44 protein-coding genes (1 of these 44 running past the window's edge) are annotated in these 57,671 nt (G+C 54.1%); 24 read left to right on the forward strand and 20 right to left on the reverse strand.

What is annotated here, in order from left to right; translation table 11 throughout:
• Window positions 1–523 (forward strand): cellulose binding domain-containing protein (locus Q8W22_RS00005; protein WP_305451279.1); only part of this gene is annotated, 523 nt, incomplete at its 5' end.
• 128 nt (window positions 524–651) lie between these two features.
• Here the strand turns inward: Q8W22_RS00005 and sbcB are convergent.
• The gene (sbcB, locus tag Q8W22_RS00010) at window positions 652–2,094 is read right to left on the reverse strand and encodes an exodeoxyribonuclease I (RefSeq protein WP_305451396.1); all 1,443 of its coding nucleotides are present in this window, start codon (window positions 2,092–2,094) and stop codon (window positions 652–654) included.
• 283 nt (window positions 2,095–2,377) lie between these two features.
• On the opposite strand from sbcB, the gene Q8W22_RS00015 reads away from it, so the two are divergent.
• Complete coding sequence (locus Q8W22_RS00015; RefSeq protein ID WP_305451280.1) at window positions 2,378–5,092, forward strand: DUF349 domain-containing protein; 2,715 nt, start codon at window positions 2,378–2,380, stop codon at window positions 5,090–5,092.
• 240 nt (window positions 5,093–5,332) lie between these two features.
• Window positions 5,333–6,595, forward strand: coding sequence for a PQQ-dependent sugar dehydrogenase (locus tag Q8W22_RS00020; protein ID WP_305451281.1), 1,263 nt, complete (start codon window positions 5,333–5,335; stop codon window positions 6,593–6,595).
• A 94-nt stretch (window positions 6,596–6,689) separates the two neighbouring features.
• Here the strand turns inward: Q8W22_RS00020 and Q8W22_RS00025 are convergent, their stop codons facing one another.
• The 3 genes from Q8W22_RS00025 to Q8W22_RS00035 all read right to left on the reverse strand — a co-directional run bounded on the left by Q8W22_RS00025 (window position 6,690) and on the right by Q8W22_RS00035 (window position 9,491).
• On the reverse strand, window positions 6,690–8,213 hold the full coding sequence (locus Q8W22_RS00025; RefSeq protein ID WP_303434269.1) for a DUF3360 family protein: 1,524 nt from the start codon (window positions 8,211–8,213) through the stop codon (window positions 6,690–6,692).
• Window positions 8,214–8,999: 786 nt separating this feature from the next.
• Window positions 9,000–9,266 carry a sulfurtransferase TusA gene (tusA, locus tag Q8W22_RS00030; protein WP_305451282.1) on the reverse strand — a complete coding sequence of 89 codons (267 nt, stop codon included), beginning with the start codon at window positions 9,264–9,266 and terminating at the stop codon, window positions 9,000–9,002.
• A gap of 42 nt (window positions 9,267–9,308) precedes the next feature.
• A complete protein-coding gene (locus Q8W22_RS00035) occupies window positions 9,309–9,491 on the reverse strand; it encodes a tRNA (uracil-5-)-methyltransferase (protein WP_303434271.1) in 183 nt (60 codons plus the stop codon).
• A 61-nt stretch (window positions 9,492–9,552) separates the two neighbouring features.
• On the opposite strand from Q8W22_RS00035, the gene hrpB reads away from it, so the two are divergent.
• Window positions 9,553–12,180 (forward strand): ATP-dependent helicase HrpB, encoded by a 2,628-nt coding sequence (hrpB, locus tag Q8W22_RS00040; protein WP_305451283.1) that lies wholly within the window; start codon window positions 9,553–9,555, stop codon window positions 12,178–12,180.
• A 10-nt stretch (window positions 12,181–12,190) separates the two neighbouring features.
• Here the strand turns inward: hrpB and Q8W22_RS00045 are convergent, their stop codons facing one another.
• The 6 genes from Q8W22_RS00045 to Q8W22_RS00070 form a co-directional block, all read right to left on the reverse strand.
• Window positions 12,191–13,792: a DUF4124 domain-containing protein gene (locus tag Q8W22_RS00045; protein WP_305451284.1), complete on the reverse strand. Its 1,602-nt coding sequence runs from the start codon at window positions 13,790–13,792 to the stop codon at window positions 12,191–12,193.
• 223 nt (window positions 13,793–14,015) lie between these two features.
• Window positions 14,016–14,792, reverse strand: coding sequence for an SHOCT domain-containing protein (locus Q8W22_RS00050; protein ID WP_303434274.1), 777 nt, complete (start codon window positions 14,790–14,792; stop codon window positions 14,016–14,018).
• Window positions 14,793–14,991: 199 nt separating this feature from the next.
• Window positions 14,992–17,829: an FAD-binding and (Fe-S)-binding domain-containing protein gene (locus Q8W22_RS00055; protein WP_305451285.1), complete on the reverse strand. Its 2,838-nt coding sequence runs from the start codon at window positions 17,827–17,829 to the stop codon at window positions 14,992–14,994.
• Window positions 17,830–17,890: 61 nt separating this feature from the next.
• Window positions 17,891–18,574 (reverse strand): lactate utilization protein C, encoded by a 684-nt coding sequence (locus tag Q8W22_RS00060; protein WP_305451286.1) that lies wholly within the window; start codon window positions 18,572–18,574, stop codon window positions 17,891–17,893.
• Window positions 18,574–20,127: a LutB/LldF family L-lactate oxidation iron-sulfur protein gene (locus tag Q8W22_RS00065; RefSeq protein WP_305414889.1), complete on the reverse strand. Its 1,554-nt coding sequence runs from the start codon at window positions 20,125–20,127 to the stop codon at window positions 18,574–18,576. Before Q8W22_RS00065 ends, Q8W22_RS00060 begins: the two co-directional genes overlap by 1 nt.
• Window positions 20,124–20,906 (reverse strand): (Fe-S)-binding protein, encoded by a 783-nt coding sequence (locus tag Q8W22_RS00070; RefSeq protein ID WP_305451287.1) that lies wholly within the window; start codon window positions 20,904–20,906, stop codon window positions 20,124–20,126. The genes Q8W22_RS00065 and Q8W22_RS00070 overlap by 4 nt, the downstream gene beginning before the upstream one ends.
• Before the next feature lie 273 nt (window positions 20,907–21,179).
• Between Q8W22_RS00070 and Q8W22_RS00075 the strand changes: the two genes are divergently transcribed.
• Entirely contained in the window at window positions 21,180–21,944 is a 765-nt protein-coding gene (locus tag Q8W22_RS00075) for a GntR family transcriptional regulator (protein WP_303434279.1), read from the forward strand.
• 25 nt (window positions 21,945–21,969) lie between these two features.
• Here Q8W22_RS00075 and Q8W22_RS00080 read toward each other — a convergent pair whose 3' ends face one another.
• The 5 genes from Q8W22_RS00080 to Q8W22_RS00100 all read right to left on the reverse strand — a co-directional run bounded on the left by Q8W22_RS00080 (window position 21,970) and on the right by Q8W22_RS00100 (window position 31,181).
• Window positions 21,970–24,069, reverse strand: a complete 2,100-nt coding sequence (locus Q8W22_RS00080; protein WP_305451288.1) for an ATP-binding protein — start codon at window positions 24,067–24,069, stop codon at window positions 21,970–21,972.
• A gap of 486 nt (window positions 24,070–24,555) precedes the next feature.
• Window positions 24,556–24,819, reverse strand: coding sequence for a hypothetical protein (locus tag Q8W22_RS00085; RefSeq protein WP_305451289.1), 264 nt, complete (start codon window positions 24,817–24,819; stop codon window positions 24,556–24,558).
• 282 nt (window positions 24,820–25,101) lie between these two features.
• Window positions 25,102–27,078: a pyruvate dehydrogenase complex dihydrolipoyllysine-residue acetyltransferase gene (gene aceF / locus Q8W22_RS00090; protein ID WP_305451290.1), complete on the reverse strand. Its 1,977-nt coding sequence runs from the start codon at window positions 27,076–27,078 to the stop codon at window positions 25,102–25,104.
• 14 nt (window positions 27,079–27,092) lie between these two features.
• Window positions 27,093–29,744, reverse strand: a complete 2,652-nt coding sequence (gene aceE, locus Q8W22_RS00095; RefSeq protein ID WP_305451291.1) for a pyruvate dehydrogenase (acetyl-transferring), homodimeric type — start codon at window positions 29,742–29,744, stop codon at window positions 27,093–27,095.
• A 447-nt stretch (window positions 29,745–30,191) separates the two neighbouring features.
• Complete coding sequence (locus Q8W22_RS00100) at window positions 30,192–31,181, reverse strand: GlxA family transcriptional regulator (protein WP_303434284.1); 990 nt, start codon at window positions 31,179–31,181, stop codon at window positions 30,192–30,194.
• 117 nt (window positions 31,182–31,298) lie between these two features.
• Between Q8W22_RS00100 and Q8W22_RS00105 the strand changes: the two genes are divergently transcribed.
• From Q8W22_RS00105 to Q8W22_RS00120, 4 genes are all read left to right on the forward strand, one after another.
• Window positions 31,299–32,996, forward strand: coding sequence for a beta-ketoacyl synthase (locus Q8W22_RS00105; protein ID WP_303434285.1), 1,698 nt, complete (start codon window positions 31,299–31,301; stop codon window positions 32,994–32,996).
• A gap of 193 nt (window positions 32,997–33,189) precedes the next feature.
• Window positions 33,190–33,720 (forward strand): ATP/GTP-binding protein, encoded by a 531-nt coding sequence (locus Q8W22_RS00110; protein ID WP_303434286.1) that lies wholly within the window; start codon window positions 33,190–33,192, stop codon window positions 33,718–33,720.
• A gap of 68 nt (window positions 33,721–33,788) precedes the next feature.
• Window positions 33,789–34,178 (forward strand): roadblock/LC7 domain-containing protein, encoded by a 390-nt coding sequence (locus Q8W22_RS00115; RefSeq protein ID WP_303434287.1) that lies wholly within the window; start codon window positions 33,789–33,791, stop codon window positions 34,176–34,178.
• Between the two features lie 106 nt (window positions 34,179–34,284).
• The gene (locus Q8W22_RS00120) at window positions 34,285–34,566 is read left to right on the forward strand and encodes an antibiotic biosynthesis monooxygenase (protein ID WP_303434288.1); all 282 of its coding nucleotides are present in this window, start codon (window positions 34,285–34,287) and stop codon (window positions 34,564–34,566) included.
• Between the two features lies 1 nt (window position 34,567).
• Here the strand turns inward: Q8W22_RS00120 and Q8W22_RS00125 are convergent, their stop codons facing one another.
• The gene (locus Q8W22_RS00125; RefSeq protein WP_305451292.1) at window positions 34,568–35,230 is read right to left on the reverse strand and encodes an alpha/beta fold hydrolase; all 663 of its coding nucleotides are present in this window, start codon (window positions 35,228–35,230) and stop codon (window positions 34,568–34,570) included.
• Between the two features lie 361 nt (window positions 35,231–35,591).
• Here Q8W22_RS00125 and ccoN point away from each other — a divergent pair, with 361 nt between their 5' ends.
• The 12 genes from ccoN to greB all read left to right on the forward strand — a co-directional run bounded on the left by ccoN (window position 35,592) and on the right by greB (window position 47,088).
• Window positions 35,592–37,025, forward strand: coding sequence for a cytochrome-c oxidase, cbb3-type subunit I (gene ccoN / locus Q8W22_RS00130; protein ID WP_303434290.1), 1,434 nt, complete (start codon window positions 35,592–35,594; stop codon window positions 37,023–37,025).
• A gap of 12 nt (window positions 37,026–37,037) precedes the next feature.
• Window positions 37,038–37,646, forward strand: a complete 609-nt coding sequence (gene ccoO / locus Q8W22_RS00135) for a cytochrome-c oxidase, cbb3-type subunit II (protein WP_370693306.1) — start codon at window positions 37,038–37,040, stop codon at window positions 37,644–37,646.
• Window positions 37,647–37,650: 4 nt separating this feature from the next.
• Window positions 37,651–37,830, forward strand: coding sequence for a cbb3-type cytochrome c oxidase subunit 3 (locus Q8W22_RS00140; RefSeq protein ID WP_303434291.1), 180 nt, complete (start codon window positions 37,651–37,653; stop codon window positions 37,828–37,830).
• Between the two features lie 2 nt (window positions 37,831–37,832).
• The gene (ccoP, locus tag Q8W22_RS00145; protein ID WP_303434292.1) at window positions 37,833–38,753 is read left to right on the forward strand and encodes a cytochrome-c oxidase, cbb3-type subunit III; all 921 of its coding nucleotides are present in this window, start codon (window positions 37,833–37,835) and stop codon (window positions 38,751–38,753) included.
• Window positions 38,754–38,972: 219 nt separating this feature from the next.
• Window positions 38,973–40,379: a cytochrome c oxidase accessory protein CcoG gene (gene ccoG / locus Q8W22_RS00150; RefSeq protein ID WP_303434293.1), complete on the forward strand. Its 1,407-nt coding sequence runs from the start codon at window positions 38,973–38,975 to the stop codon at window positions 40,377–40,379.
• 248 nt (window positions 40,380–40,627) lie between these two features.
• A complete protein-coding gene (locus tag Q8W22_RS00155) occupies window positions 40,628–41,128 on the forward strand; it encodes a FixH family protein (protein WP_303434294.1) in 501 nt (166 codons plus the stop codon).
• On the forward strand, window positions 41,125–43,599 hold the full coding sequence (locus Q8W22_RS00160) for a heavy metal translocating P-type ATPase (RefSeq protein ID WP_305451293.1): 2,475 nt from the start codon (window positions 41,125–41,127) through the stop codon (window positions 43,597–43,599). The genes Q8W22_RS00155 and Q8W22_RS00160 overlap by 4 nt, the downstream gene beginning before the upstream one ends.
• Window positions 43,600–43,660: 61 nt before the next feature.
• Window positions 43,661–43,882 carry a cbb3-type cytochrome oxidase assembly protein CcoS gene (gene ccoS, locus Q8W22_RS00165; RefSeq protein WP_305414873.1) on the forward strand — a complete coding sequence of 74 codons (222 nt, stop codon included), beginning with the start codon at window positions 43,661–43,663 and terminating at the stop codon, window positions 43,880–43,882.
• Entirely contained in the window at window positions 43,879–44,535 is a 657-nt protein-coding gene (locus tag Q8W22_RS00170) for a sulfite exporter TauE/SafE family protein (protein WP_303434297.1), read from the forward strand. Before ccoS ends, Q8W22_RS00170 begins: the two co-directional genes overlap by 4 nt.
• 163 nt (window positions 44,536–44,698) lie before the next feature.
• The gene (gene fnr / locus Q8W22_RS00175) at window positions 44,699–45,478 is read left to right on the forward strand and encodes a fumarate/nitrate reduction transcriptional regulator Fnr (protein ID WP_303434298.1); all 780 of its coding nucleotides are present in this window, start codon (window positions 44,699–44,701) and stop codon (window positions 45,476–45,478) included.
• Between the two features lie 214 nt (window positions 45,479–45,692).
• The gene (gene ttcA, locus Q8W22_RS00180; protein WP_305451294.1) at window positions 45,693–46,544 is read left to right on the forward strand and encodes a tRNA 2-thiocytidine(32) synthetase TtcA; all 852 of its coding nucleotides are present in this window, start codon (window positions 45,693–45,695) and stop codon (window positions 46,542–46,544) included.
• Between the two features lie 64 nt (window positions 46,545–46,608).
• Window positions 46,609–47,088, forward strand: a complete 480-nt coding sequence (gene greB, locus Q8W22_RS00185; protein WP_305451295.1) for a transcription elongation factor GreB — start codon at window positions 46,609–46,611, stop codon at window positions 47,086–47,088.
• A gap of 61 nt (window positions 47,089–47,149) precedes the next feature.
• On the opposite strand, the gene Q8W22_RS00190 is transcribed toward greB, so the two are convergent.
• The 3 genes from Q8W22_RS00190 to Q8W22_RS00200 form a co-directional block, all read right to left on the reverse strand.
• Window positions 47,150–49,774, reverse strand: a complete 2,625-nt coding sequence (locus tag Q8W22_RS00190; protein WP_303434301.1) for a NahK/ErcS family hybrid sensor histidine kinase/response regulator — start codon at window positions 49,772–49,774, stop codon at window positions 47,150–47,152.
• Window positions 49,771–50,940 carry a nitric oxide-sensing protein NosP gene (gene nosP / locus Q8W22_RS00195; RefSeq protein WP_305451296.1) on the reverse strand — a complete coding sequence of 390 codons (1,170 nt, stop codon included), beginning with the start codon at window positions 50,938–50,940 and terminating at the stop codon, window positions 49,771–49,773. The genes Q8W22_RS00190 and nosP overlap by 4 nt, the downstream gene beginning before the upstream one ends.
• A gap of 372 nt (window positions 50,941–51,312) precedes the next feature.
• A complete protein-coding gene (locus Q8W22_RS00200) occupies window positions 51,313–52,413 on the reverse strand; it encodes a porin (RefSeq protein WP_305451297.1) in 1,101 nt (366 codons plus the stop codon).
• Window positions 52,414–52,890: 477 nt separating this feature from the next.
• Between Q8W22_RS00200 and Q8W22_RS00205 the strand changes: the two genes are divergently transcribed.
• Entirely contained in the window at window positions 52,891–55,029 is a 2,139-nt protein-coding gene (locus Q8W22_RS00205; protein WP_305451299.1) for a 4Fe-4S binding protein, read from the forward strand.
• Between the two features lie 90 nt (window positions 55,030–55,119).
• On the opposite strand, the gene Q8W22_RS00210 is transcribed toward Q8W22_RS00205, so the two are convergent.
• Window positions 55,120–56,085, reverse strand: coding sequence for a hypothetical protein (locus tag Q8W22_RS00210; protein ID WP_305451300.1), 966 nt, complete (start codon window positions 56,083–56,085; stop codon window positions 55,120–55,122).
• A gap of 403 nt (window positions 56,086–56,488) precedes the next feature.
• Between Q8W22_RS00210 and ercA the strand changes: the two genes are divergently transcribed.
• Window positions 56,489–57,652, forward strand: coding sequence for an alcohol dehydrogenase-like regulatory protein ErcA (gene ercA, locus Q8W22_RS00215; RefSeq protein ID WP_303433980.1), 1,164 nt, complete (start codon window positions 56,489–56,491; stop codon window positions 57,650–57,652).
• Window positions 57,636–57,671 carry the start of a NahK/ErcS family hybrid sensor histidine kinase/response regulator gene (locus Q8W22_RS00220; protein ID WP_305414867.1) on the forward strand. Its footprint extends 1,710 nt past the window's final position, so only the first 36 of its 1,746 coding nucleotides appear in the window; it begins with the start codon at window positions 57,636–57,638; the stop codon falls past the right edge of the window. Before ercA ends, Q8W22_RS00220 begins: the two co-directional genes overlap by 17 nt.

The raw sequence follows: 57,671 nt of genomic DNA on the forward strand, positions 1-57,671 counted from the left end.
AGATGTGTATAAGCCACACGTCTCGGATACAGGAACAGACACTGGCACGGATACTGGCACGGATACTGGCACGGATACTGGCACGGATACTGGCACGGATACTGGCACGGATACTGGCACGGATACAGGAACGGATACTGGAACGGATACTGGAACGGACACTGGAACAGATACCGGAACAGATACCGGAACAGATACCGGAACAGATACCGGCACTGGTCTGGCCGCCTGCAGTTTCACCATTGAAAGCGAATGGAACAGCGGTTACACCGGCCGTATCGACCTGACCAATACCAGCAACAGCACCATCAACGGCTGGGAAGTCAGCTGGACATTCACGGATGGCAGCACCATGACCAACGGCTGGAATGCCAACTACAGCGGCAGTGGCCCGATCACTGCAACGCCTCTTTCCTGGAACAGCAGCATTGCTCCAGGAGAAACGGTTTCCTTTGGATTCCAGGGTGACAAAGCAGGCAGTTCAACCCCCAGTGCCGTCATTACTGGCGCTATCTGCCAATAATCCGGCCCGACCTGGTGAATAAAAAGCCCTCGGAGAGGTAACTCTTCGAGGGCTTTTTTTATTCAGTTTGCCCAGTGTCCAACCTGCATCTGGAATCTGACGCCGGGTTTTTCATCAACCATGCCGAATCAGTCGTAATCCAGCGGATAAATTGATTCGGCGTAAAGCTGCAAATCCTGCATCCACTGTTGCTTGCGGGGATCTTCAATCACCTGTTCCGCAGCCCGTTTTAATTCCTGGGCAAATTGCTCGAAGTTCAGCGCCTGATAGGCTGGGTTGGTATGAAACAGCCGTTCACGACGTACTGTTTCCCAGCGTTGCCGATCATCCCCTTCCAGCGTATCCGGAAAGTTTCTGGCGCGATAACGGAATAACATCTCATCACCGCGGCGATCTTTGAAGCGCTTCTGGAAGCCGGATAAATCCCACGGCGAGGCGTCATGCAGCTGGTTCATCAGATTACGATCCGCTGGCGAGAAAAAGCCATCGTACAGCTGTGCATCCACATCGCTGGCGGCCGCAAACGAACGACTGTCAAACACCTGCTGCAGCTTGCTGGTAAGGTCGACACCCTGCTTGATCATACCCAGATGCTTACGCAAGGTATCACCACTCAGGTTCCAGCGTTCAGCCTGATCAGGCGTAAGGGTTTTGGCCGGAGCAACCACCGGAGACTTGTTCAGATGTATCTCTTTTAATGGCAACCGTTCGACCCCCTCTGGCAAATCTGCCGCTTTACTGAACACTCGCTGCTGTATCTCTTCAGCGGTCAATTCAAACAAAGGAGTTGGGTCTTGATGCAGATCAAAAACAATCACACTGTTTTTGTTTTTAGGATGCATACACAAGGGCACTACAACCGCCATACAGCCCTGTTCAACCGGAAACATGCCCGAAATATGTACCAGAGGCTTGTGTTGCACCACATCAATCAGATCTGCAACCGCTTGTTTACGACGCAAGCCAAAAAGATAACGGTATAATTTTGGTTGTTTATCTCGAATCAATCGTGCCAGTGCAATGGTTGCCCGCACATCCGATACCGCATCGTGGGCCTTGCCGTGATCGAGGCCATTGGCGGCTGTCAGGTGCTCCAGTTTGAAACTGATCCGGCCATCTTCGTGTTGTGGCCATTCGATTCCTTCCGGACGCAAGGCATAGGCACAGCGAACAACATCCAGCAAATCCCAACGGGAATTCCCCCCTTGCCACTCACGGGCGTAGGGATCAAAAAAGTTGCGATATAACGTGTAACGAGTGAACTCGTCATCAAATCGAATGCTGTTATAACCCGCACTGCAAGTACCCGGTACCGAAAAAACCCTGTTGATCTGATCAATAAACTCAACTTCTGGCAGACCTTTCTGCTGGCAGTCCTGGGGGGTAATACCAGTGATCAGCACCGCTTGCGGGTGCGGTAAATAGTCATCGCTCTGTTTGCAAAAAATCTCGACCGGAGGCTCAATCTCGTTCAGGTCTTCGTCGGTACGAATCGCAGCAAACTGCGCCGGACGATCCCACGCCGGACTGGCACCAAAGGTTTCGTAGTCATACCAGACAATGCTACTCACATGATTCTCCTGCTCTTGCCACCCCAGATCCGGGTCATACTGGCTGGCCAAATAAACGCCGATGATAACATGCTTACCCTGACGCAATGCACCCGGCTCTGGTTGCGATAGCGGCACCACTTCTCCCGGCTTCTGTGTAACAATCACGTCCACACCACGAGTCACAATACAGTGCAGGACAATCCTCCGGTGCGATTAAGTCGTGCCAGACTTCCTTAAAATGCCGCGCACTGTACAATGGCCACGCTTTTTTCCTTTGTGACAGGTTGGACGGATCAGCTCGATGTCTTTATTCAAGAAGTTTCTGAAACCAAAATGGCAACATTCCAACCCGGATGTTCGACGCCAGGCGTTGGCCGAAATGGCTGCCGAGCAACTCATCAGCTTTATCGACACAGAGCCTGACGAGGCATTGCGCAAGGCCGCGGTGGTACGCATTCGTGACGAGGCCCTGCTGGAAAGCCTGCTGGGGCACAACCTGCCGGATGTTCGGGATACCACCCGGGAACACTGGCTGAACCTGCTGCTGCCATCATCGGCAGACCTCAACAGCATCACCCACAGCGCCACACTGGTACGTATTGCCGGGCTGACCAAAGACCAGCAATTACGTCTCGATGCCATTGCCCGGATCTCTGACCAGAACGAACGCCTGGTAATTGCTCGCGAACACCCGGTCGCCAAAGTACGTCTGGCCGCTGCCGAAGGCATCGATCAACACGCCCTGTTACAGCAACTGCTGGAATTTGCCCAAACGAAAGATAAAGCCGTCTATCGCCTGTGCAAGGAACGCCTGGCCGCTGCCAAAGCCAACCAGGAAGCCATTGCCGCCCGCAAGCAGCAAATCACCTATTTGCTGGAACAGGCCGCTTACCTGAACCGGGTAGGTTATGGCCCCGACTTTAACGGTCGCTTGCAAGTCATACAGCGCCAGCAGCAAGAACTTAACGACAGCCTGACCGATGAGCAGCGACACACGCTCGAGTCCGCATTGCTTGACGCGAGCCGGATTCTGGAACAACACGCCGCAGAGGAACAGCGTCAGGCCGAAGAGCAGCAGCGTCAGGCCGAAGCCCAGGCAGCCCAGCAACAACTGGTCTCAGAGCTGAACGACGCCCTGGCAGCCGCTCCTTCAAGTACCGATCCGGAAGCGCTGAAACAGCAACTGCAAGCCATTGATGAACGCTGGCGCGCCACACAGACCGATCACAAGGCCGACGCCGACGCCTTGCGTTCATTCGAGAACACCATGCAACAGGCGTTAGCCCTGCAAGCCACTCTGGAGCAGGTCAGCGCCAAACAGCAAGAGTTGTCCCAGTGGCTGGAAAAAGACTTGCCTGCCGACATGCGCGGCCTGCAACAGGTGATCCAGAGCGGTAAAAAATGGCAAGCCCAATTGAAGTGGCCATCACAGCTGGAAGCACCCGAATGGCTGGCGGCTCTCTCAGGCAAACGCCAGATCGCTGAAATCCGTCTGACGGAACTGGAAAACCAGCAAACCGCGCGTATGGATACCCTGCAGCGCCAGCTCGACAAACTGGAACAACACATCGACAACGGCCACCTGAAAGACGCTGGCAAACTCTACGGCCAGGTGCATCAGAGCCTGCGCCAGGTAGATGGCAAAGCCGCCTATAACTTTCAGAACCGCATCAAGAGCCTGGCTGCCAGACTCAACGAAATGCGCGACTGGCAAGGGTTTGTCACAACCCCCAAAAAAGAAGCTCTGTGTGAGTCGATGGAAGCCCTGATCGATGCCGATATCAGCCCTGATGTCCTCGCCGACAAGATCCAGGTGCTGCAGGACGAGTGGAAAACACTCAACTCTTCCCAGCCCGACAAAGCCTTGTGGGATCGTTTTCAGGCAGCTGGCGACAAAGCCTTTGAACCTTGCCGCGCCTGGTTTGCCGACGTCGCTCGTCAACGGGAAGTCAACGTTGAACGACGCAACCAGCTGATCGAGGAACTGCGCCATTACGAAGCCAATCTCGACTGGGATCAGGCCGACTGGAAAGTCGTGCAAAAAACCCTCGAGACCGCTCGGGAAGTGTTCCGCGGCTACTCGCCGGTGGATCGAGCTGCACACAAGCACACCCAAGAACATTTCCGCGCCGCTTGCGACGCCATTTACAGCCACCTCAAGGCAGAATACGACCGCAACCTGGCAGCCAAGGCCGCCCTGGTTGAAGCCGCTGCTGACCTGGCCGAAGAAGAAGATCTGACCGACGTGGTAGAGCGCGTCAAGGAACTGCAACAGCAGTGGAAAGAAATTGGCATCACACCACGCGCACCAGACCAGAAGTACTGGCGTCAATTCCGCAGCCAGTGTGATGCCGTATTTGCCCGTCTGGACGAGCAACGTAACGAGCGCAAGGCAGAGCTGAACAACAGGGTCATTGAAGCAGAAGAGCTGGTCAATCAGGCTGCCGCCTTGCCAGCCAGCACCCTGTCGGCTGCTGACGTGCTTGAGCAATTCCAGCAGTACGAGCAACAGTTTGCGGCGATCGAACTGCCACGCTCTGCCCACCAGCGCCTGCGCAAACAGCTGGCTGACATCGCGGCGCAACTGGACGACCGTCAGGTGGCGCAATCACAGGCCGAAGAACGTCAACGCTGGCAAGGTTTGCTGGATCGCTTGCAAGCACTGGCAGATCACAATGAAAGCCTCTGGCACGATGCCGATCAACTGCCGGATGGCTACCCGCTCGCCGCGTTTGAGCAACGTTGGCAGCAGGATCAGGATACCCCGGTTGCGATCGATACCGACGTCGCCCGTGACCTGTGTATTCGTATGGAAGTTATCAGCGGACAGGAGTCTCCGGCAGCGGATCAAGGCCGCCGGATGCAACTGCAGGTGCAGCGGCTGGCGCAAGCCATGGGCCAAAGTATCGGCCACAGTGACGAACGCCTCGCCCTGGTGCTGGAATGGCTTGCAACACCCGCTGGCACGGCTCAGCAACAGCGCTTTATCCAGGCACTGAAAGCCAGTATTGGCTAGTTGGCTGGCTCCCGGCAACCTTCACCGTACTTCAGAGTCAGTGGCTTGAGCGCCACTCGCGCTGGTGTACGATGAGGCGTTGGCCTTGATAGTTATCCCCTCTCCCTCGGCTGCCCTGCCACGATTGCCACCAACCGCTTTGTCCCCTTACTTTGTTCAGCACCATCCGCTACTGTTCAGGCTGTTCTGCTGGAAACATAATCACAGCACCACTCCAATACACCACCCGGAGAGTACTGCATGGCCGCTTCCCCAATACGCCGCAGCACAACGACTCTAATCCCTGGCCAATCCGGCATTTTTCCCGGTCTGCTGGCAGCAACCCTGCGACTGCTACTGATCAGCGGTTGCGCCAACTCAGCACTCGCTGCAGACCCACTCCCGGCCCCACAATCCTTCACCCCCTCGCCATTGGCGGTTATCCATTCCCAGCAAGGAAGTTTTATCCCCGAGGTAATAATCTCAGGCCTGAACCACCCTTGGGCAATGGATTTTATCGATGCCGATACGCTCCTGATCAGTGAACGTTCGGGCCAGCTACGTATCGCCCGCCATACGATTCAGGATGGCCGGCCACAGTATTTGCTCAGCCCGGCCATTGCCGGTGTCCCGGAAGTATCGACCGGGGGACAGGGCGGATTACTCGATGTTGCCTGGCACGATGGCCAGGTCTATTTCAGCTACGCCGAGCCAGGCAACCTGATGACCAACTCGACCGCGGTGATGCGCGCCACCCTGGTTGATGATGGCCATCATCGTTATCACCTGACGCAGCAGACAGTGCTGTTCCGGCAAGCACCCAAGTATGTATCCCGCTCCCACTTCGGTTCACGGCTGACCTTCGATCCACAGGGTTATTTGTATATTACATTGGGGGAACGCTATTTCCCCCGGGATGAAGCGCAGAACCTGGACAACCACCTCGGTAAAATCATTCGCCTGAATGCCGACGGTACAACACCAGCAGACAACCCTTTTGTTGATCAAGCCGGTGTCAGGGCCGAGATCTGGAGTTATGGCCATCGTAATCCGCAAGGTGCGGCGATTAACCCCAACAGCGGCGAATTATGGATACATGAACACGGCCCCAAAGGCGGCGACGAACTCAACCTGATCATGCCAGGCCGTAATTATGGCTGGCCTGTTATTACTTACGGCAAGGAATACGTTGGCGGCAGTATTGGTGAAGGTACCCATAAGGAAGGGATGGAACAGCCGCTGTACTACTGGATGCCTTCAATCGCACCTTCCGGCATGGCATTTTATAGCGGTGAGGTTTTTCCTGACTGGCAGGGAGATGTCTTTATTGGCTCGCTGAAATTTCGTCAACTGGTCCGGCTGGAGCTGGACGGCAAACAGGTAATCGCAGAAGAGCGTCTGGATATTCCTGGCCTTGACCAACGTATTCGCGACGTCACACAAGGGCCGGATGGTTGGTTGTATCTGATCACTGACGACGATAACGGCAAACTGATCCGCTTGCGGCCGATATCAGAATCATAACCCCCTGAAAACAGCAAAGCGGCAAGGCATCCTGATGCACTTGCCGCTTTATTCGTCCGTCATTGAGTCATAGACGGACTATGTCGTCATGCCATTAGTGCTGGAAGTCTGACATCAAGGCCGGGATACCAGGCAGCATACCTACCATTGCCATCACACTGGTCAGCAGTACAAACATGATCAACGGGATGATCCAGCGGCTCATATGGCTTAATTCCGAGCTACGTTCCTTACAACCGATCAAGCCCAGGTTATCGAGCAGCATGGTCAAAGACCAGCCAAAGGCAGGATTCACCAGTGATGAAGCAAAAACCACGATCGCAGCGGACTGGGTGGTTTTACCTTCACGGGTCATTTCCATACCGGCTTCCAGCAGTGGAATAAAGACACCCACAATCAAGGCCACACACAGCACAGGCTGCCAGATCGCCAGGTCCATCGGATAACCCCAGATTCCAGCAATGATACAGAACAGGGCCGTTAAAATGGCGCCAGCAGGAATCGGACGCTTGGCAATCGCCGCAGGCACAATATAAGTACCCCACGAAGAAGCAAAGTTGGCACCACCCAGCAGAGAGCCGAAGGTTTGTCGGGCAGATGCGCTCATCATGGTGTCATCAATGTTCATCTGCACTTTTTCAGTACGTTGCGGGTAGCTGATTTTCTGGAAGACCTGATGCCCCAGGAAGTCAGGAGACCACATGGCAACCGCCAGAATGGCAAACGGCAAGACCACAATAAAGCTTTCCACGGTTGGCAAACCCAGCATCCAGCCAGTACTTTCACCCCACCAGTACATCGGGTCCATATGTGGCAGACCAGGCGCGGTATGGAATTCAAACGGTGCGCCCAGAGCAAATGCTGCACCACCACCCAGGAAGCAGCTCAGCGGTACCGCCAACCAGCGTTTCTGGAAGTGTTCCAACAAGGCATACAGCAAAATAGTCGCCAGAATCACAATAAAGGCGATATGCGTCATATCAATGGCTTCCGCCCAGGCAAACAGTTTTTTCACCTGCGAGATAGTGCCGATAAAACCCAGATACAACAGCAGGCCACCACACACGCCCTTACTGGTCAGCCGTGCCATCAGGCTCCCCCCTTTACTGATGGCGAGGATCAGACCAAAGGCACCAATCAATAGCCCGAAAGCCATCGGGTGCCCCCCTGCTGCCACAACAATAGGGATTAACGGAATCAAGGGGCCATGGGTACCGGCCAGGTTGGCGGTCGGTAAAATAAAGCCGGAGAACAATAAAATAAAAACAGAAACAATAAGAAGCTCGTAACGAACATTCTCTAGAATAAACGATTCACCCAACCCTAACGGGCCAGCAAACGTGGCGGCAATCGCGGCAACCATAACCACTTTACCAATGGTCGCGGCCATGGCCGGAATCGTATCTTCAAATTCGAAACGATAATCCCGGAAAGGCAAGTTTGGACGCCAGCGTTTGGGCTGCATGATTTGCAACTCATGCTCAAGGTACTCTTCTCGGCTATTAAACTCAGAGCTGGGTTTGTGCAGCTCTTGATAGCTACCAGAAACGGCTTGAGTATCTGTTTTCTGCCCTGCACCTGGTGGACTATTATCTTTATCTTTCGGTGTCGCGGTCATGATTTCTCCAGCAACATAGTTGCTACGCAAAATAAAATACGGTTGGTTAAAGCAAGTGGATGGTGCCGCGTAGAATAGACCAGGAATCTGGAAATTGCGATTAGGCAAATGTAGTGCTTTTATAATTATGGACTTCGCTGTAGACAGGGCTATTGATGCCAATATTCAGCTGCTCCCAGCCCCAAAATGACGCTGTTTCAGCGCTCACAGACCGCCGAATTCCCCTGCCACAAAGACATATCCCTTGAGACAAAAACCTTGAAACCACCCAAAAGAGCCAGTTTTGGCTCAAAATGAAGCCTTTAGCACGCATCAAGACGCCAAACTATTGATTCAAGTCAACTTATTACTCTCTACTGCCTGGATTGCCATATTAGCCCCAATCATCAACCTGCCTGACCGCTGGCAGGGTATAAAAACACCCCTCAAAACAGGGATAGTTCCATATGAGCCAACACTTATAGTCTCCAGACTCATCAATCAAGCCTCAAATCAGGGGCCTCAGAGCCGTTGCAAGCGTGTTGTTGGCTACGCTTTTTGTCACACCTGTCAGTTAGTATTAGCTGGATAAGCAAGAGGGAAAATGATTATCAGCGCCAATTGCGTGGCTAATTGGCGCTATCGTCACAAGAGAGGCGTATGCAGGTATTTTGAGGTTGGCGGCACCGACGCCAGCGGCTTGATTAATTCGCGTGGATTCCGGGGCCAGCCCGGAACGGCGCACCGGCACAGGCACCGGCAATGTACGTCCAGTACGTCCAATCGCTCAATATAACCAGAAGCTGATCAGGCGGTATCAGAGACCTTGCGAATAATAAAACGGTACACCCCGTCAAGGTCTTCTTGCAGCAACATCTCCTGCTCCAGAAACCCGCAAAAACGGGTGAAATCCCGCTGCGTCGAGGGGTCGGTTGCCAATATTTCGATACAGTCCCCCTGGGCAGCATCGTTCATCAGGTTATGCAACATCATCACCGGCTCCGGGCAAAACAGGCCGCGGGTGTCCAGTTGATGCTGAATCGGTAAATGGGGGGTAGTGTCTGACGAACTCAAAGGTCTCTCCTGGCAATCAAATCAGTAAATCATGTGATGGGGTCAGCGCTTTTTCTTGGCGCGCTTTTTACGTAGATAGTCCTTGACCGGTGTTTTACGAGTCGGTAACGCCTGTTCAAAGCGCTCCCGAATCGCTTCAACCCTGGCTTCCTTGTCGCGGTGATCACGTTGATGGCGGTGCTTTTCACTGGCAGCAGCAAAATCAACCACAGTCTCACTTGCCATAACGGCTTACCTCCTGACCGGTATATACTTGAATGCTAGCTATAGACTCGTAATTATACCAATGAATCCTTGCCGTCCTGCCTTTCCTGTTGATACCCAGCTCGCCAATATCTCTGCACAACTGGCCGACCACCCCGCCCTGCTACTGACTGCCGAACCCGGTGCGGGTAAAACCACTCGTGTGCCGCTGGCGCTAATGGATGCGCCCTGGCTGGCCGGGCAACAGATCATCATGCTCGAACCGCGGCGACTGGCAGCCCGTAACGCCGCCGTCTTTATGGCCCGTCAACTGGGCGAGGCTGTCGGTGAGCGGATCGGTTACCGGGTACGGCTCGACAACAAGGAATCTGCTCGTACCCGTATTGTGATTGTAACAGAGGGCATTCTCACCCGAATGCTGCAGGATGACCCCGAGCTGACCGGCGTTGGTCTGGTTATTTTTGATGAATTCCACGAACGTCACCTGAACAGTGACCTGGCATTGGCACTGGCGCATCAATGCCAGCAGCTGTTACGCCCGGATCTCAAGTTGCTGGTAATGTCAGCCACGCTGGATACCGATGCCTTGTCCCGACAACTGCAGGCTCCCCTGCTTCATTGCCCGGGCCAGGGGTTTCCTGTCACGCTGGCCTACCGGCCAGCTGCGTCAGCCAACGAATACCTCAGTCATCACGCCAGCCGGGTTATTCATGAAGCCTTACAGCACAGCCATGGCCATCTATTGGTGTTTTTGCCCGGTGTGGCGGATATCCGGCGGCTGCATGATGAGCTGAAGCGACATGACCTGCCAGATAACCACCTTCATATCCTGCCACTTCATGGCCAGCTCAGCGAACAGGAACAAAAGCGGGCTCTGGCGGATGTGCCAGAGGGTCAACGTAAAATATTATTGGCGACCAATATCGCCGAGAGCTCTCTGACCCTGAATGGCGTCACCGGCGTGATCGACAGCGGTCTTGAACGGCGCATGGTATTCAGTCCGGCCAATGGTCTCAGTGAGCTCACCACACGCGATATCAGCCAGGCTTCAGCCACCCAGCGAATGGGCCGTGCTGGGCGACAGCAAGCCGGTTACTGCTACCGGCTGTGGCCAGAAAGTACCCACTCACGGCGGCCACGCCATATTGAAGCCGAGCTATTAACCGCCGATCTGGCACCACTGCTGCTGGAGCTGTTGTTATGGGGAGCCGACGCTGACGACTTGCTCTGGCTTGACCCTCCGCCGCTTGCCGCGCTGAATCAGGCTCGGGCGCTGTTGTGTCGCCTGGGGTACCTGGCCAGTATCGATAGCCAGAGACTGACGGAACACGGCCACCAGTGTGCCCGTCTCGGTATCGAACCGCGCTGGGCATCGGCACTGATAACGGCCCACCAACAAGGACAAGCTCGCGACGCGGCCGAGTTAATCGCCCTGCTGCAAGAATGGCCGCACAAACAACGCCGCAGTGATGATGTTGAACGGCTATGGCATGCCAGCCGCTCAACTTCCTTGTGGCAGCAACGCGTGGCCCCGCTGGCCCAGCGCTGGCTCCGGGGCTTGTCTGGCCAGACTACCGCCACCACAACTACTGCCGCCACAGCAAGCGCCAGTCATCAGGCCAGTCTGGCACGCTGGGCATTACTGGCATTCCCGGAGCGCCTCGCCCGCTGTCGTAATCAATCGACCGGCCACTCCAGCAAAGCCAACAACAAGGCATTACGCTATCTGATGGCCAACGGCACGGGTGCCGAACTATCGCCAGACTCGGACCTGGCCGGTTGCCCCTGGCTGGTGATTCTTGATCTGTCCGGTGCCGGCAGCCACCGGATACGCCTCGCCATTGCCATTGATGAGGCCGAATTGGCAGACCTGCTGAGCGACCATCCTCACTGGCTGTCGCACCACACCGTGGTGCAATGGCAATCCCAGGGCCGTTTGCTGGCAGAAGAGCAACACAAGATCGGTGAACTGATCTGGCGGCGGCGCACCCTGGAGACACTGGGCCCTGAGCAATGGCGTCAGGCCTGGCGGGATTATTTTTGTCCATCGGTCAATTCCGACAGCCGGGTACAGCAGCGGTTGGCCAATCTCAACTGGACAGACGACGCGGTGCAATTACGTCAGCGCTTGCAGTTGTTACACCAGTACCATGGCGGCCATTCCTCCAGCCACTCCCAGAAACAGGGTTCCGCTGCGGGAGATTGGCCGGATGTGTCCGACCAGGGTTTACTGGCGCGCCTGGATGACTGGTTGTTACCGTTTCTGGATAACTGCCGCCATGAACGGCAGCTACAGCAGCTGAATTTGGTGACCTTGCTGACCAGCCTGCTCGACTGGCCGCAACAGCAGCAGCTGGAACAGCTGGCTCCGACACACTGGCGGGTGGCCAGCGGCTCCCGTATTCGTATTGATTACACCGAGACACCGCCGGTATTGGCAGTCAAGTTACAGGAAATGTTTGGTTATCCGCAGCAACCCGCGGTGTTAAACGGCCAAATGGCGTTAAAGATCCATTTGTTGTCACCGGGCCGGAAACCATTACAAGTGACCCAGGACTTACCCCACTTCTGGCGTCATGGCTATGCCGAGGTACGTAAGGAAATGCGTGGCCGCTACCCCAAGCACCCCTGGCCGGAAGATCCACTCAGCGCCGAGGCAACAGCCCTGACCAAAGCAGCCCTGGCCCGGCGCCAGAGCCAATCTTCCTGAACACTGTCCGTCAATGTGTTGCCAGTAACGACTCTACCTTGCTGATCATGCCAGCCGCCGCTGGCGCGCCCAGCACCGCGGCCCGGTTGGCATCGGCCATGGCTGACTGGTATTCCTGCTTGCCAACATAAGCGTTGGCCCGGGCCAGCAGGGCATCCTGCGTCTCCCCGAACCGGTCGATATAATCATCCCAGAGTTCGATCATATCTTGCCAGCGCTGGCGGCGGGCCAGTAAGTTATCCATCAGCACAAACCATTCGGGGCGGGCACTGTCTGCTGCCAGAGCCACACTGGCGTCACTTTCCGAGTTGGCCATCTTGCCCATCTCCATCCAGGTGACGGCTCGTTGATAGCTGGCCACCGCATCGGCCGGATCAAGCATCAATGCCTTGCCAAGAAAGTCCAGCGACTCCTCCAGCTGTCCCCGCGTGCGGGCACGAATCCCCAACCCGGTCAGGCTGGTCAGCAACTGCGTGCGGTACCTGTGTATCCCCGGCGATTCCGGATCAATTTCGGTGGCATAAGCCAGCTCCGCGGCGGCATTGCGGTATTGCCGCAAGCTGCCATAAATTTGTGCTCGCCCCAAATAACTGTCGGCATCCGCAGACTCCAGGCGTAATGCCTGGGCAAAGTCGTCCAGAGCAGCAGAATAACGTTTCATGGCCATACGGGCTTCCGCCCGATGGCGATAAAAACTGGCGACGTGTCCGTATTTCAGGGCACGAGTAAAACCGGCTTCGGCAGCAGCATACTGCTGACGTCCAAGCTGGGCTTCCGCCAGCAGTGCCTCCACATAACCGGGTAATACCGACAGTGCCGGATTACTGCTCTGATGCACGATCACACGGTTGGCATAGGCCCGCATTCTGGCCTTGGAACCACCCCAACGCGGAGTCATGAACCCCAATTCGGTACTGGCAACCAACAGGGATGCCGGTATTTCCTCTGCTGCCCGCTGCAAGTAAAGCTGATGCTGCTCGTCATCTCCCAGCGCTACCGCTGCACCAATCAACAGGCTATAGGCCAGACCCGAACGCGGGTTCACCCGCAAGGCAGCATCGATATCCGTCAACGACGCATAAAAATACTTCCGGATAGCCTCGGCCTGTTCATCGGAGCGATGTGTCCGGTTTTGCTCGTAGCTGTCCCAGCCCAATCCGGTCAGGTAAGTAGCACGGGCGAGATAAGGAAATTCCAGATTCGGGTAGGTACGTACCCAGTCGTTAAAATAGTGTTCCAGCCCCGGCTTGCCCATATCAAACACCTGGTAGATTGCCCGGACTTGGGATTCCGTGCTGATATCCTCCGCCAGAATCTGATGGTATTTTTCCAGCCGGGTATTCAGAATCCCGAACTGACGCGCCCGCAGCAGCTTGCGTAAATGCTGGTAGTCACGACTGGAAATACCTTCAAGTGCAGAGACCCCTATGGACGTAGCCTGGGAAGATGGCCGGGAAAGCGATTGCTCAGCCGGGTTATGGATATTACGCCCGGACGGTGCACGATCGGAGAAGTGGCGACGGCCATCGCTGTCGACCCATTGATAGACTTCGGCCACAGCCTGTGACCCTATCAGGCACGACAACAACAGCGCAATCCAGACAAGGTTCATGATGGCTCCCGTATTATTCAGGCTACCGATAGTAATAGAATTTCTGTCAGAAAGGTGTTGGCTTTTTCACATTGGGAAGGATAAGACAGCATTGTCGTATCCGTGCGGGCAGTACGCACCGTGACGATGAACCCCAAGGCAGCGGGCATTGTTATCACCAGTGATAAAAATGCCCGCCCGCCGGGTTAGCCGGCAATACGACTGCCCTCTGGCCACAAACGCACTACAGACGTTGCAACAACTCGGATTTTTTATTGGAAAATTCCTGTTCCGACAGAATTCCCATATCTCTCAGGCTGGCCAGTTTTTCCAGTGCCGCAAACACATCATCCCGGTTACCAGTGTTGGTATTCTGGTTATTGTGCTGTGCTGGCGGTTGAGTATTTTGTACTGGCTGGGGTGCTGGCTGTGCCGGCTCTGGCGCTTGACTGATAAACGGGTTATGACCCGACACAATCGGCAAGCTGGTCAGATACACGGTACCGAACTGGCTGCTGAAGGTCAGTGAATTACCACCACCCTGCTGCTGGCTGACACCACCGATCTGGTGCTGTTGGGTATCGTAAACACTCACCTGACCATTGGAGTCGAGTGCCAGGCGCTGACAATGGGGGAAAATCGCATAACGGATATTGTTTTGTGAACCGGATGACGACGGGTTACCCAGTTCAGACGGCCACCAGTTTCCAGACTGGAAACCACCTTGGCCCGCTGCCGGCTGTTCAAAGATCATCTGGCCATTACCCAGAATCGAGGCAATTTCACTACACAGATTATTGACGGTGTTTTTCAGGCCATTGTTGAACATATCGCCCACCATGGTCATGCCACCACTCATCCACTGGCCGCCACCGCCCAATTCCGGGCAGTTGAATTGAGCCATGGTGCCGTTACCATTGATAACAGCCTGAATCATGCAAATGACCGCGTCACTGGACAGTCCATAGCGGCTGGACAGGTCGTTTACAACACCCTGACCATAGCCTGTTAATTTACTCATAATATCCTCCTGCTGCATGACGTACATTGGTCGCCACAATACAGCATCTATGGCGAGAATGTCCGATATTTACAGAAATTCTGAACATTTTTTAACCAGAACTCAAACATATCGAATAAATGCCCCAGCGGAGTTTCTTGACAGGAAAATTCCGCTGAAGCAGGAGTGGCCAGCAACGATTACATCCGCATCACATCCGCTAGGACGCAACCGCCGCTTTGGCGCTGCTGACCCGGTCGAGCAAATAGAACAGCGAGTGATAAGGAATCTCGCCATGCCGGGCCAGACCAATTTCACAGGTACGACTGGTAGACACCCCTTCTTTGCAGTCTTTCACCTGCCTCTTGAGCGGAGCCAGCGCCGAGGCATTCAGTTCCGGCATCATAAAGCCCTTGTCGCCGGCAAAACCACAGCAGGTAATATCTTCCGGTACCACGACTTGGGTTGAGCAATGTCTGGCCAGAGCGATCAGCTCGTTACCCAGGCCTTGCTTGGTGGTTGAACAGGTCACGTGTACTGCCACGGCGTCGTCTACCGGTTCAATGTCCAGCTGCGGCACCAGGTACTGATTGGCAAAGTTTACCGGGTCCAGTAACTGGATACGTTCATCAAGCTGCTGACTCATACGAAAGACACAAGGGCTGGTATCGATCAGAACCGGTATACGGCCGTTGTCGCTGATGGTCAATAAGGCCTGATTCAGCTGATCACGCATGGCATCGGCCTGCTCGAACATGCCTTTGCTTTCCAGCGGCATGCCACAACAGAATGATTGCTGGTCTGGCAACTGGGTCAGGGTCACGCCTGCCTTTGCTGCCAGCGCCAACGTGACTTGCTGCAAGCTGCGCTGGTCCTGATCCTGCTTCGCCGGGCCCATATTCCGGCTGGCGCAACTGGGGAAATACACCAGGTCGGCATCTGCCACTGCCGGTGCAATGGGTTTGGCACTGTGGCTGGCTTGTGGCATGGCATCGTGCCATAGCGGCAAGGCTTTCATGCTCACAGCAGAGGCCACCTTGCTGACGCTCGCCAGTGCCTTGTCGCCGATCACACCACGGGTAATATCCACCAGTTTGAGGCCAGTACGGGTGGTATTGGCGATGGTGTCAAAATGCCCGGCCACCCAGTTGGCCCGACCTTGATAACGCTGATTCCGTTCACTGCGCAAATAGCGACTCAGGTCACCGGTATTGATATCTACCGGGCAGGCCAGACTGCACAGGCCATCGGCGGCACAGGTATCTATACCTTGATACTGGTACTCTGCCTGCACTTCGCGGAAACGGGGATCGCTGCTGATATCATGCCCCGCACGATCCAGACGGCTCAGCTCGCGCATCACCACAATACGCTGCCGTGGGGTCAAGGTCAGGTTTTTGGATGGGCACACCGGCTCACAGAAACCGCATTCGATGCATTTGTCGATCAGGTCATGGGCTTCCGGGATCGGTTTCAGGTCTTCAATATGGGCACGCAGGTTGCGGGTCAGGATTACCCCTGGATTCAAGCGCATGTCCGGGTCCAGGGCATGTTTGATTTGCCACATCAGGTCATACGCTTGTGCCCCCCACTCCAGCTCCACAAACGGGGCCATATTCCGCCCGGTGCCGTGCTCGGCTTTGAGCGAGCCATCGTAACGCCCGACCACCAGCACGCACACTTCATCCATAAAGTCCGCATAACGCTGGATTTCTGCCGGATCGGTAAAGTTCTGGGTAAAAACAAAGTGCAGGTTACCCGCCAGGGCGTGACCAAAAATAATGGCTTCATCGTAGTGGTATTTCTTGAACAGGCTCTGCAGTTCCAGTACCGCCGGAGCCAGGGATTCAACCGGAAAGGCGACATCCTCAATAATCACTGTGGTGCCTTTTTCACGCATGGCACCCACCGCCGGGAACATGCCTTTACGGATATTCCAGTACAGCTGACACGTGGCCGGGTCGGTGGTAAAGGCTTTACCGTGCAGGGTATCGAAGTCGGACAACGCGGCCAGCACATCGGCCAGCTTATGCTCCAGCTCATGTTCGGTGGTGGCACGTACTTCGACCAGCAGTGCGGCAACGTCATCACTCAGGGAAGCCATATAGTCCGGCATGCCGGGTTTATCCTGTACGGAGCGTAACCCGGCCCGGTCAATCAATTCGACGGCAGCCACTGGGCTGGTAGCCAACGCCGTCACCGCATGGCTGGTTTTTTCGATGTCGGCAAACATCAGCAAGGCGGAGGCTTTGTGCGCGTGTTCTTCCACGGTGCGATAAACCACTTCCGAAACAAAACCAAGCGTCCCTTCCGACCCCACCATCAGATGCATCAGGATATCGATGGGATCGTGGTAATCAACCAGGGCATTCAGGCTGTAGCCGGTGGTGTTCTTGATCGAAAATTTCTTTTGAATACGGGCTTTTAACTCAGCGTTACTGCTCACCTGTTGATGCAGCGATACCAGTGCTTCGATCAGCTCGGGCTTGTTGGCCATAAAAGCCGTGCGAGACTCCGGGTCCGCGGTATCCAGCACCGTGCCATCAGCCAGGACCAGGCGCATGGATTCAATGGTTTGATAGGTATTCTGCGCCGTGCCACAACACATACCGGATGCGTTGTTGGCCACAATACCGCCGATTTTACAGGCATTGATGGAGGCAGGATCAGGGCCAATCTTACGCTGGAACGGGGCCAACTTACGGTTGGCATGGGCACCGATCACTCCGGGCTGTACCCGCAACTTGCCCCCTTCTTCCAGTACTTCCATGCCGTTCCAGGTGGGGGCCAGGCGTACCAGAATACCGTCAGTAACGGCCTGACCAGACAAACTGGTACCCGCCGCCCGGAAGGTCACATGCACCTTGTGTTTCCCGGCCAGCAACAACAGGTCGATGACTTCCTGCTCGGTTTCGACCATTACCACGGCCTGCGGTATCAGGCGATAAAAACTGGCGTCAGTACCCAGTGCCAACGTACGTAACGGATCGGTGACGATCCGTTCAGCATTGATAATGTGAGCCAGATCGCTCAGAAACAGACTGTATTCGGGTTTCATAAAGTGTCCTTCGAGCTGGCGCACGGGCACCAGCCACATCAAATTCAAGAGGAAAAACCGCTCAGGCGCCGGTACTGTCATCCAGCAGCAAGACCACCAGTTGTTTTGGGCCATGAGCGCCATAGGCCAGTGTTTGCTGGATATCCGCCGTTTTACTTGGCCCTGATATCAGCAACCAATTGGTCGGCAGTTTCCCTTGCCAGCGAGGCTGTTCGATCAATGCAGAAAAATTGGCCACCAGAGTACTCTGCCGTACCAGTACAAGACTTAATGGTGGCACCAGCGAGACGGTCCGTGGTTCTTCCGGGCCAGTCGCCAGCACCAGTGAACCGGTTTCTGCCAGGGCGGCGCTGGCGCGACTGAATCCGGCATCCAGCTGTTCAAACAGCTGCTGGCGCATGCCGCTGTCGGCAGGAGCAGCAACCGCGTCGTCAAACAATTGCACAGACAGCGTTGCAACACGGCTTGTCAACTCGTCTGCCAGTTCACGATTGGCCGGGCTGCTGCCCAGACACAAGGATGTCACCTGCTGCTGTTGCAGTACCTCGGCCAGCTGTTGCTGCCAGTCGTCTTCGCTACAGGGCACCACATCGGCGTGATTACTTTCCAGCAGTTCAATAAAACGGCTGCGCCATACTGCTTTGTCCAGCCGTGGCATGGGTGGTAAATCGGTGCGACTGGCAGCGCTTGCCTGATTGGCCTGACCCTGACGCAGGCGGGCAAGAATGGTATTTCTGGAAGACATCAGTGCTGCTCCTCTGAAGTAACTACCGATGGAATGTCGGCCGCTCGGGCCAACTCGTGCAAACTCCGGGCGGCCGGTTTGGGCATCGACCGGGTATTGGTCCAGGGAGCCAGCTTACCGGGCATCAGGCCACGGCCACGGGTCATCACCCGGGTGCTGCTGCGGTATAAAAACGGCACCTTGTGTACCAGACTCCAGCCTTGCCAGATCAGGCTTTCGCCCAGTGAACGCTGGCTGCCGGTCCCATTAACATGGGGTTGACCATTTTGCTGGGTGGCCACCGGAGCAACCGCTTCAGCACGCAAGTTACGAATCAGGTCCGGCAATGGAATACGCACCGGACAGGCTTCACCACAGGCACCGTTCAGCGAGCAGGCATTGATCATATCGCCATTGGCGGCCAGTCCTCCGGCAGAGCCCAGCTGTGGCGTGACCACCTGACCAATCGGCCCCGGGTATGTCGAGCCATAGGCATGGCCACCGACGCGGGCATACACCGGACAATGGTTCATACAGGCACCACAACGAATACACTGTAACGTTGGTTGCAAATTCGGGTGGTTAAACATTTTCGAACGGCCGTTATCCACCAGTACCAGATGCACCTGTTCCGGGCCATCCAGCTCACCCTTTTGACGAGGGCCGGAAATCATATTGACGTAGGTGGTAATCAGCTGGCCAGTGGCGGAACGGGGTAACAGTGTCAGCAGTTCGGGGACATCACTCAGCCCCTGCACCACTTTTTCGATACCGGTCACGGCAATATGTAACGGCGGTGCGGTGGTACACATACGGCCGTTGCCTTCGTTTTCAACCAGCAGCAGGGTGCCGGTTTCTGCGATGGCCATATTGACGCCGGAAATCCCGGCATCAGCCCGCTGGAATTTCTGCCGCAGAATGGCCCTGGCATTACCGATCAGGTCATCCACGTCTTCACTGTATGGCACTGCCTCGCCATCGGGTGTGGTGGCTCGGGTGTGCATCAAGCGGGCAATTTGCTGTTTGTTTTTGTGAATCACTGGCATCACGATATGGGACGGTGCTTCATGGGCCAGCTGCACCAGATACTCGCCCATATCACTTTCCAGACATTCAATACCGCGGGCTTCGAGGTAATGGTTCAGTTCAATTTCTTCACTGACCATCGATTTGCCTTTTACCACGGTACGCGCCTGATTGGCGTCCAGGATGCCGTGAATAATACGGTTGGCTTCGTCCGCAGTCTCGGCCCAGTGCACCTGGATACCATTGGCCACCAGGTTGGTTTCCAGCTGCTCCAGCAAGTCGGGCAAGTTGGCCAGACTGCGTTGACGTGCAGCTTCACCACGGTCTCGCAGTGCTTCCAGTTCCTCATCGTCCGGGAAGACGCTTTTGCGTTTTCCCATCAGAAAATCGCTGGCGCCCCGGAAACTGGCCCGCAAGGTATCGTTTTCCAGCGACATTTTTGCCCGCGCCTTGAAGTGCCGGGACTGCATATCGGCAAAGTCGTGATCTTCCTGATCAACGATCGTTGTCAGTTCAATAAACGATGGGGTTGAAGTGGGTGTACTCATGACGCGTCTCCACTGGTTGCAGCGGCGTAACCGGTCAGGGCTTCTTTTACCAGCGTCGCCAGATGTTGTGTGGGTATTGAGCGGGCTTTCCCCTGCTCTGCCAGTCGGTCCAGTGTGCCGCCGATATTCATCATGCAACCACAGTCGGCACTGGTAATCACATCCGCGCCGGTAGCGTCCATGGCCAGCGCTTTGTCTTCCGCCATGGCGGCCGAAATATCGGCCTGCTTAACGGCAAAGGTACCACCAAAACCACAGCATTCCGTCACCCGCTCTGGCTCCACCACGGTCACTCCGGGCAGGCAGGTTGCCAGCGCCATATGTTGTGCCGCAACCCCCATTCCGCGGCGCGAAGAACAGGAGGTATGCAAGGCCACTGTCCGGGTCGGCTGGTCGGCTGAAGGCGGTTGGGCGATGCTCAGGATCTCGTTATCCAGCCCCAGGACATTGATCATAAATTCACTGAACTCATACGTTCGGGCAGCCAGCGCCCTGGCCTGGGCTTCTTCAGGGTGTCCGGCAAACAGGTCTGGATATTCCAGGTGCACCATACCCGCACAGGACCCCATCATCACCACCACCGGGATATCGGCCTCAAACGCCGCCAGTTGTTGACGAGCCACGGCACGGGCTTCGTCTTCGTAACCCGAATTCCAGGCGGGCTGGCCGCAGCAGGTTTGGCCTTGAGGAAAAACGACCTCAACGCCCAGTTGGCGCAGCACCGTAATGGCATCCATTCCGGCGTGCGGAAAAAAGCTGTCAACGAGGCAGGTACCCATCAAATAAACCTGCGTCGGCTTGGCCGGGCAGGTTCTCTGTATGGGTGAAGAAGTAATGGTCATAACGACTCCACGGTAGCGGTTTGTACAAAGGTATTTGTACAGGTGTCTTGCAGTTTTTATTGTTCTTGGTTAAATTGGCCTTACCAATTACCCAAATGTTATTGCGTAAGTTACCGCATATCACTTGGGCTGGTCAATGTATGAGCTGGCCAAGGAGTGCCCGGAATGCGCCTCATCCATCGATTGGCCCGAATTCCAACAGGAGTCCTGATGACCCCGAGCCGCATCAAAAGTCAGAAAATTTCCGATATGATTGCTGCCGAACTCGAAGGCATGATTATTGAAGGCAGTCTGGAGCCAGGGAAAAAGATGCCGACAGAGCGGGAGCTGGCTGCCCGTTTTGAGGTTTCCCGCCCTTCTGTGCGAGAAGCTCTCAACAAACTGGATACCAAGGGGCTGGTTACTCGTCGCCAGGGTGGCGGTACCTATGTGGCCGACAGTATCGGCCGGTCGCTGTCCGATCCCTTGCTGGAGCTGTTCCAGAGCCACCCGGAATTCAATTACGACCTGCTCGAATATCGTCACGCCCTGGAAGAAGTCGCCGCCCATTACGCCGCGCTGCGGGCCACGGAGTCGGATCACGCGATTATCAACCGCCGCTATCAGGAATGGCTCGATGGTCATAATGCCCGCCTGGGAGCCAAAGCCGAAGCGGAGCTCGACTGGCGTTTTCATTTATCCATTGCCGAAGCATCACATAATGCGGTGCTACTACATTCGATGCGGGCATTACTCAGCCTGTTCAAACAAACCATTGCTGCCAACCTGACCTACTTGTATACCGAGGAAGGCCGCCGCGATGCCATTCGTTTGCAGCACGAGGCCCTGAAAGATGCGGTGATCAACCGCAATGAAGATTGCGCCCGTCAGGCGGTCAATAGCCACCTGGTATTTGTGGAAGAGGCGTTGCAGCAAAGCAGTCGTTTTGAAAGCCATGCCCAACGCTCGCTGCGGCGTTTTTCCATGATTCGTTAACCGCAATACAGCCCGGCTCGGATAGTCAGACAGGTTTCACCAACGCCAGTATCCGCGCCACCAGCTCTGGCAGCTTGAATGGCTTGCTCAAGTAAGCGTCCATCCCGGCATCCAGACTGATACGTTCATCCTGTGCCGAGGCATTGGCCGACAAGCCAATCACGGGTGTCCGGACCTGGTATTTCTCACGCAATAACCGGGTCGCTTCCAAGCCCCCCAACACTGGCATTTGAATATCCATTAGCACCACATCGATAGCATCTGAACCATCCAGCAGCATATCAATGGCTTCCTGCCCATCGCTGGCACACGTCATCGACGCACCGCGGCGACGTAACATTTCGCAGGCCAGCTTGCGATTGACCACGTTGTCATCAACCACCAGAACGTGAATCCCGTGCAGCAGCAAATGCTCCGGTACCGCCGGGCCTTCATCTTCCTCGTGACGGACCTGGGCATTGGACAACCCCGGTGTAGCCGACGCTGATGACTCTGCGGGTTCACTCGGCAAGGCCAGTGTCAGCGACACCCCAAACTCACTGCCTTTCCCCTCATCACTACTCACCAGCAATTCACCGTGCATGGCTTCAACCAGCGCCCGGGTAATACTCAGGCCCAAACCGGTGCCACCATAATGGCGCGTGTCGGAGCCATCCACTTGCTGGAACTGCTCAAAAATAAGGGCCAGCTTATCCGCCGGGATACCGCGTCCGGTATCCGTCACCAAAAGCCGGAGGCGCACTTCGTCGGCGCTACAGCGGATCAATTGCACTGCCAGTGTTATCGTCCCGGTAGCGGTAAATTTTGCGGCGTTACTGGCAAAATTCATCAATACCTGGGTCAGCCTCAGTTCATCCCCACAAACTTGCTCCGGCACGCCTTCATCGATACTCAACAACACTCTGACCGGCTTCTCGCTCACCAGCGCTTTCAGACTCCCCAGCACGGAATCCATCATCGGCCGCAACAGAAAGGGGTTCGATTCTATTTCGACACCCACGGCCTGGATTCTGGAAAAATCGAGAATATCATTAACCAACGCCAATAAATGCCGCGATGAGGTCAGCGTCTGGTTAGCGTAACGATGCACATCGGAATCGTTGGTACACGCATCGATCAGTGTGGTGAAACCAAGAATGGCATTTAACGGGGTGCGTAGCTCATGGCTCATATTGGCCAGAAATTCAGACTTGGCCTGGTTGGCGACTTCGGCTTCCGACAAGGCCACTTCACCCTGAGCACACGCTTCTTGTAATTCCGCAGTGGCGACCGCCACTTCACGCTTGAGCTCCTCGGGCTTGTGCATCAAATCCCAGAGCAGCCAACTTAAAAAGGGTGCAACAAGGAAAAACACCAGCCACAAGATGATTCGTTGCATCGGCAAGTGGTGGTAGCCCTCGGCCCGGCTGGCACCGATTTGCCAGGAACCGCCTGGCAATAACACCGTCGCCAGTACCGGATCACGCTCAAAAACATCAGGGTCGCCAAAAAAGACATCGCCGTCAGCTCCCAATCCATCCTTGCCGCGCACGGCAAAATCCAGCCAGTATTCCTGCTTCGATAAACCGGCATCCAGCAGCAGCTGATCAATATCAAGCAGAATCGTCGAGAAGCCCCAGAAAGAATCGTCGCTACCGTCGGATAAAAAAATCGGCATACGGGCAATAATTGCCTTTCTTCCGGTTAACAAGGGAGATGGACCGGCAATAATATAACGACGCTCATTGATGCCCTGTTTGATCAGCGGGCTACGGATCGGATCTTTCATCAGGTCGTAACCCAGCGCCTTGCCGTGGTCGTTTTTATTGGTCATGTAAGTAATGACACCTTTGGGTGCCAACTGCAAACTCATCACACTGTCAGCCGCCCGTTGGCTGTTGAGCGCAAAAGTCTCAAACTCGCGTTCGGTAAAATTCGGCCGCACATGCACAAAAGCCATTAGCCCGTAAGCCAGTTGTAAATGCTGGTTAACCACCGCAGATAATCGGCTGCTTACCTCGCTGACACGAGTCTTGGCTATAATGGTCTCGGATGCCTGCTGCTCTGCAATAAGCAACCGGTCCATATACAGAAAGACCAGACCCAAGCTGACTAGTAGCGATACAGGGAGAAGATACTTGCGCATGGCGCTCCGGGAAATAACAAAATCAGTCTATCCTACCCGTTAAGACTAGCGCACTAAACACAATTTGCAGCCATTCCCAACAACAAGGCAATCACGGCACTATTGTGAGCTATTAAGAGATCCCAACGCGCCAGGGGTTTTACTCTGTATTCTCTTGACTGTCGGGTTTATTACGCAACGGCAAATGATAATAGACGGGATGTTTGGAACAGGAAGCCCTCCACCACTTTTGAACAGGGTATGAAAGATAACAGGCTGGTGTTTATTGGCCAAACAAGGGGATGCACGGTGACGATACAGCCTGGCATCAGAAAGAATTGGCATCTGGCGTCATTGGCATTGATTGTGATCTGAGACAGCATCTGCAGAATATAGACACCAGGTTTCCTGGTTCGACAAAGGCGGGGTAAAGGCGGGTTATAGTTATAGCAGTGATCTGGCAACAGCTCCTCAGAACACTGCTTTAAAAGCACTTATCCACTACGATCAGCTTTTCCGCAGCAGTGAAAAGCCGGCTTTGATTTCCTCTAATGTCAGGAAGCCATCGCTATCTTTATCCATCTCATCAAAATTCTTGGTCAGGCGAGGAGCCTCTTCGGCCTCCGCTTTGGAAATAACGCCATCTGAATCAGTATCAAGGGCAGCAAAACGTTTCTGCTGGCGGCTTTGATTGCCATATGTTCCCTCATCAGCAAACGCCACACTACCTGTAGCGCACAACGCCAGCATAATAACCGTCACATCCTTCATCAGAAGCTTTCTCCAATACGCTGTTAATGAGCCTTTATTTTACCAATCCAGTTGTCATCCGATGTCAGGAAATGAAACAAATAGTGGAAAACGGCCAGCATCTGAATGGCTCATTACGATAAGAAAGGCATAAAAAAACCGGCCAGGTGGCCGGTAAACAGACAGTCCACAGCAAGCGTAACACCGCTGGAACCTGACAGAGCCAACCCCCAAATGATTGGCTCTTCGAAACAAACCGGCCAAGGACCGGCTTGCTTCCACTTCACACGCGAGGTGAAGAATTTACAGCAGAACCCGACGGATATCCGCAATCATTGCCACCAGAGTGGTGAAGAAACGACCACAGTCCGCACCGTTAATGGCACGGTGATCGTACGACACCGCCAGCGGCAGCATATTACGTGGCACAAATTCCTGGCCGTTCCAGACCGGTTTCATCTGCGCCTTGGAAACCCCAAGAATCGCTACTTCCGGTGCATTCACAATCGGAGTGAAGGCTGTTCCACCCATGGCACCCAGACTGGAGATAGTGAAGCAGCCACCTTGCATATCGCGAGGTTTCAACTTGCCATCCCGAGCAGCCTTGATCAGTTCGTTGGCTTCTCTGGCAATCTGGTAGATGCCTTTTTTATCGGCATCACGCAGTACCGGTACCATCAGACCATTCGGGGTATCGCAGGCAATACCAATGTGTACATAGTTCTTGTGAACCATGTGCTCACCGTCATGATGCAGTGATACGTTAAAGCTTGGCTCTGCCCGTAATGCCATTGCCACGGCCTTGATCAGGAATGGCATCGGCGTCAGTTTGATACCGGCCTTCTCGGCTTCCGCTTTCATCGACTTGCGGAATGCTTCCAGGTCGGTGATATCGGCTTCATCAAACTGGGTTACGTGCGGTACATTCAACCAGGCACGCGACATATTGGCCGCCGTCACCTTCTTGATCTTGCTCAACTTGACCATGTCGATATCGCCAAACTGGCTGAAATCAACCGCCGGGATCGCAGGGATACCCGCGCCACCAGTCACCGCTTTGGCAGCTGGTGCCTGTTCCGTACGCTGCAAGGCGTTCTTGACGTAGCTGCGGATATCGTCCTTGGTGATACGGCCACGAATACCGGTGCCTTTCACCTTGGTCAGATCAACACCCAACTGGCGCGCCAGACGACGGGACGAAGGACCAGCGTAAATGTCGTTGGAGACCGTCTCTTCCTCAACCGCAACCGCACCGTTTTCCGAAACCGGTGACACTGCTGGAGCAGCCACTGGCGCAACAGGGGCCGCAGCCACAGGGGTCGGCGCTGCTGGAGCCGGTGCCACAGCAGCCGGAGTCACAGCCTCAGAGGCCGCAGCAGGTTTGAAGACAGCATACAGATCGCCTTCACTGACGGTATCGCCTTCTTTCACCTTGAAGCCGACCAGAATGCCATCTTCCGGAGCCGGTACATCCATGGACGCCTTGTCGGTTTCCAGCACAATCAGTGAATCTTCTGCGCTCACTGCGGTACCCGGAGCGACACACAGTTCGATCACGGTTACACCGTCAGCGCCACCCAGATCCGGCAAGGACAGTTCTATTTCAGCGGCTGGTGCCGCAGGCGCTGCGACCGGTGCAACAGCAGCGACTGGCGTACTGGCAGCAGGCTCAGCTACGGCGGTGGATGCCGGGGCAGCAACACCCGCAACTTCCATCACGGCGTACACGTCCCCTTCCTTGACCTTGTCATCTACCGAGACCTTGAACTCAATAATCTTGCCCGCTTCCGGAGCCGGTACGTCCATGGACGCCTTGTCGGTTTCCAGCACCAGCAGCGAGTCCTCAGCCGCCACCTCAGTATCCGGCTCAACACACAGTTCAATCAGGGTTACTTCATCAGCACCACCGAGGTCAGGGATGGTCAATTCAATCCGCTGACTGGCAGTGCTTGCTGCCGCTGCGGGGACAGCAGCAGATGCCGCTGCTGGCTCAGCAATGGCGGCAGGAGCTGCCGGGGCTTCAGCGGGCGCGCTTTCCACAGCCGCGGTTTCCAGTACCAGAATCGCGTCGCCCTCATTGATCTTGTCACCAACGCTCACCAACAGTTCAACCACGGTGCCCGCTTGTGGACAAGGCACTTCCATTGACGCTTTGTCGGTTTCCAGTACGATCAGATCCTGGTCGACGGTGACGGTATCACCAATCGCTACGGAAATTTCAATAACATCTACGTTTTCAGCACCACCGATATCAGGTACTGCTACAGTCACTTTGCTCATGTGTCAGCCTCCTGTTAAACCGTGGTTGGGTCAGCTTTGTTTTCATCAATACCCATCTTGGCGCGGACTTTTGGCAACTCGGCAGCATCAAACTTGCCTTGTTTTGCCAATTCTGTCAGTGCTGCCAGAACAACGAAGCTACGGTCCACTTCAAAGAAGTGACGCAGTTTCTTACGGGTGTCAGAGCGACCGAAACCATCGGTTCCCAGTACTTTGTAGCTTGTGGATATGTATCCGCGCAATTGCTCGCCATAGGTCTTGATGTAATCCGTGGCAAGAATAACCGGGCCATCTGCCTCAGCCAGCTGTTGGGTAATGTAAGGTACCCGTGCTTCTTTCTCGGAGTTGATCATGTTGTAGCGTTCACAGGCCTGACCATCACGGGTCAGCTCGTTCACACTGGTCACACTCCAGATATCGGATTCAACACCAAAGTCTTCACGCAGAATGTCAGCCGCGGCTTCCACTTCACGCAAAATGGTACCGGACCCCATCAGCTGAACCCGGGCAGCGTCGGATTTTTTACCTTCTTTCAGCTTGTACATGCCTTTGATAATGCCTTCCTCGGCACCAACAGGCATTGCCGGATGAACGTAGTTTTCGTTCATGGCGGTGATGTAGTAGAAGCAGTTTTCCTTGTCTTCGTACATGCGTTTCATGCCGTCCTGGATAATAACGGCCATTTCAAAGCTGTAGGTAGGATCATAGGATTTGCAGTTGGGAATGGTATGGGCCATCAGATGGCTGTGACCATCCTGGTGCTGCAGACCTTCACCGTTCAGCGTGGTACGACCAGCGGTGGCACCAATCAGGAAACCACGAGCCTGGATATCGCCCGCCAACCAGGCCAGATCCCCAATACGCTGGAAGCCGAACATGGAGTAGAACACGTAGAACGGCACCATGGCGCAGTTGCTGTTGCTGTACGCAGTTGCCAGCGCGACCCAGGCAGACATGGCACCGGCTTCGTTGATGCCTTCCTCCATGATCTGGCCTTTCTTGTCTTCTTTGTAGTACATGATCTGGTTGGAATCGTGAGGCGTGTATTTCTGCCCGGCTGAGGAGTAAATACCCAGCTGGCGGAACATGCCTTCCATACCAAAGGTACGCGCTTCATCTGGCACAATCGGTACGATACGCTTGCCGACTTCCTTGTCTTTCACCAGCTGCGACAGTACCCGCACAAACGCCATGGTGGACGATTGTTCACGTTCACCAGAGCCAGTCAGCTGACCCTTGAAGGCTTCCAGCGGTGGTACTTTCAAAGCATCAAAATCGACGCGGCGTGACGGTACAACACCGTTGAGCTTGTCGCGACGTTCTTTCATGTATTTCATTTCAGGGCTGTCTGGTGCTGGACGGTAATAAGGTACCTTGGTCAGCTCATCATCAGACAACGGAATACCGAAACGATCACGGAATTGCTTCAGCGAGTCCTTATCGAGTTTCTTCACTGAGTGCGTCGGGTTGGCGGCTTCGCCGGCATCCCCCAAACCATAACCCTTGACGGTTTGAGCCAGAATCACCGTCGGTGATCCTTTGTTGGCCATGGCTTCTGCGTAAGCGGCGTACACCTTGAACGGATCATGTCCACCACGGTTCAGCTTGAAGATGTCTTCATCAGACATGTCCGAAACCAGTTCCAGCAGCTCAGGATATTTGCCAAAGAAATGCTTGCGGGTATAAGCGCCGCCGTTGGCTTTATAATTCTGTAATTCGCCGTCACAGACTTCATCCATGCGTTTTTGCAGCAGGCCGGTCTTGTCTTTTTCCAGCAGAACGTCCCAATGACGTCCCCACACCACCTTGATGGTATTCCAGCCAGCGCCACGGAAAACGCCTTCCAGCTCTTGCATGATTTTACCGTTACCGCGCACCGGTCCATCCAGGCGCTGCAGGTTACAGTTGATCACGAATACCAGGTTTTCCAGTTGTTCACGGCCCGCCAGTGAGATCGCACCCAGTGTTTCCGGCTCGTCACACTCGCCATCCCCCAGGAATGCCCAGACTTTACGATCACCACGGGAAACCAGATCACGGGCAGACAGGTAACGCATGACGTGCGCCTGATAAATCGCCTGAATCGGGCCAAGACCCATGGAAACCGTTGGGAACTGCCAGTAATCCGGCATCAGCCAGGGGTGTGGATAGGAGGACAGGCCTTCACCGTCGACTTCACGGCGGAAGTTATCCAGCTGTTGTTCATCCAGACGCCCTTCCAGGTAGGAACGGGCGTAAATACCAGGGGATGAGTGACCCTGGAAGTAGATCAGATCACCCAGATGGCCGTCATCGTTGCCACGGAAGAAATAGTTGAAACCGATGTCATACAAGGTGGCAGCTGAGGAGAACGAGGCAATATGACCACCGAGGCCTTCATCGTTGTCGTTGGCACGCATTACCATGGCCAGGGCATTCCAGCGAACCAGCGAACGGATGCGGCGTTCCATAAACAGGTCGCCCGGCATACGGCGTTCTTTATCAACCGGAATGGTGTTGCGATACGGTGTGGTGATCGCTGCTGGCAAGGTGACACCTTTCGCCAAAGCGTGGTCAAACATGGCCTTCAGCAGGAAAGCCGCGCGCTCGGGGCCAGCATGGCGAATGGTTGCGTGGAGTGAGTCGAGCCATTCTTGTGTTTCGTAGATATCGACATCTTGTGTCATACGGAACTCCCATCTTCTTATTCATGCGCCCGGATCAGGCGCGGGTGACGGCCTTGTGAGCCTGGCAGCCCCTAAAATCTGGTCTTGTCTACTGTCTCTTTATACGTATTTGAACGTATGGGCAAGTGACGACAACGGACGCTGTTTTACAGGCTGAAAATTCTTGGTCTCTGGTCGTAATACCCAGTCAGTCTAGAGTACCAATCCCAAGTGACGGGCGACAGTCTGCCGTGTCACAAACAAGAAAACAACGCCTTCTCGTAATTTTTTTACAAAAAGGGTTGTTTATTTCAATCCTGGATAAGCCGACATCAAAAAACAAAATACAGCGCTAAACAGCCCATGATCACTGAACTATAAGCATGGAAAATGACGATAATCACCTAAAACTATAGTTGATTTTGATACCAGAATCGATTTCAGAATAATATTTCAGGCACGTTTCAACTAACTACTGGTAAATAATTTACCGCGCACTTTTTTACGGAACTCGCCGGGTGTTTGTCCCTGCAGGCGACGAAAGATCCTGATAAAGTAACTGCTGTCACCAAATCCCAACTCCTGGGCGATATCCGCCACCGATAAATTGCTGTGCTGCAACAATTCCCTCGCCGCCTGGCAGCGAATGGCTTGCTGGTACACCAGCGGTGTCACCCCCACGACCTGTTTGAAGCGGCGCATGAATTGCCGCTCACTCAAACCGGCCTTGTCTGCGAGCTGGGCCAATGAAAAAGGTTCCCGCAAGTACTGACGCATCCAGCCCTGAACCAGCGCAATACTTTCATCAGCATGATGGGAGTCTTCCCCGTCAGAGTACACCCGGTTTTCAAACGGCTGCCGTACCTCCGGTGAAAACTGCTGCTCAATCTGTAACGCCATATCCCGCCCCCAGGTCTGACCGATAAAATGAATCACCATGTCTGCCCCGGAGTTAACACTGGCAGCGCAATAAATACGCCCGGCCTGAGTCAACAAATGCTGTCGTTGCAACAAAACGTCTGGGTAATCAGCCGCAAAACGATCCTGATAATGCCAATGGGTAGTGGCTGGCTTGCCATCAAGGATGCCACTGGCAGCCAGCAGACAAACCCCGGTGCCAACGGAAATCACACTGGCCCCCTGTCGGTATTGCTCAGCAATCCAGCGAATCACACTGCCGTGTGTCTGCAAGACACGTCGCGGATTGCGCCACAGGGCGGGCACCACCACCAGACTGGTTGATTCAATATCCGCCAGCGCCCGGTCCGGGCAAAGCTTGAGTCCTCCCAGACTCACCACATCTCCCGGCCTGGCAACCCCGGTCTCAATATGGAAGCTGACATTACCCTGACGAGCGACCTGCAAACGGGCGCGTACGGCCTCCAGCATCTCAATCGGAATGGCAATACTGGAGGCCAACATCTGATCAACCAGCAGTACCGTCACATGTTGCAACAAAGTGTCTCCCCCATATCATTGAAAATGGCATTATTGTTTTATCTTTTGTCTATATTAATCTACTTGATCGAATTTCTATCCCCTTAAGATAGGGAAAATTTTCCAGGGGTCTCAACTATGAAAAATCTGGCAGTCATCACCGGCTTTGGCGGCATCAACGCCGCAGGCCGCAGTTCAGGCCACCACGCATTCCGTCGTATGATCTTTGAATCATTGACAGGGGCCAAACGCGAACAAACCCTCACCAGCCTCGCCAGCCTGATGGCCACCAGCGATGAGCACACTATTCTGAACGGCACACTGGTTCGCGAATGGGACAACGTGTCATGGGATGCCAAGGCCGTGCCCTTCCACAAACCATTTAAAGATGAAGAAGGCAACCCCTGCTGGCGTCTGACGCACAAGCGCTTACCGGTACAAAGTGCCGGGCAATTGCCACTGGGTTTTGACCCGGCCACTCTGTACCGCTCATTACACCACCCCCGGGGCTTGCAAATGGCGGTCTATGGCGCATCCGATGCATTGGGATCGCTGGGCATTGAATGGGAAACCCTGTGCCAACAGGTAGGCCCTGATGAGATTGCTGTTTACGCTGGTTCTTCCATGGGCCAACCTGATGCGACCGGCAACGGCGGCATGATGCAAGCGGCATTGCTGGGTAAGCGCACGTCATCCAAACAATGCGCCATGAGCATGAGCCAGATGCCCGCCGACTTTATTAACGCCTATGTCCTTGGCAACGTGGGCACCACTGGCTGCATGACCGCCGCTTGCGCCACCTTCCTGTACAACCTGCGCCTTGCCAAAGACGATATCGAAAGCGGCAAGCGCCGTATTGTGATTGTCGGTAATTCAGAAGCCCCCCTGATGCCTGAAATCGTCGAAGGCTACAATGCCATGACGGCATTGGCGTCCGAACACAAATTACGGGATCTCGACAAGGTCGCAGACACCGAAGACGCTGACTTCCGCCGCGCCAGCCGTCCATTTGGTGAAAACTGTGGCTTTACCCTGGCTGAATCGGCACAGTTTTTTATTCTGACCGATGATAAATTGGCGCTGGAACTGGGGCTGAATATCCATGGCAGCATCGGTGACGTACAGATCAATGCCGATGGTTATAAAAAATCCATTTCCAACCCGGGCATCGGTAACTACCTGACCATGGGTAAAGTCGTCGCCAATGCCCGCCGCCTGCTCGGTGATGATATCTTGCGCAACGGCAGCTTTGTCCATGCCCATGGCAGCAGCACACCGCAGAACCGGGTGACGGAATCCCATATTTACCAGCAGCTTGCCGGGGCCTTCAAACTGGAAAACTGGCCAATCACAGCCGTCAAGGCATACGTGGGCCACTCCCTCGCTGCAGCCTCAGCAGATCAGCTCACCGCAACGCTGGGTACCTGGTCCGAAGGCGTGATTCCCGGCATCAAAACCGTACACACCATTGCCGACGACGTACACCAACAGCAGCTCGAGTTTGTCTTGCAAGACAAGCCGGTTGACCCGGCAGAACTCCCAGTGGCCTTTATCAATGCCAAGGGCTTTGGTGGCAACAATGCATCCGCCATGATTATATCCCCAGCCCATACCCGGCAATTAATAGAACAGCGCTACAGCACAAACGAGATCAACCGCTATTGGCATCGTAACGAACTAGTGGTAGAAACGGCGTACCAATACGATAAGGATGCGATCGCAGGTAAAACCCGGCCACGTTATCACTTCGGTGAACAGGTGTTAGGCCCGGACGACCTGACCATCAGCGATGAGGAAATTTATATCTCCGGGTGGGACAAACCTGTCTCTCTCTGACCCCTTCGGGCGTCAGTGACGGTTTTCTGCCCGGGACAGAAGCCCTGGATCAGGGGAAGATTGGCGAGCAACCGCCCCTGAATTCTCCAGCAGCCAGGCAAAATCTGACAAATTTGCGGCAAAAACCTCATTGCTGAAAGAAAATGATCAGTAGACTATCGGACCGATTCACATACTCAGGCCACAGAAAAAAATGGACTACAAGATTATCTTTGGCGGGCAAGTAGGCGCGGGGAAAACCACCGCAATTGCCGCCATTAGCGATGTACCGGTTGTTAAAACCGAAGCCAAGGCCAGCGATGACGTTGCATTACGCAAAGACACCACCACGGTGGCAATGGATTATGGTCTTATCAATCTGCCTGGTGGGGAAAAAGTCCACTTGTTTGGTACTCCCGGCCAGACACGTTTCAGTTTTATGTGGGACGTCCTGACCGTCGGTGGTCTGGGGCTGGTATTACTGATCGATAACGTGTCAGAAAACCCGATCGATGACATGGTGGTTTATATCGATGCATTCCGTAAATTCATCGATAACAACGCACTGGTAGTCGGCATTACCCGTATGGATATTTCTGCCACACCACCGCTGTCAGCCTACATCAACAAACTGCAGGAAATGGGCATCAATGCGCCCGTCTATGAAGTCGATGCCCGTAAATCAGAAGACGTCGAAGTCATGCTGATGAGCATGCTCTCGATTCTGGAACTGGGCCTCAAGTAAATGAAAGACCAACCTTGCCGGGTACTCAGCCCTGATAAACGACGCCGATCCCAGAAGGAAGTTAAATAATGAACGATGCAGCACCTCATCCTGAAGCGAAACAGATTTTTACTGTTTTAAGCGACATGATTACCAACTCTGAGGGAGCCATATTGGCTACCGCAGCCATGACAACTGATGGCCTGATCATTTCTTCAGCTCTGGGAAAGGGCATTGACAGCGATATATTTGCTGCCATGAGCGCCTCCTTGCTGGTATTGGCGGAACGCGCCTCCCAGGAGGTTGATATTGGCGAGCTGAATCAGGTGATGGTCATGGGCAGCCAGGGAGTCATGCTATTGACCCATATCGGCCTCAACGCCGTACTGGCGGTATCAACAACGCCTTCGGCCAATCTCGGTATGGTATTGCAAGAAACATCCACCGCAGTCAATGCACTGCATGACCTGCTTGGCTAGCCCGATTCCCTGCAGCCACCCAACCAAAGAGTCTGCGTCCGGACTTGCTTTGTAACCACCATCGCACTAGTGTCTGCAAAACCAACCGATTCAGGAACAGCACCACATGATCAAGGTTATTATCGATCGTCGTATCGCGGACGATATGGAATCGACCTATGAAGATGCCATCAAACAAACGCTGCAAGCCATCCTTGAAGCTCCGGGCTATGTCTCCGGGGCCTCTTACAAAGACGCCAAGGATAGCCGTCATCGCATTATTATTACCAACTGGAAAAGCCTGAGAGACTGGGAAGCCTGGGCCATATCCAGTGAACGCAAAAGAGTTATCGCTGCAATCCAGCCGATCCTGATGCGCGAAGAACGGTTCAGCATTCTGACTGCCTGAGCTATCTCCCCAGGCGTTCAGCAAGCCGCTGCTGCATCCATGTCACGGTGGCGTCCAGCGCTTCATCCAGCAAATCCTCGCGGCTTTTTCCCGAACGCCTGGTCGGCTGGAAATCATGATCCCCACTCTCCAGCCAGTGCAGCTCAATAGTGCCCGGCCAGGATGATGCAGCGAATAATGGCTGGATTTCCGCCGCTCGGCCAAACGGATCCCGACTGCCCTGGAAAATCATCAAAGGCACCTGGATCTGTTCAAAATGCTGGACCCTGAGCTGGTGCGGTTTACCTGTTGGATGAAAGGGATAACCCAGTACACTGACGGCCAATACATTGGCTGGCATACCATCAGACGCCGCCAGCATGGAAGCAATACGCCCGCCCATCGATTTACCAACAATCACCACTGGCTTCCCAAGCGCCTCAACGACCTCGCGCAACTCCACAACCAGACCGGCCACTGCTGGCGGTGGACGACGCTTGCCCGCAGCCCGAGCCTGGATCATATAATCAAATTCAACACCGATAACGGTCAGTCCCCGGGCTTCAAAACCCGCTTTTGCCGCGACCAAAAAACCGGAATCAAGGCCTGCACCCGCCCCATGAACCAGTACAACAACCGGATCAGACGGTTTTTTTACTGTTTTGCTATAATTTTTAGCGGTCATTTAGTGTTACCACTTTGGTCTCAAGTTCCATTTTCCGCTACTCGTTGGTGATCGTTTTTGGCTTCATTGCGTTAAGTCAAGATCAGGAAAGACACCCGCCTTATCATAACCGACACCGCCATAAACGCCGTATCACCGGTATTTATAACGGATAACAGCCCGAATAACAGTCGAGCAGGCCATATCATTTAATGATATTAATTCTCAATTACAATGGGCAATCAGGGTACATTCTGCGAATGTTATATCCCTGAAATATCAGACAGTTGCCGGACGTTTATTGCAAAGCGGCAATAACCACCCGATAATGTGTCGCCAAAATTTAGAACCCTCAATCCCACGCTGTTATTGGAATCCAATCATGAGCACAGCAATCGACCATCCCGAATACAACTACAAGGTGGTAAGACAATTTGCCATCATGACGGTTGTCTGGGGCATAGTTGGCATGACAGCCGGTGTATTCATCGCTGCCCAGCTGGCTTGGCCCGCACTTAACTTCGATACCCCATGGCTGTCTTTTGGACGTTTACGCCCATTACACACCAACGCGGTTATTTTTGCCTTTGGCGGTAGCGCCCTCTTCGCTACGTCTTACTTCATTGTGCAACGTACCTGTCGTACCCGGTTGTTTTCGGACACTCTGGCCAGCTTCACCTTCTGGGGATGGAATACCGTCATTGTACTGGCTGCCATCACCTTGCCGATGGGCCTGACATCCACCAAGGAATACGCCGAGCTGGAATGGCCTATCGATATTCTGGTAGCGATTGTCTGGGTTGCTTACGTGGTGAACTTCCTCGGCACACTGGCTATCCGCAAGGAAAAGCATATCTATGTTGCCAACTGGTTCTTTGCGGCTTTCATGATCATGATTGCGATTCTGTATATTGGTAACAACCTGGCGGTGCCAGTCACACTGACCAAGTCCTACTCTCTCTACGCCGGTACCGTTGACGCCATGGTGCAGTGGTGGTGGGGTCACAACGCGGTAGGTTTCTTCCTGACTGCTGGCTTCCTCGGCATCATGTACTACTTCGTTCCCAAACAGGCTGGCCGCCCGGTATATTCCTACCGTCTGTCCATCGTGCATTTCTGGGCACTGATTTCTATCTACGTATGGGCCGGTGCTCACCACCTGCACTACTCTGCCCTGCCAGACTGGGCACAAACCTCCGGCATGGTCATGTCCCTGATTCTGCTGGCGCCTAGCTGGGGTGGCATGATCAACGGCATGATGACGCTGTCAGGTGCCTGGCACAAACTGCGTACCGACCCCATCCTGCGCTTCCTGGTGGTTTCCCTGTCGTTCTACGGCATGTCGACCTTCGAAGGCCCGATGATGGCGATCAAAACAGTTAACGCCCTGTCCCATAACACCGACTGGACCATTGGTCACGTGCACTCCGGTGCTCTCGGTTGGGTTGCCATGGTTTCTATCGGTGCCATGTACCACCTGATTCCGATCATGTTCGGTCGCAAGGCAGGTGACATGTACTCCATTGCCCTGATCAATGCTCACTTCTGGCTCGCGACCATCGGTACGGTTTTCTACATTGTTGCAATGTGGGTAAACGGCATCATGCAAGGCCTGATGTGGCGTGCAGTCAACGCCGACGGTACCCTGACATTCAGCTTTGTTGAGTCTGTCTCGGCGTCACACCCTGGATACGTTGGTCGTGTTATCGGTGGTGCCCTGTTCCTGACAGGCATGCTGATCATGGCTTACAACGTCTACATGACGGTTCGTGCAGCCAAGAAAGACATTGCCGCCACGGCAATCGCTCAGGCGTAAGGAGTTATTCAGATGATTAAGCACGACACTATCGAACAAAGTATGCCGTTAATGGTAATACTGATCGTCATCGCTCTTAGCTGGGGTGGATTGGTTGAAATTGTTCCTCTCTTCTTCGCCAAAGACACCAACACACCGGTTGAAGGCCTGAAACCATTAAATGCGCTGCAGCTGGAAGGTCGCGACATCTACATCCGTGAAGGTTGCCATGTATGTCACACCCAGATGGTTCGTCCATTCCGTGCTGAAACCGAGCGTTATGGTCCTTACTCTGTGGCCGGCGAATCCGTGTATGAGCATCCGTTCCTGTGGGGCTCCAAACGTACTGGTCCAGACCTGGCTCGTGTTGGCGGACGTTATTCCAACGAGTGGCACCGCGCTCACTTGTATAACCCCCGTGACGTTGTACCTGAGTCCATCATGCCGTCTTATCCCTGGTTGTTTGAAGACAAGGTTGATGGCCGTGATACACCGAAAAAGATGAAAGCCCTGCGAATGGTCGGCGTGCCATACACAGATGAAGACATCGAAGGTGCTAAAGCGGCAGTTAATGGCAAACCTGAAATCGAAGCCCTGGTTGCGTATCTGCAACAGCTGGGCACAGTGATCACTAAACGGTAATCCCATGGATATTAACGACGTGCGCGGGCTAGGTTCGATCTTTGCTCTGGTTGCAATGCTGGCAATCTTCTGGTGGGCCTATGGCTCCAGCCGGAGGAAACGTTTTGAAGAAGATGGAGATATTCCATTTCTTGAGGATGACGACGGCCTTCCCATGCACGGCGATAAAGATCGGAGCAAGTAATTATGTTAAGTACTTTCTGGCAAGTATGGATTTCCGTCATCATATTGGGATCCATTATTAGCTGTGGTGTGCTGATCACGTACACCAGTCGCGGCATGCGCAAAGAAGAAACCGACCAGACCACCGGTCATAGCTACGACGGCATTGAAGAAATTGATAACCCTCTGCCTCGCTGGTGGGTGTTCATGTTCTGGGGCACCATTATTTTTGGTCTCGGCTACCTGGCTTCTTTTGGCCTGGGTAACTACAAGGGCTTCCTCACCGTTACTGTTGACGGGCAAGAAGTGGCCTGGAGCCAGGAAAACCAGTGGAAAGCCGAAGTCCAGGCGTTTGAGAAAGAAATTGCACCTCTTTATGCCCAGTACTCATCGACCCCGATTGAGGAACTGATCCATAACGACGATGCATTGCAAACTGGTCAACGCCTGTTCAAAAGCAACTGCTCGGTCTGTCACGGCAGTGGTGCCAAAGGTGCACTGGGCTTCCCCAACCTGACCGACAATGACTGGTTGTACGGTGGAGCTCCAGCACAAATCACCCAGACCATTACCAATGGTCGCCAGGGTGCCATGCCTGCCTGGATCGCGATTCTGGGCGAGGAAGGGGTTACCGAAATGGTCAGCTATGTACGTAGCCTGTCCGGCCTGAAGCATGATGAAACGCTGGTGGAAGCAGCAGCGCCCAAGTTCATGCAAAACTGTGCCATTTGTCACGGCGCTGATGGTAAAGGTAACCAGATGATGGGTGCGCCAAACCTGACCGACGAAATCTGGTTATATGGTGGTTCCAGTAAACAGATTGAAATGACTTTGCGTCATGGTCGTAACGGTAATATGCCAGCTCACAAGGAAATCCTTGGTGACAATGCAGATGCCAAAATTCATCTGCTGGCTACCTACGTGTATTCACTGTCTCACCAGTGATTCATGATTGTCGCAACCAGCCTCTCACACCAACACGATGTTGAGTTGTGACAATGAACAGGAAAAAAGCGGCCATTGGCCGCTTTTTTTAGATATATCAACCGTATACGAACTATATAATCACACCATTATATAGATTTGCTGACGCTCCCGAAGGTGCCCGTTTGAGGCGCCACCTGCTACGCCAGCCAACACAAGCAACCAAGGTGATTAGCTGCCATGAGTAACATCCCTGTCAAAGACGTCACGCCGAAAACCGAGAGCATGTACGCCAAGCGTGAAAAAATATATGTCCGGGAAATTATCGGTTTTTTCCAGAAACTGAGAACCTACAGCCTATGGGCATTAATGCTAGGATACTACGGCACCGTATGGATTAACTGGGGCGGTCGCCAGGCCGTCTATTTCGACTTGCCCGCACGCCAATTCAATATCTTTGGTGTTACCTTCTGGCCCCAGGATTTTATTCTGTTGTCCTTCGCACTGATCATTGCAGCCTTTGGCCTCTTTACCATCACCAACCTGGCAGGAAGGGTCTGGTGTGGCTACACCTGCCCCCAGTCAGCCTGGTCGTTCCTGTTCATGTGGATAGAAGAACGGGTTGAAGGCAGCCGTAACCAGCGTATCAAGATGGACAAGGGCAATATGTCCCCCAGCACAATGCGTAAAAAAGCACTCAAGCACACCCTATGGCTCTTTGTTGCACTGGCTACCGGGGTCACCTTTGTTGGCTACTTCTCTCCTATCCGTGAATTGATACCGGATATGTTGTCAGCCGACCTCAATGGCTGGGAAATATTCTGGATCGCATTTTTCACCCTGGCTACCTACATTAATGCTGGCTGGATGCGTGAACAAGTGTGTATCTACATGTGTCCTTACGCTCGTTTCCAGTCTGTTATGTACGATGCCGATACTCTCGCCGTATCCTACGACCTGAACCGTGGCGAGCCACGGGGCAAACGCACCAAAAAAGCCAAGCAAGAGACCGACACCAGCCAGCTGGGCGATTGTGTCGACTGCTCCCTCTGTGTTCAGGTCTGCCCCACCGGCATTGATATTCGTGATGGTCTGCAATACCAGTGTATTGGCTGTGCGCTCTGTATCGACGCCTGCGACTCCATTATGGACAAGCTGAACAAACCCAAGGGGTTGATACGCTACACCACCGAAAATGAGCTGGAAGGCCAAAAAACGCACCTTATGCGCCCCAGACTGCTGGGTTATGCCTTTATGTTGTTGGTGATGATGGGAGCCTTTGTCTATGCCATTGCCAGTCGGGTGCCGTTTGAACTGGATATTGCCCGGGATCGCGGCAGCTTGTACCGCGTTACACCGAACGATACCGTCACCAATAGCTACACCCTGAAAATGATGAATATGTCGCAGCAACCGCGTACCTATCTCCTCAAGGTTGAGGGACTGCCAAACGCCACCATGGATGCTCCAGACACCTACAACATTCGGGTTAACGAATTGCGCGAGATCTCCGTCAACCTTGAAATTGACCCGGCAATCGCCAAATTACCATCCAGTAAAACCAATATTGAGTTTATTGTGGTAGACCAACAAAGCGGCGAAGAAGTCGCCCGTGAAGAAAGCCGCTTTATCGCACCAAGAACCTAGTCAGCCATCAGGCGACTATCGGCTTGCGCCAGAAAATCCATTCTGGCGCAGCAATGTCACTCCAAAAGCCTGTTGTTAGATCAACTGCATCCAATTCTGCCATTGATCGGACAACGGGAATGACAAAGTTGCTAGAGAGTCGCCGTCCAAGTGGTTACACTTGGGCGGCTTTTTTTTCGGGCAGTGGAACTCAAAAGCAATACCATACCCAAACAGACCCTGCCAGCAGTCCAGACCCAGAGAGCACTATGAAATCAGATACCCAGCCAGCCCAACCCTGGTACAAAGAGCCATTGATGTGGCTGGTTGCCGGAATTCCTGCCGTTACCGTTTGCTGGGGTGTTGTCATGATTACCCTGGCGGTCAGCAGCAAGGATTCACTGGTAAGCGACAGCTACTATAAAGACGGTGTCAGCTATACCGAAAATGTCGAAATGGACCATCAGGCCAGCCGTCTGCAGATCCGTAGCAGTCTGGTGTTTGCCAATCATGAAGCCCGCCTGGTTCTCGACGGCCAGCTGGAGCAGGAGCCAGATACCTTATTGCTGGAACTGATCCACCCAACCCTGCAAGAGCGGGATCTTGAAATCATTCTGCAGCGCACAGAGCCCGGGCTTTATATTGCCGCCGCCGATATACAACTGCCATCCCGGCGTTATGTCTGGTTACAAAGCCCGGATCAGGGCTGGCGGATACGCTCCACAGAACAGCTGGAATACAGCAAGGTCGTACAACTGAACGCCCAATGACAGAGCATGCCAATAACACCCGGTGCTTTCACTGTGGTGAAAACGTCAGCCCGTCTGACGAAAAACGCTGGTCAGCCCTGATTGATGGTCAATCACAGCCCATGTGTTGCCCGGGCTGCAAGGCCATTGCCGAAACCATTGTCGCCAGCGGCCTGAAAGACTATTACAAGCACCGCACCGCGCTGCCAGAACTGTCTCCCGCCGAACTGGACGACCATGAACTGCAAGCACGGGAATCACTGGCGCTATACGACAGCGAGGCCATGCAGCAACGTTTTGTTGCCCGGCTGGACAATGGTATGGCAGAAGCCACCCTGGTGATCGATGGTATCAGTTGTGCAGCCTGTGCCTGGTTAATCGAACACCGTCTGAATGCGCTACCCGGCGTTGACCAGGCCGTCCTCAATCTGTCCAACCACCGCCTGGTGGTACGCTGGGAACCAGAGAAAATACCGGTTTCCAGTCTGATCGAACAAATTTACCGCCTTGGTTACCGCGCCTCCCCTTTTTCTGCAACCGCTGCCGAACAGCAACGTCATATCGAAGGCAAGCGCAGCATCCGCCGTCTGGCGGTTGCTGGCATCGGCATGATGCAGGTAATGATGCTGGCCGTCCCCCTGTATGTGGGCATGGTGCCGCAATACGAATTTTTTATGCGCCTGGCCTCCATGTTACTAACATTACCTGTGGTGCTGTACGCAGCCTGGCCTTTTTTTGAAGCCTCAATCCGGGACCTCAAAACCCGCCACCTGACCATGGATGTACCAGTTTCCCTCGCGATTGCCCTGGCATTTTGTGCCAGCATCTGGAGCACGTTCAACCAAGGCAAAGAGGTTTATTTTGACTCGGTCTGCATGTTCACCTTCTTTTTGCTGCTGGGCCGCTTTCTGGAAATGCGCGCCCGTCATCGCATGGGAAAATCCGGTAACAACCTGCTGACGCTGCTGCCCAACGTCGCTCTGAAACTCAGTGACGACACCCCAAACGCCACCGAAACGATTATTGCCAGCGAAGAAGTCAGACTGGGAGATTTGCTGCTGATCAAGCCAGGTCATGCCATTCCTGCCGACGGCGTTGTGATCCAGGGTCGCAGCTCCGTCGACGAAGCTGCCCTGACGGGCGAATACCTGCCCGTCACCAAACGTAATCAGGATCACCTGATTGGCGGCACCATCAATATCGAAAGCCCGATTATCATGCAGGTCACAGCCACTGGAGCGGAAGCCCAGCTGTCGACCATTGTTCGCCTGATGGATCGGGCACAGCAGGAAAAACCCCGAATAGCCCTGATCGCCGATCGGATTGCCAGTCGTTTTGTTGCCGCCGTCTTGCTGATTTCGTCGGCTGTTTTTCTGTTTTGGTGGCAACAGGGTAACGATCACGCCTTTTTTATCGCCTTGTCGGTACTGGTCGTCACCTGCCCTTGCGCCTTGTCGCTGGCAACACCAACGGCGCTGACAGCGGCCACCGGCGCGCTACGAGAGGCCGGATTACTCATCAGCAAAGGCCACGTACTGGAATCCCTCCCGACCATCGACCGGGTAGTATTCGATAAAACCGGCACCCTCACCCAAGGCAAGCTCACCATTGAAGACGTCGTTCTGGCGGGGGAACTGGACAGCGACCAGGTACTCGCCATTACCGCCGGACTGGAAAAATCCAGCAGTCACCCGATTGCTCGCGCTTTTCGCCGGATTCGTCCCGACACCGTCACCGAGGTCCAGCAACACACCGGGGCTGGCATTCAGGGGCAATGGCAGCCAACAGCAGAACAGTCATATGCCGTCCGCTTTGGCCGCCCCGACTTTGCCTTGCCTGACCACTCCTCACTGGATACCAGTCAGTTGAACCATCAGGAAGGGCAATGGCTGCTGCTCAGTGTCGACGATCAGGCTGCAGCCTGGATCCGGCTCGGGGACAGCATCCGAAAATCCGCCACCAGCCTGACCCAGGGCCTGCGCCAACGCAAAATCAAAACAGCCTTGCTCACCGGCGACCCCGGCGCTTCAGGTCAACAACTGGCAACACAGCTAGGTATTGACGACGTCCAGATCGGCTTGTCACCCGAACAGAAGCTACAACAGGTACGCCTGTGGCAACAGCAGGGAGAACGTGTATTAATGATTGGCGATGGCATCAACGATGTCCCGGTACTGGCTGGGGCCGACATTGCCATTGCCGTCAGTGACGCCACGGACCTGGCCAAAACCAGCGCCGATGCCCTGGTCACCAGCGGCCGCCTGGACTGTGTATTACAGGCTCTGGACACCGCCAGCCGTACCCGCCAGGTGATCTACCAGAATATCGCTTGGGCGCTGCTGTATAATCTGCTGGCCTTGCCAGTGGCAGCGGCAGGTTATATTCCTCCCTGGGCCGCAGCCATTGGCATGTCATTCAGTTCGCTTTTGGTGGTCAGTAATGCGCTGCGACTATCCCGGACGACCAAACCGGATGTATCCGGTCACAATTAGCACACTCAGCCACAAGGCCAGATTATAATGGCTTCCACTCGCTTGGTTTGATGGACATAACATGGATATTATCTACATACTTGTTCCACTTTCGATCGTCCTGATCAGCATTGCCACGCTGATTTTTTTCTGGGCAGTGCGCAGCGGCCAGTTTGATGATATGGAATCTCCGGCTCACAGAATTCTCTTTGATGACGATGACGATCCCGCAAGCACCCAGCCCGCAGCAACCGACACAACACCAGCACCCCATACCACGGCAACCGATAAAAACCCATTGTGATTGAACCACTCTCCCTGTTAACCGCCCTGTTGCTGGGCCTGTTTGGCTCCAGTCACTGCCTGGTAATGTGTGGCGGCATTGCCGCCGCCATTGGCACCCGCTCACAACAACAACCGCTACTGACAGCACTGGCTTTTAACAGCGGTCGTATCACCAGTTACGCCTTTGCCGGCCTGCTCGTCTCGCTGCTTGGCTTATGGCTACAACAACTGAATGATGTACTGATGCTGGCATTACGTACACTGGCCGCCATACTGCTGGTGCTGATGGGGCTCTACGTTGCCCGCTGGGCAAGCTGGCTCACCCGTATCGAACAAGTTGGCCAATATCTATGGCAAAGGCTGCAGCCTGCTACCCGCCCCTTGATGACACAATATTCGATCAGCAGTCGCTTTCGCCTTGGACTGCTATGGGGCTGGCTCCCTTGCGGACTGGTATACAGCACTTTGAGCTGGGTCGCCGCCAATGGTGATCCCCTCAAAGGGGCACTGACCATGTTCTGCTTTGGCCTTGGCACACTGCCTGCCCTGTTCGCCAGTGGCCTCGCCGCCACCAGCCTGAGCCGATTACTCAGTCACAGCCTTAGCCGTATCATTGCCGGACTGTTACTGATTGGTTACGGCGTTTGGACTGCAGCAGCCATCTGGTTATAGTAGCCAAGGTCGTTATTGATCAGCGACTGATCATCCGTTGACAATACCTTGACTCAATACCTTGACCAATGTCTTGACAGCCACTCGTCGAGCTAAGACCATACGAAAATTAATGGAACACGGTTCTTCCCTACATAACGGAAAACCCGACACGGTGAGCTCAATGAAAACAAACCAAGCTGCACAGCCTGCGCACCCTCCCTTGCGCGGTAATCAACCCCACTGCCAGACTTGCTCCCTGAACGCACTGTGTCTGCCACTCTCGCTCAGTGACACAGATATGGAGCGACTGGACGATATCATTCGCCGTGGCCGACCCATTCAAAAAGGCCAGCTGTTATTCCAGCAAGGGGATGAATTCCAGTCCGTGTTTGCGGTACGTACCGGTGCCCTGAAAACCTACACCCTGGCCAGTAATGGCGAAGAACAGATCACTGGCTTTCATCTCGCCAGCGAACTGATTGGTCTGGCCGGTTACGATGCCGGTGATTACCCTCTCACCGCCAAAGCGCTGGAAACCACCACCGTCTGTGAAATTCCGGTTCATCAGCTGGAAAACCTGACCGACGAACTCCCCGACCTGCGCAAACAGTTGATGCGCACCATGGGCAACGAAATTCGTCACGACCAGAACATGATGTTGCTGTTGAGCAAAAAGAACGCCGAAGAACGTGTTGCCTCGTTTTTGCTGGATATCTCCAACCGTTACGCTCGACGCGGTTTCAGTGCCACCCACTTCCGCCTGCCCATGTCGCGGGTCGACATCAGCAACTACCTTGGCCTCGCGGTAGAAACCATCAGTCGGGTATTCACCCGTTTCCAGAAAAATGCCCTGATCGAAACCCAGAGCAAGGAAATCATCGTTCTGGACATGAACAGCCTGTATGAAATGGCCGGACTGAACCCACAAATTGAATGTGACGAAAAAACGCCAGCGGAATAATCCCGCACAGCGTGCCGTTACCCTTCTCAGCGGTAACGGCAAAAACCCCTTATATCCTTGTTTCTGTGCCCAGTTTCATCCCTGAACCCGCTAACCGGCCACTGCGTTGTTATTGGCTGGCAACAGTTACTGACGCCAGCCAATCTATTCGCTAGAATTTGCCGCCTGATTTTTAGCCAGTGTTCCGCCCCAGAATGCTCAGGAGTTTTCCAGCATGACCGCCGATGTCATTGATCGCAAAGCACGCACCGAATTCAACAAACTTCATAAACGTTTGCGCCGAAACGTTGGCAAGGCGATTGAAGACTATTGCATGATCGAAGAAGGTGACCGGATCATGGTATGCCTGTCGGGCGGCAAAGACTCCTACACCATGCTCGATATCCTGATCAGCCTGAAAAAAAGCGCCCCGGTCAACTTTGAGCTGATTGCCGTCAATATGGACCAGAAACAGCCCGGCTTCCCCGAACACGTGTTACCCGAGTATCTGGGCAAGCTGGATATTCCCTATCATATTGTTGAAAAAGACACGTACAGCGTGGTCATGGATCTGGTGCCGGAAGGAAAAACCACCTGCGGCCTGTGCTCCCGCCTGCGTCGCGGCACCCTCTACGGCTTTGCTGAAAAAATTGGTGCCAATAAAATCGCCCTGGGCCATCATCGCGACGACATCATTGAAACCTTATTCCTGAACATGTTTTACGGCGGCAAACTCAAAGCCATGCCACCCAAGCTGCTCAGCGACGATAAAAAGCACGTTCTGATCCGCCCACTGGCCTACTGCAAGGAAAAAGACATCCAGGCTTATTCGACCGCCATGGAGTTCCCAATCATCCCTTGTAACCTGTGTGGCTCCCAGGACAACATGCAGCGCCAGAACATCAAGAATATGCTGACCGAATGGGAAAGGGTACAACCAGGCCGCAGCGAGAATATCTTTGCTGCCATCTGCAATATCGCCCCCTCCCAGCTCGGCGATCTCAATCTGTTTGATTTTGTCAATTTGCAACAACAACAAGACCAGACGCACCTGGCCACCCGACTCGATATCGTCACCATCGATTAAAGGCGCGTCCCGGCCCCTGGGCAGCTCCTCACCAGACAGCGCACCCAACCTTCAAGGGAGAACCATGGATACCAATATCATCACCCCTGAGGGGTATGCAGAGCTGGAGCTGGAGCTGGATTATCTCTGGCGAACTGAACGCCCGGAAGTCACCAAAAAAGTGACCTGGGCAGCGAGTCTGGGCGACCGTTCTGAAAATGCCGACTATCAGTACAACAAAAAACGGCTGCGAGAGATTGACCGCCGGGTGCGCTATCTCAGAAAACGGCTGGACGCTGTACGGGTCAGCGAATACCACCCCAGTCAGGAAGGCAAGGCCTATTTTGGTGCCTGGGTTACCCTGATGGACGAAGAGGATAACACCTTGCTTTTCCGTATCGTTGGCCCGGATGAAATCTACGGCAAAAAGCATTATGCCTCTGTTAATGCGCCGGTTGTCAGAGCGTGTCTGGGGAAGTCCGTCGGTGATGATGTGTTCATCAAAACAGAAGAAGCAACCCGGGAATGGGAAATCACCGCCATTCGTTACGATACCCCGTTATAACAAGAGACGAGGTTGACCGCTGTTCTGATCCAGAAACCGGCTGGAAGCTGGAATCCGTGAGTTACACCACAATGGCCTGATGAATCATATGATGGATCATGGCTTTGAGTTTCGCCGGGCGTACCGGCTTGTTCATCAAACGATAGCCCAGTTCCCGCACTTCCTGTTTCAGCACATTGGTGTAATTGGCCGTAATCATCAGCACCGGCGCATCCAGCCCCAGATCGGTACGCATCTGCCGAACCACATCCAGCCCGGTGACGCCATTGTCGAGATGATAATCGGCGAGAATCAAATCAATACCGGCATCCAGCTCTGGTTGTTGCACCAGCAGTTCTTCGTAACTACGCGCGGTGATCACCTCAAAACCCCAGCCACTGAGCAACACCGCCATGGCCTGACAGATCGATGCTTCATTATCAATCACCAGCGCCCGGCGTCCCCGAAATTGCTGATTGCCCAACAAGGCCAATCCCGGTGTGGTTGCCTTGCGGGACAGCTGGCGGCGACCATAAGGCACCAATACCGAAAAACAGGAGCCAAAGCCAAGTCGGGACTGCACCTTGATCGGATGCCCCAGAATACCGGACATTTTATCCACGATCGCCAACCCCAAACCCAACCCCTTGTCCCGCGCCGTGTCTTTCTGGCTGCCGCGATTAAACTCAAGGAATATCTCCTCCAGCTTGTCTTCGGCAATCCCCACACCGGAATCCCAGACCTGTATTTCCAGCCCTTGTGGACGACGGCGACAGCCGAGAGAAATCTTGCCCTCGCGGGTATAACGCACGGAATTGGTCAGGAAGTTACGCAGAATACGGGCTAACAACTGTGAGTCGGTCAGGATCACCGCCGAAGTGGCGACAAACTCAAACGCCAGCCCGGAATCCGCTGCCAGCGTACGATATTCATTGGCCAGATTCCCCAACAGGTCCCCGGCACTGAAAGCCGTAATATCGGGTTTGACGACCCCGGCATCCAGCTTGGAAATATCCACCAGCGCCGCCAGCAGACTTTCGACATCTTCGAGTGAATAATTCAGCGAAAACACCAGTTGCCGGGTACGCTCATCCAGATTGTGTTCCATCAAGGAAGCACAAAACAGCCGCGCAGCATTCATCGGCTGCAACAGGTCATGGCTGGCCGCGGCAAGGAATTTGGTTTTGCTGTGGTTGGCTTTTTCGGCTTCCTGCTTGGCATCCCGCAAGCGATGCTCCATTTGCACCCGCTCTTCGATCTCCTGCAGCAGCTGGCCATTCAGCTCCGTCAGCTCCTTGGTGCGGTCTTCGACCCGTTGCTCCAGATGTTGATAGGCCTGGGTCAGTGCCTCGGAAGTCCGGCGGATTTCAGTAATATCCTGAATCAGCACATAAAACCCCTGCACCTCTCCCTGACTGTCGATTTCCGGCACATAGTTTTTGACCACATGGCGGATTTCGCCATCTGGAGCGGGATCGGTGATTTCAAAATTCACACTGCGCCCACTGAGCGCCCGTTCGATATAAGGCCGCAAGCGCCGCATCTGCTCCGGCTGGATAATCTCTTCCATGCGGCGGCCGAGGATATCTTCGCGCTCATAACCGTACCAGGTTTCATAGGCACGGTTGGAAAACATAATACTGAGGTTCTTGTCGACATACCCGATCAGCGCCGGCACGGTATCGGTGATGACCCGGATACGTTGTTCACTCTCGGCCAAGGCTCTTACCGCCCGGCTGCGTTCGGTGATATCGGTATAGGTATTGACGAACTCACCATCGGGCATCGGATGGGTACGGATTTCCAGCACCCGGCCATCCGACAACACCTGCTCCAGCTGCAGGCAAGGCCTGCCCTGCCCGTCTTTTGACAAGGGGTTGAGGTCATCCACTTCGGTCAGCTGCATCATGCCAGAGAAACTGAAGCCGGACTCCAGCACCGCCTTGCTTAACCCGGTCAGTTCGGCAAAGCGGTGATTCCAGGTTTCCAGGTGCTGGGCCTGATTGACCAGCACCACCCCCTGCGAAAGGTTATCGAGGGTATTTTGCAGGGTACGGGACTTGGTCGCCAACGCCCGTTCGCGCAACGCCCGTTCATTTTCGATCAGCGCGCTGATGTCCTTGTACAACACCACCAGACCGCCATCCCGTGTCGGCCGTTCACTGACATGCACCCAGGCACCGCTACGCATATGGAAGACCTTGCCATCCCCCGGCAAGGCACCATAACCGGTGCTGACCGCTTCACCATAATAACGGTCAATCAAGCGGTAGTGCTGCGACAGTTTATGGATCTGCTGCTGTTCCATACCGGGGGAAATTTCAATACCGGAGCATTGCCAGAACTGGTTGAAACGGGAGTTAGCCAGCACCAGCTTGCGGTCGGCATCGTACAGCACAAAGGCATCGGAAATGCTTTCAATCGCTTGTCGTAACAGATCGTGGGCATTGGTGGCGGCGGCATTGGCCCGTACCAGCTCGACGTTGGTACTTTTAAGGCTGTGCATCGCTTCATTCAGCGCCTCGGTACGTTCACGTACCTGCTCCGCCAGATAGACCGAATGCTTGAAGTTATCGTAGGCACCGTCAGAATTCTCTGGCCCGGCTTCAACCCGGTGCATCAGCGCCTGATTGATTTTTTCCAGCCGCTGGTTTTTGTCTTCAAGTTCGGCCAGGCGCCGCTTGAGTTCATCGACCTCTGCACTCAATAGTCATTTCCTCCCAGTGCCACACCGGTGAACGTCTGGTTCAAATGCATGCCGTTAAACTGTTCCCCATAGGTGTTAAAACCAATCACCTTATGGTGCGCAAACATGGTGGACGCGGTCTCAAGCAAGCCAAGATGCTGCAGCTCCAGCCGCCGAAAAATACAATCATAGCCCAGGATCAACTGCGGCGTGCCGATGCGCTGGCTGATGTCGTCGAATAAACCATCCAGCTGCGCCAGCATGTCATCTGACCGTGAACACGTCAGTACAATGCCAGTATCCACCGCACAATAAAAAGACAGGCTGTTGTCCGGGTTCACTTTCTGAATGGCGCGGGGGTAATAGCGCTCACCGATTTTTACCGACAAGGGGTTCAGGGCAAATATTTGCGGATTCAAAGTCTCCAGCGGAATATTCAATACCCGGGCGTATTCCAGGGCAGCGGGTTCGGCGTTGATCTCAAATACCCGCCGTTCCAGTGGATCGGCATTGGTCACCACCAGCTTGTCATCGGTCGGCAGCAGATGATGAATACTGAAGGCCTCAAAATCAAAGGCGGTATTCACCAGTAACAGAATGGCGGCGTTGGTATGGAAACGGCCGTCATAATACACATGGGTTTTGTTATGGCACATATCATCGGCCGCCGACCCTCCCAGCAAGGGAATACTGCCGAGGTGTGCGTTCAGCAAACGCAGCAAGCGCTCTTCTTCTACCGACAGCCCGTCCAGCAAGGTCAGGGCAAAGGTATTGCCCTTGATGGGCGCAACCTGCTGCTCACGGCAGTGGTCGAGCATCTGGTGAATCAGCCCCTGGGCATCAGCAAAGCTGAAGCGTGCCAGATCGGACATCAGGGCCGACTGGATCGCAAACGATGAAGCCGGAAATCCAATCGCGGTAATACTGCCGCTGCAATACCCCAGCGGCGAGATTTCTCCGGCGGTGGTACAGCCCACCAGGTTAACACCGGAAAAACAATCGCCCAGCGCCTTGGCCAGGGCTTCAAAGTCAAAATCGTTGGAGCAGAAAAACACCACCTGACTCAGCTCGATACCCGCCAGTTCCTGCAATAACTCTTGCGCGGCAACCTCTGGATCCTGGCTGGCTGAACAGGCTGTTTTTATGCCATCGTACTGTTTGGGTTGTAATGCCAGCATCGTTTCCATCTTCCTGCCTCCACACCACTCAGGATATTCTTTCCATAGCGCATGAGTTTACTTAACCGCAAAGGGCAGGAACATGCTACTTCCGACCCGGTGCTTCCTCTGCTGGCACATTCGTTTGGCTGAGTTCACGACTCTGCCCCGATTCACCAGCCCTTGCCATTCAATACTGCCGGACATACTTCATCTGAAAGTACGTCATTTATAACCGTTTTGTTTATAGTCGTTTGTGCATAAGCCGTTTTTTATAGTCGTTTTTTACAGTCGTTTTATCGCCAGCGGCCACTAAACCAGCCACTAAACCAGCGACAAAAAAGGGACAGCCGTAGCCGTCCCTTGTTCCGATTTTTCAGGCAGTGCTTATCTATAAAACACTCAGAAAGTAACAACCGCGCCCAGTGCGACGGTTGTTGTATCCGCCGTAGCGGTCTCGGCTTTATCCCATTCGCCCACCAGCGTCAGATTGCTGTTGATGGAATGGAAAACGGCCAGGGTTTTGTTCTCCAGATCCAGATCAGAACCACCGTCGGTAGTGCCGCCGTCGTTCTTGCCCCTGGACACCACAAAGCGGTTATCACCGTGGGTATAGGATGCTTGCAACAAGGTGCCATCCACTTCTGCGCCATCAGAGGTAACCAGATTACTCAGACCCGCCGCGCCAACGCCTTCAGCGGTAAAGCCGGAAGCAGTCAGGGCCAGCCCCGCCACCTTGACATTCAGACCGTAAGACACGCCGCTGGAAGTCAGTTTGGTACCGGCTTCTTTCGATTCCTGGTTCATATAACCCACCCAGGCTTTGGCGGTAGCGCCATCAAAGTCCATATCGTAGGTTGCTTCGGCTTCGATACGGGGACGGCTTTCTTCCGATGCCGTTGAACGCTTGGCCGGGTCCATCAGACCCACAGCCAGGTTAAAGCCTCCCATGGCCGGCATGCGGTAGGTAATCTGGGAGTTCGGGAAAGGATACAGATAGCCGGTACCAATATTACCGAAAGATACGTTGTTGCCATCGTCAGTGGTGGTGATGGTCTGACCAAAGCCCAGCAACATTTCATCGCCAAAAATATTGGCGCGGTTAAACAGTGCGAAATCCTTACCCATCAGAATCTGGCCAAAATCACCATCGACTGTGGCATAGAACTGCCGCACATCAATCATGGAATCGGTCAGATTGGAGTTACCATCGTTGATGGTGACCCAGAAAGAAGAACGGCCGCCCATGGTCAGGCCATCCACTTCTTTACTGAAATTAAAACCGATCACATTGGGTAAAAAGCCCATTTTGACACGGGACTGGGATACATCATTGGTACCGTCAGCACTGCTATCACTGTTGACATAAAAGGTATTGAACAAACCATCCACAGAAAAGGTGGTCGCCTCCTGGTCGTACAGCGTGATAGCGGCAGACGCCTGTGCGCTGATAGCTACCGCCGCTGCCATTGGCAGCAACTTGAAGATTTTATTATTTTTCATTTTGTATGGCCCTGATAGTGTTGTTTTTGTCGTACAGGGTCAGGGTCCTGCGTTTTCTGCGGCGCTGTTGGCTACCGTACAGAAAAAAGATGGTTCAGGCCGGTCAGGCCCGAACCATCTTAAACAGGAACACTCTGAAGCGGTGCAGGACTCTCGCCCTGAACAACGTTGGCCACTATCCGTTGTCTGTATCGTTACCGCTATCATCCCTTTAACGACAATCACGCCCTCTTTGGTTGCACTTCATTGGTGCACAGAAATCCCGATTCTAAAGTCGCGACACCTAAAACCTTAGTATTAGAAATACGCCGCGCCGCGACCCAGCGCGTAGGCCATGGTGCCCTCGTTCCACACCATATGCCCCACGCCATATAAGGCTTTAGTAGGTCATTATCAGGCCCCAAAGAAGCATTGAGCCTGTCGCCCTGCTGCCTAGGATGGGGGGATTGTCATAAAAATAATAATCGAGGAATTCTTATGCGACCCTGGTACGCACACGTTCTGTTGTGGGCCTGCTTGTGCAGTCTCGCCAACTGGCCAGCCACCAGCACGGCCAATGAACCAGTGGATCATTCGGCAGCACCAACCGCCATCCATGATTTGATCCAGCAGCTGTTTCCCAAAGCCACCCGTATTGAAGCCAAACAGCAAGACTACCCGGTTTACCCGGTCTATCAGCTGAATGAACTGTTGGGTTACGCCTACGAATCTGCCGACCTTGTTGATTTGCCAGGTTTTTCCGGCCGACCGATCCGGTTGTTGATCGGCCTGGGTGCCACTGGGCAATTCACCGGCATCCATATCCTCGAACATCACGAACCGGTTTTTCTACACGGTCTGGGGCAGGAGCCGCTGTTCCGGTTTATCAACCAGTACGAAGGCCGTTCACTGACAGAGCATATCGTTATCGACAGCAACAAGGCCGGTGGTAATGCCACCGACGGCGTGGTCTATTTTGATGGCGTCTCCAAAGCCACGGTATCGGTCATTATCGTCAACGATACGGTGTTATCGTCGGCGCTCAAGGTCGCCCGGCACAAGCTGGAAGGTTTTGCCCAGGCTGCGGCCACCCAGCCGATCATGGACAAATATGAACCACTGAACTGGCAAGAAATGCTCGACCGGGGCTACATCGGCTATTGGCGTCTGGATCAGGCAGATGCCGAACGGGCATTAGGCACCGACCTTGGCAGCTACCCTTCCCTAAGTGATGCGGAAGAAGACGAAGCCTTTACCGAACTCTGGTACGCCTATATCAACGCCCCCTCTGTTGGCCGCAACCTGCTGGGTGATGAAGGTTTTGCCCAGCTGCAGGCATCCCTCAAGCCGGGCCAACAAGTGCTGGCGGTTATGTCACGAGGACTGTTTACCCATGTACCGGCTGATTTCCGCCCCGGTACCGTACCCGGCCGCCTGGCGCTCCAGCAAAGCCAGTTGGCGGTCGAAATGCGTGATATGGACGCGCTCGATCGCAATATCCAGCTGGTCGCCGATGGCATTCCATCCTTTACCCAGGCCAACCTGTTTCAGGTCGGTGGCAACGCCGGTTTTAACCCCGGAGCCGAATCCGCCCTGATACTGAACATGGAGATGCCCCGCAACCACCTGATCACCGACCGGGCACATTTTGAGATTCCGGTAACCTTGCCCGCTGAACTGTTTGAGCAGGTTGAAATAGAAACCACCACCCGGGCACCACTCTGGGTCGGCCTGTGGAAAGATCGCTGGCTGTCAATCACGCTGCTGACCATCAGCCTGATTCTGTTAACCATCCTGTTCAGCTGGCAGCGGTATTTCACCCGCTTCCCCCGTGCGATGCATGTTTTTCGCTGGGGGTTTCTGGTGTATACCGTCGCCTATCTCGGTTTTTATGCCCAGGGGCAGCTGTCAGTCGTCAATATCTATACCCTGCTGCTGAACCTGTACGACGGCTTTAACCTTGGTATCTTCCTGCTCGACCCGGTGATTTTTATTCTGTGGAGCTACACCTTTGTCAGTCTGTTTATCTGGGGACGCGGGCTGTTCTGTGGCTGGCTTTGCCCCTTTGGGGCCTTGCAGGAAATGGCCTCAGCACTGGCCAAACGGCTGGGCATTCGTCAACGGCGTATCCCTGAACCCCTGCACCACAAGCTGATTCTGATCAAGTACCCGATTCTGGCCGGACTGGTCGCAACCGCGTTTTATTCCCTGACGCTGGCGGAACAACTGGCTGAAGTTGAACCCTTCAAAACCAGTATCACCCTCTATTTTTATCGCGCCTGGCCCTTTGTGCTGTACGCCGTCGCCTTACTGGTGGCCAGTATGTTTGTGCACAAATTCTACTGCCGTTATATATGCCCACTCGGTGCCGGTCTGGCCATTATTGGCAAACTGCGCCGCCTGAGCATGCTCGACCGTGTGGATATGTGTGGCACGCCGTGCCAGATGTGTAAACGCCGTTGCGAAATCAACGCCATTCGCAAGGATGGGGAAATCGACTACGACGAGTGCATCCAATGCCTGGAATGCGTCGTGATTCTGCGCGACGACACCCAGTGTGTAGACAGCATCAGTGCGCGAAAAAAGGAGCAGCGGCAAGCCAAGGCCAGGTTACTGGCAACCGATGCGGCACAATAACAACACCAGCAAGCACAACCTGTTGCGACCAGAATGATCGCAACAGGTTACGCACACCAAGGACAGCACGTGCAAGGACAGCCTGGCCAGTTACAGTAACCAGAACACTTCGCCATCATAATGATAGCTCTGGCATTCACTGCTGATGACATTACCGTTGTAACTGATGTTGGCGGTGGAGTCGCTGACGCCCGTAAAACGATTGTCAGACAGATTGATTTGCGCGGTCAGGGTATTGTCTATGGTGAAGAGTTCGTTCATATACACACGATAATCGGCACTGAGCTGGATAAGATTGCCAGACTGGCTGACAGACTGAGGGTCCGGCATTTGCCAGTAACCCCAGTGGTCACCGACAAAATGGCCAGCATCCAGCTCAATGACAAAAGGGGCGTAATCGTAACCAAGACTCATCGGGTGACTGTCGTCATCACAGTCCGTGATCATAATGTCTGAGAACACCAGAGCCAGATGCTCGGTACTGCTCATATCCAACAGGTGACGGCTGACATCAGACAGCGTCAGCTGATAGTCAACCTGGCCTTCGTCATAGCTATCATCGTCTTCATCCTCGTAAGTCACATTGGGATAAATGGCAATACGGTATGTCAAGCCAGCACTGACCGGAAATATAATCACCTGATTACCACTCCACTCAAATGACAAGTCACCTGCTGGTTGAGCGTTATATTCCACCACCTCAAGTGCTATATCGCCAGAACTGCCTTGTAGAAACTCACTATGCAGGATCACACTGATATAACCGCTGGCCGGGGCGGTATAAAGATAGTAATGATGGTCCGGTTCATCGTAGTCAATTTCTTCATCATAAATGATCGAAGCTTGTACCAGGGTATTGTGTGCAAGCTCCGTATTCTCACCATCGTAACTGGCGCTGCTCAAGGTCGGGTTGGTATCTTCCAGCAGCGGGGTGATACCGGAAGAATCGCCACCATCACCGCTTGAGCCACCACTACTGCCAGTGCCAGAAGAACCGCCACAAGCGCTGAGCAGCAAAGAAAAAACAACAGCCGTAAACCGTAGACGTGCTTTCATACAACAGACTCCTTATCAGGGTATTTCTGTTGTCAACGCAGTCGCTCAATATTGGTTGACACTTGCTGGCTCTAACATACCTATCCAGAAGTATCTTTGTGATGGAGTCGACAATATTCTATATTGGACAATCGTACCCGTGCAGGACAGTGGTGAGGACAGTGGTGGCCGCCGCTGTTGCCACAGTCTGTCTCTTTGGCGGGTAATTAACTGTCAGACGTTCTGGAAAAATAATGACAATAGCCACTGCGCAACAGCAAGAATCTACCGCCCGACTAACCCCTTGGCACTAGATACCTAACGCTATCGTAGCCTTTACCTCAGGTAAGGAACCGGTTTACTGTCTTCCATTATTACAAGAATAATGACGCACTCTGCGCATACGCTTCGGGACCCTCTATTTATGTCTGATTCCATTTCCAATCTGAGAAAGTTTGTTGCCCCGGAGATTATCTTTGGCGTCGGAGCCCGCAAAACCGTAGGTAACTTCGCCCGGAATTTTGGCGCCCAGCGGGTATTGATCGTCACCGACCCCGGTGTAATCGCCTCCGGGTGGGTCGCCGATGTACAAAACAGCCTGCAGGAAATGGACATTGATTACCGGGTTTTCTCCGCCGTCAGTCCCAACCCCAGAACCGAAGAAGTCATGGCCGGAGCCGCCTTCTATAATGAAGAAGGCTGCAACCTGATTGTCGCCGTGGGCGGCGGCAGCCCGATGGACTGCGCCAAGGGCATTGGCATAGTCTCGGTCAACCGCCAGCATATTCTCACTTTTGAAGGAGTCGACCGCATTCATTCGCCGATTCCGCCGCTGATTTTTATTCCGACCACCGCAGGCACTTCGGCAGACGTTTCCCAGTTTGCCATTATTTCCGACCAGAACAGCCGCATGAAAATCTCCATCATCAGCAAGGCAGTGGTACCGGATGTTTCCCTCATCGACCCGGAAACCACGCTGACGATGACGCCCTTTTTAACCGCCTGCACTGGCATCGACGCCATGGTGCATGCCATCGAAGCATTTGTATCCACCGCCAGCGGCCCACTCACCGATACGAATGCCCTGGAAGCCATCCGCCTGGTGGCCGGCAACCTGCCCGCGCTGGTCGACAACCCTACCGATATTGCCCTGCGCGAACAGCTGATGCTGGCGTCACTCAAAGCCGGGCTGGCGTTTTCCAACGCCATTCTGGGGGCCGTACATGCCATGTCCCACAGCCTCGGCGGTTATCTCGATTTACCGCATGGTCTCTGCAACGCCATTCTGGTCGAACGAGTGATAGACTATAATTACAGCCATGCAGAAGATCGCTTCCGGGTGATTGCCGAAACCCTGGGCATCCAGACCAAAGGCCGGACCAGTACCGAAATACGCCGCCAGTTGGTCGACAACATCAGCCAGCTCAAGGCCAGAGTGGGTCTGACCCAGAACCTGGGGCAATCCGGCGTGCGGTTGGCCGATATTCCGGAACTGTCTGGCAAAGCACTGACCGACCCCTGCATTCTGACCAACCCCAGAAAATCCAGCAAACGAGATGTAGAGGTGGTCTATGAGGAAGCGTTATGACCCAGCCTCTGACGTGAAC

This window comes from Oceanobacter sp. 1_MG-2023 (genome assembly GCF_030689025.1).
Lineage (GTDB): Bacteria > Pseudomonadota > Gammaproteobacteria > Pseudomonadales > Oceanobacteraceae > Oceanobacter.

What these genes read in the sequence shown, in the direction of transcription:
- Q8W22_RS00200 (WP_305451297.1), bottom strand. Translation starts at nt 52,413, where the DNA reads ATGAAAAATAATAAAATCTTCAAGTTGCTGCCAATGGCAGCGGCGGTA.
- Q8W22_RS00210 (WP_305451300.1), bottom strand. Translation starts at nt 56,085, where the DNA reads ATGAAAGCACGTCTACGGTTTACGGCTGTTGTTTTTTCTTTGCTGCTC.
- Q8W22_RS00085 (WP_305451289.1), bottom strand. Translation starts at nt 24,819, where the DNA reads ATGAAGGATGTGACGGTTATTATGCTGGCGTTGTGCGCTACAGGTAGT.
- Q8W22_RS00140 (WP_303434291.1), top strand. Translation starts at nt 37,651, where the DNA reads ATGGATATTAACGACGTGCGCGGGCTAGGTTCGATCTTTGCTCTGGTT.
- Q8W22_RS00020 (WP_305451281.1), top strand. Translation starts at nt 5,333, where the DNA reads ATGGCCGCTTCCCCAATACGCCGCAGCACAACGACTCTAATCCCTGGC.
- ttcA (WP_305451294.1), top strand. Translation starts at nt 45,693, where the DNA reads ATGACCGCCGATGTCATTGATCGCAAAGCACGCACCGAATTCAACAAA.
- aceE (WP_305451291.1), bottom strand. Translation starts at nt 29,744, where the DNA reads ATGACACAAGATGTCGATATCTACGAAACACAAGAATGGCTCGACTCA.
- Q8W22_RS00120 (WP_303434288.1), top strand. Translation starts at nt 34,285, where the DNA reads ATGATCAAGGTTATTATCGATCGTCGTATCGCGGACGATATGGAATCG.
- nosP (WP_305451296.1), bottom strand. Translation starts at nt 50,940, where the DNA reads ATGGAAACGATGCTGGCATTACAACCCAAACAGTACGATGGCATAAAA.
- fnr (WP_303434298.1), top strand. Translation starts at nt 44,699, where the DNA reads ATGAAAACAAACCAAGCTGCACAGCCTGCGCACCCTCCCTTGCGCGGT.
- Q8W22_RS00075 (WP_303434279.1), top strand. Translation starts at nt 21,180, where the DNA reads ATGACCCCGAGCCGCATCAAAAGTCAGAAAATTTCCGATATGATTGCT.
- Q8W22_RS00125 (WP_305451292.1), bottom strand. Translation starts at nt 35,230, where the DNA reads ATGACCGCTAAAAATTATAGCAAAACAGTAAAAAAACCGTCTGATCCG.
- Q8W22_RS00115 (WP_303434287.1), top strand. Translation starts at nt 33,789, where the DNA reads ATGAACGATGCAGCACCTCATCCTGAAGCGAAACAGATTTTTACTGTT.
- Q8W22_RS00045 (WP_305451284.1), bottom strand. Translation starts at nt 13,792, where the DNA reads ATGAACCTTGTCTGGATTGCGCTGTTGTTGTCGTGCCTGATAGGGTCA.
- Q8W22_RS00110 (WP_303434286.1), top strand. Translation starts at nt 33,190, where the DNA reads ATGGACTACAAGATTATCTTTGGCGGGCAAGTAGGCGCGGGGAAAACC.
- Q8W22_RS00155 (WP_303434294.1), top strand. Translation starts at nt 40,628, where the DNA reads ATGAAATCAGATACCCAGCCAGCCCAACCCTGGTACAAAGAGCCATTG.
- Q8W22_RS00080 (WP_305451288.1), bottom strand. Translation starts at nt 24,069, where the DNA reads ATGCGCAAGTATCTTCTCCCTGTATCGCTACTAGTCAGCTTGGGTCTG.
- ccoG (WP_303434293.1), top strand. Translation starts at nt 38,973, where the DNA reads ATGAGTAACATCCCTGTCAAAGACGTCACGCCGAAAACCGAGAGCATG.
- Q8W22_RS00065 (WP_305414889.1), bottom strand. Translation starts at nt 20,127, where the DNA reads ATGAGTACACCCACTTCAACCCCATCGTTTATTGAACTGACAACGATC.
- ccoP (WP_303434292.1), top strand. Translation starts at nt 37,833, where the DNA reads ATGTTAAGTACTTTCTGGCAAGTATGGATTTCCGTCATCATATTGGGA.
- Q8W22_RS00205 (WP_305451299.1), top strand. Translation starts at nt 52,891, where the DNA reads ATGCGACCCTGGTACGCACACGTTCTGTTGTGGGCCTGCTTGTGCAGT.
- hrpB (WP_305451283.1), top strand. Translation starts at nt 9,553, where the DNA reads ATGAATCCTTGCCGTCCTGCCTTTCCTGTTGATACCCAGCTCGCCAAT.
- Q8W22_RS00070 (WP_305451287.1), bottom strand. Translation starts at nt 20,906, where the DNA reads ATGGGTACCTGCCTCGTTGACAGCTTTTTTCCGCACGCCGGAATGGAT.
- greB (WP_305451295.1), top strand. Translation starts at nt 46,609, where the DNA reads ATGGATACCAATATCATCACCCCTGAGGGGTATGCAGAGCTGGAGCTG.
- Q8W22_RS00035 (WP_303434271.1), bottom strand. Translation starts at nt 9,491, where the DNA reads ATGGCAAGTGAGACTGTGGTTGATTTTGCTGCTGCCAGTGAAAAGCAC.
- ercA (WP_303433980.1), top strand. Translation starts at nt 56,489, where the DNA reads ATGTCTGATTCCATTTCCAATCTGAGAAAGTTTGTTGCCCCGGAGATT.
- aceF (WP_305451290.1), bottom strand. Translation starts at nt 27,078, where the DNA reads ATGAGCAAAGTGACTGTAGCAGTACCTGATATCGGTGGTGCTGAAAAC.
- ccoO (WP_370693306.1), top strand. Translation starts at nt 37,038, where the DNA reads ATGATTAAGCACGACACTATCGAACAAAGTATGCCGTTAATGGTAATA.
- Q8W22_RS00050 (WP_303434274.1), bottom strand. Translation starts at nt 14,792, where the DNA reads ATGAGTAAATTAACAGGCTATGGTCAGGGTGTTGTAAACGACCTGTCC.
- ccoS (WP_305414873.1), top strand. Translation starts at nt 43,661, where the DNA reads ATGGATATTATCTACATACTTGTTCCACTTTCGATCGTCCTGATCAGC.
- Q8W22_RS00160 (WP_305451293.1), top strand. Translation starts at nt 41,125, where the DNA reads ATGACAGAGCATGCCAATAACACCCGGTGCTTTCACTGTGGTGAAAAC.
- ccoN (WP_303434290.1), top strand. Translation starts at nt 35,592, where the DNA reads ATGAGCACAGCAATCGACCATCCCGAATACAACTACAAGGTGGTAAGA.
- Q8W22_RS00060 (WP_305451286.1), bottom strand. Translation starts at nt 18,574, where the DNA reads ATGTCTTCCAGAAATACCATTCTTGCCCGCCTGCGTCAGGGTCAGGCC.
- Q8W22_RS00105 (WP_303434285.1), top strand. Translation starts at nt 31,299, where the DNA reads ATGAAAAATCTGGCAGTCATCACCGGCTTTGGCGGCATCAACGCCGCA.
- Q8W22_RS00055 (WP_305451285.1), bottom strand. Translation starts at nt 17,829, where the DNA reads ATGAAACCCGAATACAGTCTGTTTCTGAGCGATCTGGCTCACATTATC.
- Q8W22_RS00025 (WP_303434269.1), bottom strand. Translation starts at nt 8,213, where the DNA reads ATGACCGCGACACCGAAAGATAAAGATAATAGTCCACCAGGTGCAGGG.
- Q8W22_RS00015 (WP_305451280.1), top strand. Translation starts at nt 2,378, where the DNA reads ATGTCTTTATTCAAGAAGTTTCTGAAACCAAAATGGCAACATTCCAAC.